Source organism: Gimesia chilikensis (assembly GCF_007744075.1).
Classification (GTDB): domain Bacteria; phylum Planctomycetota; class Planctomycetia; order Planctomycetales; family Planctomycetaceae; genus Gimesia; species Gimesia chilikensis_A.
Map to the genome: position 1 here is coordinate 955001 of NZ_CP036266.1, position 57671 is coordinate 1012671.

Genomic DNA, 57671 nt, shown 5'->3' on the forward strand with positions numbered 1-57671 from the left:
TTTTCTTCATTCGCCTGCTCGGCGGCCAGCCGGGCCCGCTGCAGAGTTTCGTCAATCTGTTTATGCACGGTCATGTCGAACAGGCTGATCAGCACCAGTTGCTCATCGTCGATTTCCACGGGAATCAGCCGGACTTCCAGGGGAATGAGCTTCCCATCCTGACAGACGCCGTTCACTTCCTGGGGCTCATAGAGTAATCTCGCCCGCGGATGATTCAGCAGTTCGCGCAGGTTCTGAATTTCCACGTCCCCCGAGTGCTGGGAGAACAGGTTTTCCAGTGTCATACCGATCAACACATCCAGGTGGTAACCAAACATCTGGAACGCGGCCCAGTTGGCCAGCTGGATCGTGCCCGCGGGGTTCACCAGCAGAATCGGGTTCGGCGTCGCTTCCACTACGAGCCGAAAGCGTTCTTCAGCCCGTTTGATGTCGGTAATATCGTGTGCGATACCGAAGGTCCCAATGACTTTCCCTTTGCGGTTCCGCAGCGGGATTTTTGTGGTCAGCATGGTGAGGTTCTTCCCGTTGGGCCCCTCCAGGCTCTCTTCCCGACGCAACATCTCGATTCCATTCTGCATCAGATCCCGTTCCTGCACCAGACGTTTCCGAGCATAGTCGGCGGGGAAGAAATCGAAGTTGGAGAGCCCCTCCATCTCTTTGGGATTCTCAATCCCCAGTCGCCGTGAGAGTGCCGCACTGACGCGCAGGAACCGGCCATCGGTATCTTTAAACATGATCTCATCGGGCAGATACGTGAGCAGGGTTTCCAGCAGAAACTGTTCGTATTCAAGTGCTGCTTCGGCCAGCTTCTGATCGTGAATATCAGTGATCGACCCCGCCATTCGCACAGCGCGTCCCCGCTCATCCCAGATCGCCTGCCCGCGGGCACGGAACCAGCGGTAAGCCCCATTTTTCAACTGGAGACGATATTCCACGTCATACGGTGTGCGCCGTTCAATGTGTCTGTTGAGGGCGGCTTTGGTCGGGGTGAGATCATCGGGATGCAGACGATATTCAAATTCGAAAAAGTCGTCGCCCATTTCCTCTTCTTTGAGTCCCAGTAGTTCCTTGAAGCGAGTTGCGTAATAGACCTTATTGGTCAGCAGATCCCAGTCCCACAGTCCATCGGTGGATCCCGCAACGGCCAGCTTGAACCGCTCTTCTTTGGCCTCCAGTTCCCGGGTACGCCGGGCAACGGTCTGATCCAGCCGCTCATTGGAGGTCCGCAGACGCCGGTTGAGATCGATCAGTTGCTGCTCCGTGGCGTGGTACGCCCGCAGTGCAAACGCGAGGGCAGCGATGTACGCACTGATCCTCAGGAAATGCCACCACCACCAGGCCATATCCCACAGTGCCGACATTTCGAACAGAATCCCCGCTGCCCCCAGCAACATCGTATGCACGGCAAACAGCCACGATTCATGCTGCGCTGTTTTATGGAACCGCACAATGAAAAACAGGCCCGCGATCAGAAATCCCACGCCGCCACAAATATTGAGCGCCCGCGCCAGCGGAGTAAAGTTGCCCTCACTAATCATCGACGGGAGTTGAGTGGGGAACACGCAGGCATGCAGTCCCAGCAGGCAGCTGGTCAGCAGGATCAGCCAGATCAGTGCCTGGGAGAGCCGGCCCGAAAGCGGGGCATAACTGATCCAGACAGTGGCGAAGATTACCCCTCCCGCAAGGGTGGCGACGCTGTGCAGCCAGACAAAGGCATTGCCCGGTTCCACAGCCGCATGAAATGTATCGAGCACGCCCATCGTAATCAGGGCACTGGCCATCGATAGATAGCAGACCGCTTCCTGCTTACGGCGGGATTCCACCATCAGGATCCCGGCAATCGCGACCGCCATCAGTCCGCCCGATGTTTCCAGCAGCGAATGTACGGGCAGGTGGGCGAAGCGGGTGTCTGGATAAAACAGGAGTACGATGGCACTGCCGACCGTCGGCATGACGAGTGAGAGCAGCACTCCCAGCAGGGCCCACCAGAGAGTCGGTTTACCTGACATGCCTTTGTCTTTCTACTCGACCATCTTGATTAACAGGATGGTAATATCGTCCTCGCTTCTCAGTGATCCCGAGAAACGGTAAATCGCTTTTAGAATCTGTTTTACAATTTCTTTGCCCGGTTTCTCTCGATGCTGGTGGATGACTTCGCACACCCGTTCGATGCCAAATAACTCCCCATCATCCGAGCGGCACTCATACAGGCCATCGGTCACTACGAGCAGGATTTCGCCAATCTTTAACTGCAGTTTGCCATCCGTTCCATATTGGTAATCGTGCAGCAGTCCCAGGGCCGGACCGTTGTAATCGGGCATGCTTCTGATTCCCTCGGTATTGATGACCCAGAAGGGATGCCCCGCCGAACAGTATTCCAGCGTCCGTTCCAGGGGATCGTAACGTCCGTAACAGAGAGTCACGAACTGCCCCTCCAGTGTCACCTCACTTACCGCACGATTGGCAAAGGTCAGAATCTCACCCGGATCCTGCAGAATGTGGGAGCAAGTTCGGAGTACACGGCGGGTATCGACCATGATCAGCGAAGGCGCGAAGCCGTGGCTGCTGACATCCGCAATGGTCAGACCCCAGATGGAATTGAGTTTGTCTTCTTCGCTCATCAGGTGCGCGGGTTGCCAGAGATCATGATTGTTTTTCGCCTGGCGGCTGATCGGAATCACGTCAAAAAAATCCCCGCCAGTCCAGTTAGCGGGGATGTAAGCACTTGCCATGTCGACGCCGGCGATTTCCGGCAATGTCTGAGGCAGCAGATGCCTTTGAATTTCCCGGGCATATTCCAGATCGCGGTCCATCGCGATCATGTTCATTTCCATTTCCAGGCGGTGCCTGCGTTCGATGGCATAGCGGATAGATCGCTGCAGCACACAGCTGCTTGCTTCGGATTTGAAAACGTAATCCTGTGCGCCCAGCGAGACCGCTTTGATGGCCAGTTCCTGATCGTTGCGTCCGCTCAAGATCACAATCGGAATGTGTGCGAAACGCTGATGCAAAAATTGAAACGTATGCAACCCCATGGAGTCGGGCAGCGTGAGATCGAGTACGATCACATCCACGCGCGCGGCAGTCTTGAGCCAGTTTACCGCTTCTTCCAGAGAACCAACATGTGTGAGAGCTTCATAGCCGATCTTCTGTAAGCGAGATGTGATCAGCCTGGCATCCAGGATGTTATCTTCGACAAGCAGTAATGAGGTATTTTGCATAATGGCCACGCTGAATATGCAGAATGGCAGGAATGAATATTCCCTCCTTGTATTCCTGCCACTGAATTAGTTACCTCAGGCCCATGTCTTTCAGGTCGAACGTTAAACCGCGCGCAGATCTGTGATTGGTACGCAGTCCGTAATATTTAAGTTTGCTTATGTCTCCTGAAGTTAGCAAGATGAATCTATCGATTCCGTAACAGTTTTAAAAACTGCAACGAAAACCCTTATTCAGCTGCTTGCATGTGCAGGAATTCTGTTCTTCAAATTCCATCTCTTGAGGAGGGTTTTCTCTATTGTCTATTCGATCAGGTTCCCCGAAAAACATACCAGCTTTTCTGAACCTGTGACGGGCGGAGATTGTCAGTAAACTGACAGAAGGAGTCGTTTCAGAATGGCATTGAACCGCAAACACAGCCGCCGCATCGTGGTGGACAAAGAGACGTACCGATTTAAAGTCTCGACAACAAGCATCGACAAAGACGGGAATTATCGCCTGAATGTAACCGTGCAGCGCGAGGCAGAAGGCGCCCGACTGGATGTACGCGGTCTGATGACACGCGATTTCTGGCTGGATATTTCGGATCCGGGAGACAAGGACCCTGCGGACTATCCTGTCATCACGCCGAAGCACGTCCGCTTCATCATCGAGCAGGCCCGACAGCAGGGCTGGCAGGCACTGGAACCGGGGCCGACGTTTGTACTCGAACTCGAAAATCAAATGCTGTTCTCTTTCTGAAACCATCATCTGTGACTTTGTCAGGCAGCAGCCGGGAATTTGCGGCGTTGAATCACGAACTCAGGAATCTGTATCACGATCTCATCGGTGAGCAACAGGGATTCCAGAAAGCGGATCCCGCTGATATTCAATACCTGTTGGACGAGATCAACGCCGACCCGCAGCTCGGCCGGGCCGAGCGCGCTTTCCTGCGGGGCTATCTGAATTACCACTTTCGCGAAGTCATGCAGCCGCTCGACCGCGAAGCAGAATTCCGGACCGCAGTCGCACTGGCCCCCGACGATCACCAGTCCAATCTGCATCTGGGTTATGAAACCTTTGATGTCGGCAAATACGCGACTGCCCTGACGCAGTTTCAGAAGATCGATCTGACACTCCATTTCCTCTGTTCACAGATCAAAATCAGGGAACTGATCGTCAGCTGCCACCTGCATCTCCAGCAGTTCGAGGCGGCAGAGAGCCTCTTGTTTCCCCTGCTTGAACTCTCAGCTGAAGTCGATGACGCAGATTATGCACTCCCTACCGAACTGCTGCGGGCATTGGCACAATGGCACGCCGAATTCCATGCCGCGATTGGAGAGACCGCCTGGCAACGCCTGGTCGAACTGCTGTCTCTGGTGATAAAGAGACACGATCTGAACCGCCTGTTCCAGGATGAGCTCAGCCAGATTATGCAGGATGACTTATCCTCGCTGCCGGAGCTATTTGACTGAGGGAGGCTCCTGTTCTGGACATCCCGCGGAGACTCTGTCATGCTGAATACAACAGATAAGCTGTCACAGTTGTGAACTCGGGAGACGAAAGAAATGAGTCAACAGTCCGGGGATGTCCCCGTTGATCAGGATAGTCCGGTAACACGCAGAACGTTCATCCAGCAGGCCGGCACGGCGACGGCCGCCGGGTTGGCTGCCGCACCTTATGTCTGGGCTGGGGGAAATGAGCAGTCAGAAACACTCCGCGTCGGTCTGATTGGCTGTGGATCCCGCGGCTCCGGGGCGGCCGTCAATGCCATGCAGGCCGATCCGAATTCAAAACTCGTGGCTATGGCGGATGTCTTCGAAGATAAACTCAAAGCGAGTGCCGACCGGATCAAAAAAACGATTGGCAAGCAGTACGCTGTAAAACCGGATCAGCAATTCATCGGCTTCGACGCGTATGAAAAACTGTTACAGACCGACGTCGATGTCGTGTTGCTGACCACGCCGCCGCACTTCCGCCCGCTGCATTTAAAGCAGGCCATCGCCGCCGGGAAACATGTTTTCGCGGAAAAGCCGGTCGCCGTCGACGCGCCCGGCGTCCGTTCCGTGATGGAAACCTGTCGAGTCGCTCGTCAGAAAAAGTTGTCTATCATGTCTGGTCTGATGCTCCGCTACAGCAAAGCCATGCAGGAAACGATGAAGCGGATCCATGAAGGGCAGCTCGGCAAGATCGTGACGCTGCAGACGAATTACAACATCAATGGGCTCTGGTCACATCCCCGCAAACCTGAATGGAGCGACATGGAATGGCAGATGCGCAACTGGTATTACTTTACCTGGCTTTCGGGGGGACAACTGGTGGAACAGCACGTGCATGGACTCGACCTGATGTCCTGGGCGATGCAGAATGAATATCCTGTCAAATGTTTCGGGCTGGGCGGTCGGCAGTCGCGGGTCGATCCCCTGTATGGTCACATCTTCGATCATCACGCCATCTGTTATGAATACAGCGGCGGCGAACGCTGCTTTGCTTACTGTCGCCAGCAGGACGGCACCGACATCGACACGTCCCAGCTGATTTACGGATCAAAGGGAACCGCCGATCTGAATCGTAATACGCTCAGCGGTGCCAAGACCTGGCGTTACAGCCGGGCGCGCGGCAGTGCCAGGGGCGGCGTGCAGGACCTGCCCTATGTGCAGGAACACGCAGCCCTGTTTGAGAGCATTCGCACCGGGAACCCCATCTGCAACGGCGAGTACGCCGCGAAAAGTTCGCTGATGGCCATCATGGGACGCATGGCCTCCTATACCGGAAAAAATGTGACCTGGGAAGAAGCCTGGAACTCTCAGGAAGACCTGACACCTGCCGAATATGCCTTTGGTCCTCTGAAAGTACCTCCCGTCGCCCAGCCCGGTAAAACTCAATTCATTTAAATGAATTGGGTTGATGACTTCTGTGATTTTTGCCCGGAATTCATTCTCCATCCGGTCCGGTTTCGTTTTCTGCGGACGCCTCTGCTGCGGTATCCCCGACGATGAGGTGTTTCATCTCTTCAATTTCCTGTTGTAACTTTCGGAGCCGCCGAAGTTGTTCGCCCATCAGTTTGAGCAGACCTAAGAGCGCGAAAAATACAAACAGCTGGAAGAAAAACATAGAAGTTCCTGTCGAGAAAGTGGTTGATCCTGATAAGAAGCCTGTTTCAGGGAACGCCAAACAGGCCGCAAGGATCAAAATGAGTCGGAAATTGGGCAAATTTCTTTTTTGCGTGTGATGTTTTTTATCGCTTTACGCCTCATTCACTATAGGACCGGATTCCCTCTAAAACGGGGGGGCGGTAAACGTTAAATCAGTGATTTGAGGGACCTGTTATGGACCAGCTTGCGCGGCAGCAGAAATACTTTAACAGGTCGTTTCTGGTGGCACTGTTTCATTTTGTGCTGAATCCTGTGTTACTTTTTTTCGGGATCTGTGCGGCGGGAGCAGGGCATGGTGACAGTCGGCTTTGGTATCTGGCGCTGGTTTCCTGTCTGCTCTTCAATCTGACACTGCTGAGCACCGTCGTCACCAGCTACCCACTCCGCAAACTCGACGTTGAGCGAGCTTTTACCTTTTACGTGTTCCTGTTTTTCTGCCTGGCATACGGGGCGCTTTCGTTCTGGGTGGTCTTGCATCCGGAACGCATCTGAACGCAGCACTCCATAGCCTCCTGGAAAAGGAACTGAGATGAATCTCACGCAACAGATGCCGACATTTACCCGCTGGTATCGAACAGCCAGGCAACGCCTGATCGAACTGCCTCGCACACCTTACGTTCTGTTTCTGCTGGCTTACACGTTGGCGTCGATAATCTTCCCTCTCTTAATGATGGTGGTTGGTTGTCCGCTATTCTTTGTTGAAACCATGCCTCTCTGGTTGCCGGTGCTGTCGGGAAATGTGGCGATCCTGTTTTGGAGCAGGAAACACAAACACTTTCGGCCGTCTGTCCTGATGCGATTGCTGATCATGGCCCTGGTTATGGAAGGGTTCTTTCTGATCATGCGATACTATAATCCTCAGCAGAGACCCGAGTATGCCACAATGGAAGAGGTTTTCTTCATGACCGTGTACGGCATCCATTGCGTGCTGCTCTTGATTATGGAACCGGGGCTCCGCAGTTTAATCCGCGGTAAAAGTATCATTCGTCCGGTCGTCGATCCGGGGGATTACACAAGACCGTTCTAAAGGCGTTCCGCGATTGAGGAGCTTTGCCTTTACACCAGGCAAATTCCATTTATAATCCAGCAGAACAATTCAAGAATAAAAAACACACTGAGAAGCGATGCAGGACTTCTCAAAGAAAGGAACAACATGCATCAACTGCCTGACGCCGTGAGTGCGTCTGCTCATTTCCTGGTCATCGATCTGGAAGCGACCTGTTGCAATCAGAAAACGGTGCCTCGCCACGAGATGGAAATTATCGAAATCGGGGCCGTGATGGTGGCCCGAGAATCGCTCCAGACCGTCTCCGAATTCCAGACCTTTATTCAACCGGTCCGGCATCCCCGGCTCACTCCCTTCTGTACCGAACTGACCTCGATCACTCAGAACCATGTCTCTACCGCCGTCCGTTTCCCTCAAGCTCTGGACGCGCTGATCAACTGGAGCAGGGAGTACGAACCGTTCCTGTTCTGCTCGTGGGGCGACTATGACAAATCACAGTTTCAGCAGGACTGCCGATACCACGGTCGAGAGTATCCTTTTGGGAAAGAGCATCTCAATCTGAAAAAGCAGTTCTCCCTGACCCAGGGTTATCCGCGAAAATTCGGAATGACGCGCGCCCTGAAGCTGACGGGCCTGCCCCTGGAAGGAACCCATCATCGCGGAATCGACGATGCCCGTAACATGGTCCGCATGCTGCCCTGGATTGTGGGGGATCTTAAAGTCGCTGACGCAGCGAATTCCTGATACCACAGACAGGAAACAGGAAAAACTCAAGAAACACCGAGTTTTTTTCATTTTTGCGCAGATCTTTACGTAAGAATGATGGTTGATTTCTAAACCAGCAGACGCGGAATGTACGCCATGCGGAGCTCCCGGGAGGCTCACTGACACTGTATTAAATCGGTAGCCAACCCGTTCAAAACTACGTTAAGCATCAATAGGTTAGCTGACTTATCTGCATCAAGTTCCATAAAATTAATGGGAAAAAGAAGTCGCTATTTGCGTTTGTTTTCCGGCTGGTTTAAAATAAACTGTTCATCGGTATCTTTTATGCTGCACGCGGTCGATTGGGAATTGACTTCTGCATTGCGCAGGTGGAAGATATCAGGATAGAAAAGCGTACTGGAGACCAGGCAACAACCCTTTTCGAGTTACAGAATCCCGTCAAACTGCATCGGGCTGGGATCATGTTCAACATTTACAGGGAGTGATCGATGCGCGAACTCGTTTCAGATTCCAAACATTCATCCCGCAAGGGGTTTACGCTGATTGAGCTGCTCGTCGTGATGGCAATCATTGCGATCCTGGCTGCCATGCTGCTGCCTGCGATTCAACGGGCCCGCGAGGCGGCACGTCGTACACAGTGCATCAACAATCTGAAACAGGTCGCCCTGGCCACAATGAACTATGAAAGTTCGTTTCGCTCGTTCCCTTCCGGCTGGATTGAAGCGATGCCCGTCGATTCGAATGGAAATCAGCTGCCTGGTCCAGCAAATGCCAATGTGGCTTTCGCCGAAAATGTGGTAATTCCAGTCGATACTCATACTACGGATTCCAACGGTAATAAAGTGCCCGTGACCCAGTGGAGCCTGACCGAATGGGAGCTCTCCCCCTGGTGGGGCTGGCAGGCTCTGATCCTGTCCGATATGAATGCTACGACAGTGAATATCGATTATAATCTTGGCAAATTCGAACAAGACAGCAAAGTGGCGAGCACGGTTCCCATTGAAAGTTACATCTGTCCCAGTGCTTCCCTCCCCTCGAATCGTCCCCGGGACCTGGGGTATTGCAACTATCGTGGTGTCGGTGGACTGCTGACCGGCTATTCTACGGTCGATCCCTTTAGTGCCCAGTTTCGGGGTGGTGTTTTCGGTCCGAATAGCGCGACCAAAGTACGCGATATGCAGGATGGCGAATCCAATACGCTGCTCTTCGGCGAAGCGGCCTTTGGCTTCTGGGCGGACAGCCATAGCTCCGTCTCGGGAGCCGTCTTCGACCCCAACGCCGATCCCAGTACCAATCCGCCCATTTTCCACGAAGGGACCAACTTTGACGGTCCACCCCATATGAGCCAGACAATCCACCTCACCTTTGGATCGTGGCATGATGACGTCGTTCACTTCGCACTCGCTGATGGCTCTGCCCGCGGGATGGCGAAAAATATCGATGCCCGGGTGTTCCTGGCGCTCTGTACCCGGAATGGAAACGAACGTGTTACCGCCGAATGGTAAGCTTCAGGCACGGTCAAACGGAAACGCAATCACTTCCTGCAGTCTCCGTTTGCCCAGCGCCAGCATGATCAGCCGGTCGAGTCCCAGCGCGGTTCCCGCGCAGGCGGGCAGGCCGGCTTCCATTGCCTGTAACAGATAACTCTCCCCTGGCAGTGTCAGACGCTGTTCCTGTTGACGCAGTTCTGACTGTTTCTGAATACGTGCTCGCAGTTCTTCCGCATCAGTCAGTTCGTGATAGCCATTACAGATTTCGACTCCCTGTAGATAGAGTTCGAACCGTTCTGATACTGCATGTGGTGACTCCTCATCGGCGGGATGAATCCTGGCCAGGGCAGATTGCTCGGGAGGGTAATCGTAAACAAAGACAGCGCCCCTGCGTTTCAACTCTGGTTCGACCAGTTCTACCAGTAGCAGGTTCTGCCAGCTTAAACGGTCAGTGGCATCGAACCCTCCGGGCACAGAAATCTGTTTTGATTCTGCAACCCGGGCAAATTCCTCAGCAGATGAACTCAAAGCAGACAGCCCGGCAAACTGCTGAAAAGCGGCTTCATAGCTCAGCCGGGGGAATGCCTCGCTGGGCAGTGGTGGTCGCTTACTCTGATCCGAAATATCAGCAGCCGTCTGATAAATGGCGCGAACGAGAGTCTCCACAAAGGTCATCTGCTCCTGATGCGTCTCTCCCTGTCGATACCATTCCAGCATACTGAATTCGGGGTTATGCATCTCGCCCCGCTCGGCCTGTCGGAAGGCATGCGTGATCTGGTAGATCCGGTCTGCCCCCGCGGTCAACAGCCGCTTCATGGCAAATTCGGGTGAGGTCTGCAGGTAGCGGATTGCAGCACCCCGGTTGGCAGCAGGCTCTGCAGTTCCTTCTTCAGCACGCCACTCACTGGTGAAGGGGTCGATATAGGCATCTACAACAGTGTCCCGAGAGAGCAGAGGCGTTTCGACTTCCCAGTATTCGCGCGCGTGGAAGAATTCCCGTATCGTTTGCAGTAACACACTTCGTTGTTGCAGAGTTTCCAGTGCAGCGGTCGGTAAATAATCGGGGAACTCTGTCACAGCGGGCCTCAGATGGCAGGTGCCTGGTTTCGAATCTGGTTAAAGTGCGGTCGCCGCGAACTTCTGGCGAATCGTCTCTATTCGCTCGCGGTTGGTCCCAAGGTCGGAATAACCGATGCGTGATGCGGATCGCACCTGGATCACATTCTGACCTGGTTCGATCAGGAACTCAACGTCATCGACAAACCGTAGCCAGCGTGTACGAAATTCCGCCCGTAGATAGTTCTCGTCTCCCGTCACAATCTGACAGCCGGGAAATTCAGCCAGGACTGACAGCAGTCGCTCACGCGCCTGAGTCGGGGAATCGGTAAACTCCAGGGGGGCGATTTCATGCAATTTTGAGGAGTCGCAGGAACAGACGCAGTTCGGAGATTCCGGGCAGGGGCTGAGTTTACCATCATTAACTCCCAGGTTGTCAGGTGGGGAAGTCAGGGAATTCACCCCTACGATGCCGAGCCAGACGGCAATGAAAAAAGAGACGCACCAGAACAAAATCATGTATCTAATACGCCTCCTGTTTCGTGTTGTCTTGTGGGGACTGGTTATGGTTCTGCATCCGTTTCAAAATCAGGCTGATCCTGCAATTCATGATCCACATTGGCCTGGGGAGTTCTCCGCTTACGGCGGGCATTTTCCAGCAGTTGTGCTTCCAGTGATTGTAGTTCTTCCTCATCTGCTGACAATGCTTCTTCGTCAGCAGAAAATGAATTACTCTGTTCCAGAGTATCTGGCTCATCCTGAAAATCCACGAGCTCCGTAGCCGCCGCAGGTTCTGTGGCTGTTTGCGGATCGACTTGTGCCTCCTCGGCGCTGGACTCGAGATTCGACTTATCGGGGAACAATTGCTTTACCTGCAGCAAACCACGCAGGAACTGAGCTGACGAGGTGATACTGACAGCCAGCGCTGCCCATTTGATGATCCCCAGTGTGTTGGCTCCCCAGATCGACTCTGCGAAAATGATCAGGGTCGTCAGCACACAGACGCTGGTCAGAATTCCTTTGAACAGCAGATCTGTTTTCTGATGCTTCATCGAATGCCGGGCGATCGCCATGCGGGCCGAATAGTTGGCCACATCACGGAATGAGTTCATCGCATCACGAACCGCATCGCGGTCCTGAGCGTGCGTGGGAGCCTGGTTCAGCGTCGCCAGTTTTTCTTCCATCGACAGCTGGGGAGCGGTGGCTTGGTGGTCCAGCTTCATACCTGCTTCCGGTTGATGCGTCGCGCCAGCCGGCTTTGCTGGTCCGGATGGTTTCTGACTCGGTTGTGAACCAGGAGACTTGGAGCGTGATCGCTCCAGCAGTTTTTCCATGTAGGCTGCAATCGAGTTTTCTTCCTCTTCTGCATGCGGAGCAGGAGAGGTTTCGGCTGCAGTCGACTCATAAGCAGACTGAGTTTCTGCTGACTCAGTATGCTCCATGTCCGGAGTGGCGTGGTCTTCAGGAGTGACTTCCGGTTCTGCAGGAGTCTCGCGCGAGAACATGCTCAGCAGCCGGCTTGTCTGCAGTGTCACACCCTCTTCCGGTTTTGATTCTGGTTCAGAAACTGGTTCCGGCTCGGGTGTCTCATCCGGCTGACTCAAGAATGATTCCAGCAGAGAACCGGTCGCTTGAGGTGCTTCTGTTTCAGACGGGGCTGTTTGAGCGGAGTCTGTTTCCGTCAACTCTGCTGATTCAGGATCTGCGACGGTATGATCATCCATCCCGCCGGCAGGGAGTCCCACTTCCGCCATCAGGCTCTCGCGTTCATTCAACTGTTGCTCCCGCAGTTCGACGATATGTTCCCGATCGTCCAGTTGCCCGCGATCTTTCTCGATCTGGATCTGCTGTGATTCCAGATCATCCCGCTGACGGCTGATCTCGTCGCGATCAATCTCCAACTGATCACGATCTAACATTAACTGTTCCCGCTCTGTGGCCAGTTGAGCGATCGTCGACTGTTCTTCATCGTACGCTTGCTGATTGTCAGTCAGTTCCTGTTCGCGTGCCGCGAGCTCTGCTTCCCGGTCCGCCAGTTGCCGTTCCCGCTCATTCAGCTGTTCTTCGTGTTCTCTGAGTTCAGCCTGGGCCTGCTGTAACCGGCTTTGATCCGCCTGCAATGCTTCCTGGGCCGCCTTCAGCTGTTGCTGATCCTGAGTGAGCGATTCCTGCTCGGTTTCCCGCTGTTCAAGTTCGGCTTCGCGTTCTGCCAGTTGTCGCTCTTGCGCACTCAACTGTTCCTGTTGTTCTTCGAGTTCCGTCTGAGCTTCCAGCAACCGGGTTTCACCTGCCTGTAATGTTTCCCGGGCAGCCTTTAACTGTTCCTGGCTCTGAGTGAGTTCTTCCAGTTCGGTTTCCCGTTCTGTGAGCTCTGCTGCACGCTGTTCCAGATCAGATCGCAGCTGTTCCAGTTCGTCACGCTCAACCGCCAGTTTCTCCGCAACCGTCGTATCCACGACATCGCTGGCAGGCACACTCTCTGGTTGCTCAGCGCGTTGCTTCTGCTCGCTGATCAGTTTTGCCAGTTCCTGTTCCTGCTCTGCAATGCGAGCTTCCCGTTCTGCTAACGCCTGCTCGCGTGTTTCTAATTCCCCCTGATCCGGCAAGCCGGATTTGGCACGTTCCAGTTCAGTTCGAGCTTCGTCGAGTTCGGTACGTTCTGTATCCAGCGCTACCCGCGACTGGGCGAGTTCGGCTTGTGTATTCTCTAATTCTGTCTGTGCGGTTTCCAGGGAAGACTGCTGCGATTCCAGGCTGGTCTGTAGTTGTGCAAGTTCCTGCTGCCGTGCTTCCAGTTCAGACTCACGCTCAGACAATTCGAATTTCTGACGCTCGATTTCATCCTGTTGCTGATCCAGGGTAGATTGTGCCTGCTGTAATTTCTCTCGCTCCACTTCCAACTCTTCACGGTCCCGAACGATCGCGGCCCGTTCTTCCTCGCTGGAGCTTTGAGTCGTCTCCAGTTCGTTTTGTTTCAGCTCAACCGCAGATTGTTTCGATTCCAGCTCCGTCTTTGATTGATTCAGTTCTGTTTCGCGGTCGGTCAGCAGTTGTTCCTGTGTCGTCAGCTTTTGCTGCAACTGGTCGAGTTCTTCACTTCTCTGTGTGAGTTCGGTACGCTGATCATCCAGCTCAGCGCGAGCTCCTTCCAGCTCGCGTTGTTCCTGTTCCAGTTCGGTACGGGCATTATTCCACTCGAGTTTTTCGTTTTCGAATTCACTCTGCTTTGCTTTCAGCTGTTCCGTCTGTGTGGCCAGCTCTGCCTGCTGCGTTTCGAGTTGAGCCCGCTCTGCTGACAGTTCCTCAACCTGAGACTCCAGAGCCGCCTGTCGCTGCTCGAGTTCTGACTGCTGGGCCGTCAGTTCTTCCTGCTGCCGGGAGAGTTCGGTTTGCAACTCTTCCAGAGCCGCTGATTTCTGATCGAAGGCTTCACGTTGTGACAGTAATTCCTGTTGCTGCTGCGTGCAGGCCTCTGTATCTGCTTCCACTCGAGACTGCTGCGCTGCTAATTCCTGCCGCGCGGTTTCCAGGGATACCCGCTCCTGTTGCAGTTTTTCCCGTTCTGTTTCCAGCTCCTGTTGCAGGGCGCTCCGGTCAGCTGCGTTCTGCTGGGCGACATCGAGGTTCTGCTGCTGCTCTGTCAGGGTCTGTTGTTTCGAATCCAGTTCCAGCTGGCGCTGTTCCAGGTCTTCAGCCCGGGTATTCAACTGGTTGTGCTGTTCTGCCAGTTCCTGTTCCCAGTTTCTGAGGGCACGCTCAATCTCGATGATGGCGGCAGTCGAGTGCTGTTGGGCAGACTGATCTGCTTCCAGCCAGGCACGTTCGGTTTCCTGTTCTGAACGATCGGCGGCCTGCGTCTGTTCCAGATCAATCCAGGCTGCGACCAGGGCGCGCTGTTCCGCAGTGATATTGTTTCGTTCGGCTTGCAGATTCTGTTGCAGACGCTGTAATCGTTGGTGCTGATCTTCCAGTTGTCGCTGACCGACGATGATCTGCTGCTGTTCTTCAGCCACATCGTCTTTGAGAAGTTCCAGCTGCTGCAGTTTCTGATCCAGTTCCAGGATCGCTGCATCAAAAGAACGGATTGAGTCCTCCTGTTCTGCAGAGCGTGTCCCCGGTTGGGGCGGAGCAGGGGGCTGCAGGGTGAAGCGTTCCTGCAACTGTTCCAGTTCCGCTTCCTGTGCCTGCATTTCCTGCTGCAGGGCAACCTGTTCCTGTTCGATCTGTTTCAGGAGTTGCTGACGTTCTTCGAGCTGTTTCTGGAACGCGGCCAGGGCACGCAGTTCTTCCGGGATCTCAATCTGGGTACGGGTAGCAGCCGGCGCATTAACGGGCGCTGACTTTTTTTCTGGCTGTGCGGCGGGAGGCACTTCTTCGATTGATTCGACCTCGAACTTCACTGGGCCAATGAGAAGCTTCATGCCCTGCGTCAAAGTCAGTCGTCGAATGGGGCGTTCGTTAACCCACAGTCGGTAATCGATGGCTTCGATCGTCGCGTCAAAATCGGTGATTGTCAGCCGACAGTGTTCCGGAGCAATTCCCGGTACTTCCAGCCGGACCGCGCATTCCTCCCCTGAACCGATCAGATATTCACCGGTGGTTAGCTTGAGTGGAGCAATGCGATGAGTTAATGGCACGAGGCAGACTTCGAGCCCTGATGTGCTCGTCTGCTGCCCTGACTGAGAGGCTGTGGATGAGGTCGTTAACATCCTGCTACTCCAAAAAAACGCGTGACTGGTACGGCGGGGAACATAGCTGTCGCAGTAACCAGAGAGTTCCAATATGACGATGATTCAAAAAAGAAACATACAATTTCTACTGGCATATACCTCAGAAACAGAGGTCGGTCAAACTTTGGCACCTGCACAAATGGAGGGATTTCTCTGAAATAAAAGTGTCAGGTAACTCGGCGCGAAAATGACGATTGTAGGTATTCTCAGCCCGCTGGTTTTTGTCTGTATTTCCGGAATTTCAGACAAAAATGGACGTGAAACCACTCTCTTCTACAGAGTCCTGTGACATCGGCAGCCGGGATGTCTATAATGGTTACGACTGTTTCAATTCTGATTCGCACTCTCCATTCCATGACGGCGACACGGCAGGTTCCTGAGGGCCTGTCTCGCAAATGGTACCGGTTATATGGCACACTGGCTGAAAAATCCGTCGAAGGCAAAGCGTCGCGAAGAAGATATACCGGAGCCGTATGAGATCGTCTGCGTCTGTGGCGTGAGCCTTTCCGGGTATCGACGCAAGGCCCCCTACAGGCATACCTGTCAGCAGTGCGGCGAAAGCTATTTTATTCTGCCCCGTAACACTTATCCCCCGCTTCAGTCCCGGAAGAAAAAGAAGAAGATTCCGACCCAGCAGCGGATTACGGAATACGTTTTGAATTCCCCGCTGGTGACACGTCTGCGGGAGAAACGCCAGCAGAAACAGGTGACCCGTAAAGGGCAGGCTGCAGACAACGGTCAGCCCGCTCAGGCCGAGCTCTCACCCTTTGAGCTGCCACCCCCGCGTACCCGACTGATCACACCGTTTCGGGCGATCCTGGCGGGGATCGTGTTGATCATTGGAGTCACCTGTTACGGCATCTGGCACAGCCGTCAGATTGAGAAAGCTGAGGTCACGCTTAAAACCGCATCCGAAGCCGGGCAGCAACTGCTGGAAGAGGGAGATCTGGTCGGGGCGAACAGTGCATATCAACAGGCGTCAGAAGCCGTGGATATACTGGGCAGGCATGACCGTCAGGCATTCGACGTGCAGCAGACCGCGCGGGAACTGGAAGCTCTGAACCGCCAGGCGGGGGCTCCGCTGTTTGACATCGCAGAAGAAGCGGTCACTCAGATCAAGGAACAGGATCTCAAAGGCTGGCAGTCCCTGTTTGACATTCGTTATGAAGGCAGCTGGCTCCTGTTTGAAACTACGCTCTCTCCCGTCTCCTCAGGTAAAGCGGAAGCAGGACCTCGCTACCGGCTCAATTTTCCGGTGATGCTGGATGAATACACGTTGAATCTGGATCTGGCTGATCCGTCATTTCGCGAGTATGTCGAAAGGCACCCCGGTGAGCCGCTGATTTTTGCCGCGCAGATGAAGGCCTTTGAACAGGATCAGAATCAGCCTGCGTCTGGAGTGATTCTGCTCGACGGCAAAACCGCATTTCTCTGGTCACATCTGAATCTGTATGAGCAACTGGGCATTCCCTTCGATGAATATCACGACCGGGGCCATGTCGAAAAGCTGCTCAAGCAACAAACTCTATTTCTGGAGCGTGCCCTGTGATGCAACGCCTGATACACACCTGCTGTCTGTCTATGCTCTGCCTGTCGTTGCTCGGCACGGGTGATGTCTTCGCCGCCGACCGCAGTATCCAGAACTTTGTGAGTCAGCGCGAACAATGGAATAAACTGCTGGGCGTGACGCAGACGCTGGAAGGACGCGTTTCAACGTACAACTCGCTGTCGATGCGGTTCCGTAACTGTCCCATCCCCTTCTACTTTGCCGGTAAAGTGCCCCGGCTGGATGACAGTTTTCAGAACGTGGAAGTGACCGGTCAACTGGCCCGCGAGAACGGACGGCTGCTGTTTAAGATTACATCGCTCAAAAAATTACCAGGCGACCTGGAGCATTTCGTTACCGAACAATCCAAAATCGATTTGAGTGATCCCCGCGACTGGTATGAACTCGCCAAATGGGGACAGCAGCGGGCTGAGTTTTATAACGACGAGGAACTCAAACAGAAAGCACTCAATGCATTTCGCCGAGGCGTCGAAGCCGAATACAGCCAGCTGCGAATCAAGCAGCCGGAGAACCTGATGAAACTGGCTGAGAAGGCAGAGGAGTTCAAACTGGATCCCCGGCTGGCAGAGGCCTATCGGCACGAAGCCCTGGTCCTCGAATGGGAACAGTTGAAAAAACAGAAAGGTTCCAATGCGGATCCCGTCCGTGCGCAGCTGATCAAACTGTTTCCCAAAAGTATTACCCCGCTCAAAGTTGATCAGCCAGCCGAACGCAAACGCTATCTCGCAGATCAGGTGGCCGAATTTCAAAAAGCAAACCCGGAGCAGCGGCAGCGGATGATTCGCTGGTTCTATTCACAGATCGTGCTCGATCAGATTCTCAAGGGACTCGCCGAAGGGGGAAGTAACGGCTTCAAAATCGCCGCAGATATCAAAAAACAGCTGCCCGAACGACCTGACCTCGCCAGACAGTATGAGCAGATGCAGCTCAGCTTTGACTTCCATCGGATTGACGAACTCCCCCGGCAGTACGTTCTGGACCTGGCGAAAGAATACCAGCAGCGCGGTGATCAGACCAAAGCGAAACAGACTCTGGAAAACTGGGTGGAAGCCCGTCGGAAGAAACTTGAGCCCGGCGATGCGGATGGCCGCGTGAGTGTGGCCCGCGACCTGATGGAGCTGACGGGGAACAGGCCCGGGGCAGTTAAACTTCTGCTGCAGGCCTGGGAACTGAATCCCAAATCGACGGAAACCGCAACCATGCTGGGACGGCTGGGGTATATGCTGCATGAAGATAAATGGCTCGATCCCCAGGAAGTCAAGGAGTTTCGCGACGACCCGATTCGTAAGGCGATTCGCAACGGGACCGTAGTCGCCGGCATGAACCGGGATCAGGTTAAGAAAGCACTGGGAGCGCCAACACAGGTGGGCCGCAGTATTTCCGGCGGGGCGATCAACGAGCTCTGGATCTATGGTGAAGCCGGGAACCAGGGATTGATCATTCAGCTCTCCCGCAAGCAGCGGGCAGACGAATTCAAAGTCATCCGTATCAAAAACGCCGCCGCGGCAGCCGGTGGGATAACGCCCGAAACATCAACGGTTGAGTAAGCGAATGCACACGCTTTGCTGCAGACTGAAATGCGCATGGGTGATTGTGAAAATCCTTTGAGAATCCCGGCTTTCATTGAATCAACATTGTAAGAAACCGTTGCAGACACTATGGTTTAGCTGCTTTGAACCCGGGTCCGGGTTGTCTGAATGCTCCCCCTTTACAAGGACTGTAACTGGTGACCGAAACGGAATCGACGTCTCAAACAGAACTGCCATCCCTGTATCATGATTCCTCGTTCTGGGGGATGACGGTCACGCAGTTCTGGGGCGCCTTCAATGACAATCTCTATAAACAGCTGGTGTTGCTGTTCTGCGCGCAACAGGCGCTGCAGGGGGCGAAAGATCAGCAGGACATCGCACTGGGAGTCTTCGCGCTCCCCTTCGTCTTCTTCTCAGGACTAGGGGGCTGGTACGCCGATCGACACACAAAACGAACGATTGTCATCGCCTGTAAGGTTGCTGAGATCATCATTGCGCTGCTGGCGATGGCGGCCTTCTTCACCGGTCAACTGCTGCCTCTGCTGGTCGTTCTCGGTCTGCTCAGTACCCAGAGTGCGATCTTTGGACCTGCCAAGTATGGGATCCTGCCGGAAATGCTCCGCAGCGATGATCTGCCTCAGGCTAACGGTGTGATTCAGATGACAACATTCGTCGCCATCATCTTCGGCATGGCTTCCGCGGGCTTCGTAAAGCAGGCCTTCCCCGATGCACTCTGGAAAACCAGTTATTTCTGTATCGCGATTGCCGTGATCGGCACGATCTCTGCCTTCTGGGTTCGCCGCACACCGGTGGCGCATCCGGGGCTCCCCTTTCGCTGGTCGACGCTGGGTATAAACCCCGAGACGCGAACTTTACTATTACAGGATCGGCGCCTGTTGTCTGTACTGCTGATTTCATCGGTCTTCTGGTTCGTGGGGGGCATCGTGCAGCCCCTGGTGAATATCTTCGGGATTGGACAACTGCATTTAAGTGAAAGTCGTACCAGCTTGATGGCGGCCTGTATGGGTGTTGGGATTTCGCTGGGATGTGTCGCTGCGGGACGTGTTTCGCATAAACGGGTGAATTTCAAACTGGTCACTGTCGGCGCCTGGGGGCTGGTCCTCTGCCTGGCGCTCATGTCGGGGATCGGCTGGTGGGGGCCTGGAGACGGACTGGAAACCGTCAAACAAACTGATGCTTCGCTCTGGGAAGCCTTCATTCCCCTCAACGCCGCCGAGTGGATGTCGCGGACGGTATTGACCCTCGTCGGTTTCTTCGCCGGTCTCTTTATTGTCCCGCTCCAGGTGGAACTGCAGACCCGTCCCCCCAAATCGCAGAAGGGCCGTATGATCGGTACAATGAATCTGATCAACTGGGTGGGCATCGTGCTCTCCGCGGTCTTCTTCGGTCTCTTTACCATGGTCTGTAACAAGCTGAACTGGCCTATGAGTCATGTCTTCCTCGTACTGGCCCTGGTGATCCTGCCTGTTGCGCTGTTTTATCATCCCCGGGATGAAGCTTTATCCCACGATGCCCCTGGAACCTGATAACTTTTGCTTGACCAGCGTCGTTCAGCGCCCACAATTGAATGAGACGCGACATCCTTGCAGCCGATCCTTCAGGACAGAACACCCATGACCAGGCAATTTGATTTTAATCCGGCCAAAGTCCATACGATTCTCAACGAGACCTGGCGGCACCTGAACTACGCGGTCGAAACGGAAACGCATCCCTGGCGGCTGGGCACACTGGCCACGATTTCAGACAATCGTCCCCGCGTGCGTACCGTGGTCCTGAGAGCCGTGGAAATCGAGCAGCGACAGGTGATCTGCTACACCGATCAGCGTTCAGACAAGGTCCAGGAGCTTGAGGATAATCCCTGGATTGAGTGGGTGGCCTATGATCCGGTCACGCGGGTGCAGATCCGTCTGCGCGGCCGGGCTGAAGTGCATACCCAAAATGATCAGGCTGCCCGGCACTGGGAGGCCAGCAGTCCCGAGCACCGTCGCGGTTATATCACCGTTTCTGCTCCGGGAACGCAGGCCGAAACCGCTTCGCCCAATCTGCCCGACTACCTGTTTGACCGGCTGCCCAATGATGAAGAGGCCCAACTGGGTTACGAAAATTTCGCGGTAATCGTCTGCCAGATTGAACACATCGACTGGCTGGAACTCCGCCGCAACGGCCATCTCGCCGCCCGGTTCCTCTGGACCGACAAATGGGAAGGCCACTGGAAATATGCGTGACAGGATGTTTTAAAACGAAAAATTCCCATCTACCTGATGGAAGGAGTCGGCGATGTCCAGACAGCTCTGGAGAGATCTGGCAGTGATGATGGGGATCTTCCTGCTGCTCATCGCACTGCTTATCCCAGCCATACATCGCTCCCGCACGGCAGCCCGCATGTCGTCAGCGAAAAACAATCTCAAGCAGATCGGGCTGGCACTGCACAATTACCATGACACATTTGGTTGTTTTCCTCCCGGCGGTGTGATTCGCGAAAACGGAACCGCCATGCATGGCTGGATGACGTTTATCATGCCGTTCCTCGATGCAAGTCCCTATTATAACATGCTCAATTTTAATTACCCTTGGGACAGTCCGGAGAATAACCGGGTCTTTGAGGTCAAATACCCTGTTTATCAGATTCCGGGCAGAGACATGGGGCTGACGAGCGGCGGATATGAGCTTACCTATTATATGGGGAATCCAAATCTTCTGTCGCGAAACCGTTCCGTGACACTGAGAGAAATCAATACAGGCAGTTCTCATAACTGGTTTGCAGGGGAAGCCGCCGGAAACTTTCAGCCCTGGGGCTATCCTTTCAACTGGCGTCCGCTGGGAACAAAACTCTGTGATGGACCGGACAGTTTTGGCCTGCTTTCCTGGGACGGCACTCATCTCCTGCTGGTGGATGGCAGCGTGCATTATTTTTCTACTGAGACTGCTCCTGAAATTTTGCAGGCACTCGCAGACGCACCACCGATCGCCACCCATGCTCAGACTGCGGTTCCTGAACGCACCTTTGTTATCGGCGATTATGAGTGGGAGCGAATCGACCTGCAGTCCGATCCACAGGGCGAATATCAATATATCGTCAAAGTCTTGCGAAGCCCTGCTGGCATGCCATTGAAAATGAGCGTCTGCTCTAGATACATCGTGAGACCGGGAGACGAACCCGAGTATAAGGGAAAGGGGGCTGTGTTTCTGTTCCTGGCACATATTGGCCCGCAGACAGAGATAGCCTCCACACTCAAAGAGACGTCTCTCAAGGAAGAAACCACTCCCAAACAGTGGGCAGCGAACATGAACCTGTTAAAATCCATTCAGCAACAACTGCCACAAACTGATGCACAATAAATACGATAAACGTAAAGTGAGTTGAGGAGTCTGAAGATGCAGCGTTGGATTTCAGTAATCGTCGTTCTGATGTTAATCGTCCTAGTGATCGGCCTGACGATGCCTGCGGTGGAGCAGACCAGGCAAGAGGCGCGCAGGTCTCATTCGAAATATAACCTGAAGCAGATTGGCCTGGCGGTGCACAATTATCATGACGCACACAAGTGCCTGCCCCCCGGTGGTGTCATTCGAGAGGACGACGTCGCACTGCACGGCTGGATTACGATGCTTCTGCCTTACTTTGATCAGAATGACGATTACTTAAGAATCAACTATCAGGTTCCCTGGGATCAGGATAGAAACAGAGCTGTTTTGGAACAATCTCGATCCCTGTTTCTGATTCCCGGAAACTTTTCGCGGTTCACGAGTCAGGGGTACGGCCTGACCAACTACCTGGGAAATCCCAATCTGCTGTATCGCAACAGCAATGTCACCTTCGAGCAGATGTCGAATGGTACCTCGCATACCTGGCTGGCGGGAGAAGTGGCCGGCAACTTCCAGCCCTGGGGCTATCCTTTCAACTGGCGACCGCTGGGAACGAAACTCTGTGACGGACCGAATAGCTTCGGCCATCCCCCCTGGCAGGGCGGACATCTGTTGTTTGCCGATGGGAGTGTCACGTTCTTTTCAGAAAACACCTCCGATGTGATTCTCGAGAAATTCGCCGCTGCTCCACCTGTGCCCACTGCCGAACAGACACAAGTCCCGGACAGAACCTTTGAAACGGGCGGCTTCTCCTGGAACAATCAGTCCTTACAGTCAGATCCCCAGGCGGAACAGCTGTACTACGTGCACGTACTGAGTGGGCAAACCGATCAGCCACTCAGGATAGAAGTCTATTCAAAGATCAACCTGGAACAGGTGCCGGATTTACCAAAGCTCCGCGGCCCCGACTTTCTCTTTGTGGTTGATAAGAACACCGACATCGCTGAGGCGCTTCAAGCCACATCACTGCCGAAGTCTGCCTCCCCCGAACAGTTACAACACAATGCAGAGCTTTTGAAGAACCTGCAGGAACGACTACCGGAATAGAACCTGGCGAGAAAGGAGAGGAAGTGATGCAGCGCTGGATTTCAATAAGCGTCGTTCTGTTCCTGATTGTCCTGGTGTTCGGTTTGCTGGTTCCAGCGGTACAGCAGGCACGCGAAGCGGCACGCAGATCGACTGCGAAGAACATCCTGAAACAGATCGGCGTGGCTGTAGATGCCTATGCAAGCACACATCGCTGTTTGCCTTCCGGGGGAGTGATTCGCGAGGATGGCACCGCCACGCAGGGCTGGATGACGATGTATCTTCCCTATCTGGATGCGAGTCCGGATTATTCTCAGCTTAGTCTGGACGAGCCCTGGTTGAGTGCAGCCAATCGAACTGTGATTGAAACCGTACGGCCTCAATATTTGAATCCAGAAGTCAGGTCGAACTATACAAGTACCGGCTTTGGTCTGACGCATTACCTGGGCAATCCGCATCTCTATTACCGCAACAGCAGTGTCACTTTCGATCAGATGGAGCGGGGCACCACGCATACTTGGGTGACTGGAGATGTGGCTGGTGAATTTCAACCATGGGCTTATCCGTTTAACTGGCGTCCTCTGGGAACTCAACTGTGTGCAGGACCGGGAAGTTTCGGCTGCCCAAACTGGGAAGGCGGTCATCTGCTCTTTGCCGATGGCAAAGTCCTGTTCTTTTCTGAAGAGACTTCGCCGGAAATTCTCAAGCAGTTGGCTGCAGCTCCACCCGTGCCAGCGTCGGAGCAAATGGCAGTCCCCGATAAACGCTTTGAGACGGGAGTCTATCATTGGGAACATGTTCCGCTGGAGAGTCAACCAGAGAACGAACATCGTTTTTACGCTGAAGTTCTGAAGAAAGCCGGGGAACCACTGCTGATCGACCTGTTTGCAGTTGAGAATCTGTCAGACAGTGAATGGGAGGAAGTGATGGAAAAGGAAAGGAGCTTTCCAGATACCCTGCTGATACAGAGAATCGACAAGACCACCGACCTTTCTCAGGTTCTGTCAGGATCGATGCTGAAGCAGGCGGCCAGTGCGCAGCAGATGCAGGAGAATCTCAAGTTGCTCAAGACGCTCCAGAAACAGATGCCTTAGGTTAATTCCTCCGCTGCTAGAAATGCGAGCCATTGACGCTTGCAGCAGGTTTACCGAGATGTTCTGCTAGATGTGCTAATATCTGTGTTTTGTATCACTTCAAATATTTGAGATTACCATGCGCGAATCAGGGACAACGCCAGATCCGGAACGGATTTCAGGCCATCAATGGCTGCGCGAAGATTCGCGTTCACTGCAGCAGACCAGGCGAGGCTTGAATCTGTTTCTGTATGGCATCGTCCTGGTTTTCTTCGCCTTGCTGGGGGTACTCTACTTCCGCTTCACTACTGATCTACTCTCTGTCATGATGACACTCCTGCCGATCTTAAGCATGACCGGTAACCTGTTGATGCTCGCGGGAGCCATCTACTGTCGTGCCGTGCCTGCTGAAGCGGACTGTCGCAATCTGTTGTGGGGTGTCATCGCCGGCGTCTGTGCCAATATTATTTTTTCCGGCTTCATGTATTCCGATCCCAGTCTGATGCCCATGCCGGTCGCCCTGTTACTGAAGCTGGTCGGATACACCGGTCTCATCCTCTTTGCTTTATTCCAGCGACGCTTGTTACTCTATGTAGATCGTCCCGATCAGACAGGCAAGGTGACAATTCTGGTGCTGACCACGGCACTGTTTCTGCTCGGATCCTGGGGGATGGAAGTGGTGGCGTATCTCGAACTCATGGAAATCGCGTCCATCACGATCTATGCGGTCATGCTGCCCGGATTTTTTACCTATCCCTGTTTTCTCGGCAGTCTGAAAAAAGCCTTCGTGCCTGCTGGATGATTCAGCCAGATGGGTACAGTCAGCCCGGAAATACTCGGTCATGTCCTGAATCTCGGCAGATGTGGTTTCTCCGGTGTGGGAATGTCTGATCAGTGCCTTTTTCCCCTGATCTGCACTGAAAATCGCCCCCTGGAATCGAAAATCTGGAATTCTTTACACTGAAAGCGTTCTCAGCCGGGGGATCAGCTTGACGCGTAATTTCAGGGGCAATATACTCGCGCGATGGACTCAGTTATCTCGTTGGGAGAGCATGAGTTTAGGTCTGTTTAATATTCACTGTGAGAGACTCTGATGAAGAGCGAACATCGACACGATCTGCAAACCAATGACCTGGGCAAACTGATGGTTCAGGCAGAGCCCTTTGTGGAAAAATATGGCGCGAAAATCCTCGGGGGTATCGGGGCATTAATCGTGCTGCTGATCGTGCTGATCATCTGGAATTCTCAGAAAACCTCTGCACAGTCCGAAGCCTGGACCCGCCTGGCGGCTGCAGGCTCTACTGAAGACTTCGAAAACGTTGCTGAAGACTACGCAGGCACACCCGTAGCGAACTGGGCACTGATTCACGCCGCTGAAAGTCATCTGCAGTCTGGTATTCGCAGCTCTTTCACCGATCGCAGTGCCGGCGATCGTGAACTGAAGGACGCCAAAGAACAGTTCCAGAAACTGCTGGATTCTTCCTCAACACCTCCGGAAATTCGCGAACGGGCTCTGTTCGGGATGGCACGCGTTGAAGAAACAACCTCCAATGGCGATCTGAAAACCGCCACCGAGCTTTATCAGAAGCTGATTAACGAATTCCCCGAGTCTATTTTCCGCCAGCTGGCAGAACAGCGGGTGAAACCGGTTGATGGCGAGAAAGTTGCTGCTCTGGATGAGGAAGGGACCAAAGAATTCTACAAATGGTTCCACGAGCAGAACCCCAAGCCCGGCGACCGTCAGCGTCCTGGTTTCAATATGCCGATGCCCGGTATGGCTCCTCAGGGAGCAGCGCCCCAGGGAAGTGCCCCCGCAGGTGGTGCAGGCACTCCCGGTCTGCCGGAGCTTCCGGCTCTGCCGAGCCTGCCCGGTCTGCCTGAGCCTCTGACTTCGGAAGAAGGAAAAGCCAGTGAGGGTACTCCGGCTGCTCCCGAAAAAACCGAAGCACCCAAGACTGAAGGTAAGCCGGCTCCTGAAGCAGGGAAGGCTCCCGCTGAACAACCTAAAGCTGAACAACCCAAGACCGAGGCACCGAAGCCGGAACCAGCGCCCGAAAAGAAACCATAATGTCTGACGAACTTTCGTCACCGCCGGAACTTTCCACCGAGCCGATCGAAATTACTGTCGAGGCACGCGCTCATGGCTGGCGGATAGATCATTATCTCTGTCGCCTGTATCCGAATTACACCCGCGTCTTATTCCAGAAAGCGATCAAGCAGGAGGCGGTGCTGGTCAACGGCTTGCCCGTCAAAGCCGCCCGCCGCATGCGGGTCAATGACCGGGTCTCGGTTCGCCTGCCTGAACTGCCCGATAATCAGCTTCCCCCGGAAGACATTCCGCTGGATATCATTTACGAAGACGACTTTATCGCCGTCATCAATAAGCCTTCGGATATGATCGTCCATCCTGGCAAAGGCAACTATGCGGGAACACTGGCAGGAGCCCTGCAGCATCACTTCGATCAGCTCAGCGATGTCGCCGGACAGTTTCGTCCCGGAATCGTCCATCGTCTCGACCGGAATACCAGCGGTCTGCTGGTTGTCGCCAAGGATAACCAGGTTCACGCCCGTCTGAGCGCCCAGTTCGAAAAGCGGGAAGTTCAGAAGGAATACCGGGCGATTGTCTGGGGACGCATGGAATTCGACACCGATTACATCGAGACGTTCATGTGTGTGCATCCCCGACACCGGGAGAAAATGATCGTCTGTGATGAAGGGGGCAATGCCCGCGACGCGTTCACTTATTACGAAGCGATTCAGCGTTATAAGGCCTTTACCTACGTGCGACTCAAACCCCGCACCGGGCGCACCCACCAACTGCGGGTGCATATGCAGCATATTGGCCATTCCATCGTGGCAGACCGCGTGTATGGCGGCCGGATCACTCTGAAAATGAAAGATCTGAGCGTGCAGGCCGAGGCTGACGCCGCGGAGCTGGAAAGCGACATTCTGATCGAACGACAGGCCCTGCATGCCTATCGTCTGGAATTTAGTCATCCGCACAGTGGAAAACCGATGCAGTTTGAGGCACCATTACCAGAAGATATGCAACAGACCTTAGCCGCCCTGGACCAGTATCAGAAGGAAAATTGAAGATGAAGCTCGCGAAAGTGCTATTGTCAAACGGGGAACGTCATGTCGCCATCGTGGAAGCAAACGGAGTGCAGCTGCTGGATCTGTCACAGGTCGACAACATCCACCGTCTGTCGGACATCCTGCATTCCGCCGATCCGGCAGGACTGGCCAAATTCCTGATCGACAAAGAGCTGCCGCCCGTCCCCTTCAATCAGCTGGAGTTCCTGGCCCCCGTTGATTACCAGGAAGTCTGGGCCGCCGGGGTGACCTACAAGCGCAGCCAGGTGGCGCGGATGGAAGAATCCGAAACAGCCGCTTCGCATTACGACCAGGTCTACACCGCAGATCGTCCCGAGCTCTTTTTCAAAGCAACTCCGAACCGGGTCTGTGGTCCGAATCAGCCGGTCCGTGTCCGCTTTGACAGTCAGTGGTCTGTACCCGAACCCGAGCTGGCTCTGATCGTCTCTCCCGATCAGAAACTGGTGGGTTACACGGTGGGCAACGATATGTCCGCCCGTGATATCGAAGGCGAAAACCCGCTTTATCTGCCACAGGCGAAATTCTACAAACAGTGTTGCGGCCTGGGTCCCTGTGTCCTGTTGCACGAGAGTCCCCTGGATCGTGAAGCCACCAGGATCATTCTGACCATCGAACGGGATGGCGAAGAAGTCTTCCGCGGCGATACGTCCGTCGCAGAAATGGCCCGTGGACTGGAAGATCTCATCAGCTGGCTCGTGAAAGAGAATGATTTCCCCAGCGGTGCGATTCTGCTTACCGGAACCGGCATTGTTCCGCCGGACGAATTCACTCTCGAAGATCGGGACATCGTCTCCATCGAGATCACCGGTATCGGGACGCTGATCAATCCAGTTGTGAAAGATTCAGCTCCTTAGTCTGCAGGGCGGCTTCGATTTCCGCGAGGGACGGCAGTGCATCCCGATTGCCCAGGCGTTCGCATTTCAACGCTGCGGTGACACAGGCGAACTTCAGCACCCGCTCCCGCGGCCAGTCCTCAAGCAAGCCATAGAGCAGGGCACCGCTGAAGACATCGCCGGCCCCCGTGGTATCCAGAGAAAGCACGGGGAGTGCCGCGCAGTGCAGACAGCCTTCCTCAGTGAATAACCACGCGCCGCGCACTCCATCGGTCACTGTGACCAGCTCCGGTCCCTGGTCCAGCAGTGCTCTGCCACCTGCCAGCACATCGTCGGTCTGCAGATACTCGCTGAGAAACCGGCGGGGGCAGTTCATGACATTCAGGTAAGGGATCAGCGTCTCCATCCCCGGCTTAAGAGATCCGGCATCGAGACAGACGGTCACGCCGGCTTCCCGGGCGATCTGCGCTGCTTGCAGACACGTTTCCTGAGGCCAGCCATCCAGGTGCAGGAAGCGGGCCTGCTGAATGATTTGTCGATCCAGATCTTCCGGTTGCAGCCAGTGTTCGGGACGATAGCAGGCGATCGTCCGCGTGCTTGCCTGTTCGTCGATCCAGACCTGGGCATATCCCGAGCGGGTCCCGGGGAGCAGACGACTGGCGTCGAGGTTCAGTTGCTCTGTTGCCAGGTCCTGCGCTATCAGGGGCCCGTATTGATCGTCGCCCCAACTGCCGAGAAAGGCGCACTGTTTTCCCAGGCGACTGAGCACAACCTGCGCCGTCGGCACCGGTCCGCCTACCTGGTAGGCGTCGCTGATAATATTGGTTTTCGCATCCTGGGGCGGGTGTTGTGCCAGCAGAACCAGGTGGTCCACCACAACGGTTCCCAGACCGACGACATCATATTTCATCTGACGGTGATTCTAACTTATGAATGATAGGTTCGACTTGCTTAGAGCTTCTTTTCCCAGAACAGCGCGCGTCCCATTTGAGGATCCAGTTCGTAGCCGTTGAAACCGAATTTACGGTAAGCCGCCTGGGCTCGCTGATTTCCTTCCAGCACTTCCAGGGTGAGTTTACAGCAGCCCCGTGCCCGGGCGATCTGTTCGACGAATTCAAACAGCTGTCCAGCCAGACCGGTGCCGCGAAACTCCGGGGCAACATACACATCGTGAATATTCAGTAAGGGCTGACAGGCGAACGAGGAGAATCCTTCAATGCAGATAATCAGGCCGACGGGTGTCTCTTCGTCAAACGCGAGGACGACCACCGCATCGTTACGCTGATGCAGACACGGAGCCAGATTCTCCTGCACCGTTTGTGTCAACGGTTTGCCGGCCCCTTCCGGCGAACAGGCGTAACTGTTGAGCAGAGTCACCACCGCCGCGGCGTTACGGGGTTCACTCAAGTCGGCTTCGATAATCTGCATCAGTGGCTCTTTTCATCTGGAAGCGAGAGGGGAGCCCATTGTCTCCCCCGGTTCATTTTCAGGCTGTTATTGTAATCAGATCCGCTGTCCCGGGGGAGCCAGACCGCTGGGGAACTGTTAAACTAAGTCTTTCTGGTTGTATTGAAATACGGATTTCTCAAGTAAGAGACGCGATGAAAATCATTCCGGTACTGGACATTCTGAATCAAACCGTGGTGCGGGGAGTGGCGGGAGAACGCGATCTGTATCAACCCCTCCAGAGCAATCTGACTGACTCCAGTGATCCGCTCGAACTGGCCCGCGCGATTCGCGCTGAACTTCGTCTCAGTGAATTCTATGTAGCCGACCTCGATGCCATTCTCCACCAGCGGCAGAATCGAGAGCTCTACCAGGGCCTGCTTGCCGAAGGTTTTACATTCCTGCTCGATTGCGGTCTGCGCACTACAGCGGACTGTGAGGACTTACAGGAATATCCGGGCATCAACATCGTGGCTGGCCTGGAGACGCTGGCAGGACCTGAAGAACTGGCTGCACTCGTCGATCAGTGGGGGAGTGAGAGAACGGTCTTCAGTCTCGACCTGAAACAGGGGCAGCCTGTAGTCAGTGCTGCTGCTGGGAACCCGTTTGCGGAGCTTACGAATCCTCTCGATGTGGCAGAGCTGGCGCGGGAACAGGGCGTTTCGCAGATGATCCTGCTCGATCTGGCACAGGTCGGCACCGGTCAGGGGACCGGCACCGAAGAGTTGTGTCAGACGTTACACGCACGATATCCCGAGCTTACGCTGATCACCGGAGGGGGGATTCGTAATGCTGCAGAGCTCCAGGCTCAGGCGGCACTCGGTGCCGAGGGTGTGCTTGTCGCCTCAGCCTTGCATGACGGACGACTGGGGAGAGACACGGTGCTCTCCCTGTCGTGAGTCAGCGCCTTTCGGTGCCCGGCCTACTTCAGCAGATCGGGCAGGGCTTTCTTGACATCAGCCACGGTGGCACTGCGGTTGACGACCTTACCCGACTTGTCCACGAGGAACATGGTCGGCAGGGAGATCACACCAAAGTCCCGGGCAGGGGCACTTTCCAGGCCACCCTCTTCATGGATGTGAGCCCAGGCCACTTTGTGCTGTTTGATATAGGTTTCAGCCAGTTCCGGGGTGGCGTCGAGGTTAATCCCCAGTACATCAAAGCCCTGGCTGTGGTACTTGTTGTAGAGGTCCTGGATCTGAGGCAGGTCTTCCGTGCAGGGTTTACACCAGCTGGACCAGAAGATGACCAGCAGCACTTTGCCGCGATACTGTTTGGCATCGATGCCGCCTCCTGCTAGACCTTTGCCTGACAGCTCCAGTTCCTGGCCAGCCAGGTTCATGCGTCGCAGAGCGCCTGCACCACGGGTGCCTGCTTCCGAACTGGCGTGAGACTCGACCAGTTTCGTGTACCATTTCTTGGATTCAGCAACTTTACCACTGAATTCCTGGGTGACTGCCAGTTGCAGCATCGCTTCAGCAGAGTCATCGGAATTCGGATATTTCTTAATGAAGTCTTCGAGCTGTGTCAGCCACCAGGTCTGCACATCGCGGAGTTTATCGCTCTGTGTGCTCTGTAACTGGGTGCTGTAATCAGCGAGCAGGGTCCGATAAGTGACGTAAGCTACCAGGTCCTGATCCTGTGATGATTTCTGTACTTCGTCGCGAATCCGTTTCAGTTGTACCAGTCCGTCTTTGTAGCCTACCGTCTGAACGGCGGCGGCCAGACCGTCAACCATCTGTCGCGTCCACTGGGAACGTTCGTCTTCATTCTTGGAAGCAGCAATCAGTTTTTCGATAATCGCCACCCGATCTGCATTGTAGCGGGCGACGGCTTGCGGACCCTGCTCGGGTGAGGGGCCGTTCTGGTCCAGTTTCTGTAATTCGTCCAGCAGCCCCTGCATTTCTTTCGAGAGGCCGACCGTTGAGTTGGTAGGCAGTGTGCTGGCACCCGCGACCGGCTGCATCAGCGTGCCCCCTTCGGTGACCTGAATCGATTCACCTTCGATGGGCAGCGGTGCCTGGGTCAGACGCCAGGCATCACCGACGCGGATCAGTTCACCGAACTGCACAAGTCCACTTTTGCCTTTGGTATCGACAATGGCCATTACGTTTTCAAAGACCTGCAGGTCTTTATCGGTTTTTACATCGTCGGCGGGAATCAATCCAGGCATCGCACCGTCGAAGCGAACCCAGACCGTATCGGACGAAAGCATTTTTGATTTCGAGAGCAGTTCGGGAATCTTCGCGGAAGCAGCTTTGGTTGATTCACGAATCTTGTCAGCGAAGGGATTCTTAATCCCGGACGCAGACAGCTCGTCATCGGTGATCAGCAGCGATTCGAACACCTTTGTGTTATTTTTCGCGAGTGCGCTGATGGCAACCCGGGTGACTTCTTCGGGTGAAATCATTTTCCATTCATCAATGATTCCGTCTTCATTTTTATCGAGGCCCCAGCGGGTCCCGGCCAGATTCATCCAGCGCGACGCGTCGACCTTGTTGTTAAAGTTGGCATCAATGTCCCGGTAGACTTCCAGGCCGCGATTGAAATACCGCCATTGATCGACGACGTTGTCTCCGTTGGTGTCGACGAAGCGACGCAGGACCTGACCATTCGGTCCGTAAACGATCCAGCCAGAGCTCTTCTTGCTCTGTTCGACTTCGACCTTACAGCGACCGTATTCCGATTTTTCGGGAGTTTCGATTTCGATGTCCTGCTGAATTGGCTTGAAGGTGAGTGCCAGTTCAACAGAGGGGGCATCCGCCGCGGGTAGCGAACGGGAGAATGTAACCAGGAGGGCAAAACCAGTGAGGAAGATTATGCGACCAATAGACATAGCACGGGGCTCCGATTCCGTTTGACGCGTCAGTGACAACAGTAACATTTAACAGAGTCGGGATTTTAGTAGAAAACCGGCTCTGGGGTCACCATCAATTTTGACGATTCCCGGGAAACCCGTTGGACTTGCCGCAATCGGCGGTCATCAGTTGATCAAGAGGCCTGCATATCCGACGACCCGCGATCGATCGCCGGTCACATCGCCCGAAGTTGCATAACCCACTCGCTCTACCTGACTCAGCTTGCCCATTTTCTGGAGGGTCTTCATCACAATCACAGCGGGCAGCACACCACACATGGAAATATGCTGTGCCCGCACCGTCTCCAGCAGACCATCAGGGTCAAGGGCGTCCATCTTTTCCAGGGCCAGTTGATCCAGTCGACGGTTTTCGGCATCCGTGGCGAAGTGATTCATATCGCTGGAGATGAGCAGCAGAGGCGGTTCGTCCAGTTGTTCGATGACCCGAGCCAGCCCCGCTGCGAATTCGTCGCATTGCTGCAGGTTTCCTCCACCGATGGCGATGCCGACGACGTGGGAATCGGGGGCCAGACGTTTGATCAAGGGGAGTTCGACTTCGATGGCATGCTCACTCCGATGTGCGGCAGCATCGAGTTCCAGCCCGGGGATCTCCTCAGCCAGTCGGCGTGCGAGAGTGACGTCTGCTTCGAGGTTTCCATTAGGCAGCTGCCAGACCTTGTGAGGGGCCACCGCCCATTCCACACCCTCCCGCGTGTGCTTGGGGCCGATCACGATGATCGTGGAAGGCAGTTTGATTCGCTGTAGAACCTCAGCAGCGATCTTGCCGGAGTACTTCCAGCCTGCATGAGGCACCATGGCTGCAGCCCACGTCTGAGGTTCCGCTTCATCACGAAACAGTTCGTCCAGCTGCATTTCCACGCTCTCAAGGTCAGCAGGGTAAAACGTGCCTGCTACGCCCGTGGGGCGGATTTCCGTGCCCAGTTCTGCCCGGGGGCGATTGATGATCTCAAACCGGGACACAGCGGACTGAGTGGCCATGCTGGCGACCTGGGCTGTTTCCAACTGCATCAGCGACAGTGACTCTTGGGCCCGGGCGATGATTTCGGCTGCGGTCTCTTCCCGCTGATAGAACCAGCCCGTTTTCTGACCTTCCATCACGAGCAGACTGCGGTTGCGGGAATCGAAGTTCTCCAGATTAAGTCCTTCGACCGGGCCATGCAGGGCGGGATCGGTCGCCAGTACCAGTTTGACCTGGAATTCACCCGGCCTCAAATTCTGTCGGGCAATGATCTGTGCGAGTTGCTGGCACATGGAGAAGATGGTCGACTGCATCGGGAACGACTGCTTCAACGCCCATTTAGAGAGCACCAGCTCTTCCGAAGAACTGCCGTGAATCAGAATCAGGGCCACTCCCTGAATATTGGCATCCGAGACTTGCGGGCAATAGTAGGAAGGAACCTGTCCCAATCGTAATGCTTCGATCGTTGACTGGATGTACTGCTGATACTGAGCGAACTCGCGGTGACTCAGAATCTGCGGCGCCGCTTTCTCCAGCGGCGCTTCCAGCATCTCGACCAGCCTGGCTTTACAGGAAACGCCCTGATAGCGGAGCAGGGTGGTCCCTGGATCTTTCCATGCGGTCGGAGGGAGCCCCGCTTTGATGCAGGTCTGATTCAGAAATTCCTCTTCACTCCAGCCATGATCCAATGGCACCCCGGGCAGTAATAATCCGCTGCGGCCATCGGCGCGAATCTGCAGTCCATGCAGGCCGACCTGAACCGCTTTCAAACGATCGAGGCCCTGTTCTTCTACCAGTTCGAGATCGGAGAGCAGCCAGACTTCGACGTCCAGTTGTTCGATTTCACTTGGTGAGATAGGGGGAAACCGCGGGTCGTCTTTCGCGGCGCGGATGGCTGCCTGATGGAGCGCCTGTCCCAATGGAAGAGGCTGACCGAAGTTACCACAACAGGAACGGAGCTGTCCTTGTCGTTTGAGGCTGACAAATGCGCCGTTGATGACCATGGTTTCCAGTTCTTCCAAAGCGATCTCGGCCGGCACGGTGCGGGTCGCTGTTCCCACTACCACCGCAGCCGCTTTCTGCAGCAGTCTCTGATGATGTTCGGGAGAAAGTTCGATCCTGGCAGTCGTGGAATCGCTTTGCATCGACGTAGAACCTTTCTGCTGTTCGCTGGAAGAGGAAGGAAGTGGATGCTGTTTCAAAAATGACTGCATATCCACGGGGAGTCGCTTTTGACCCCAGTTACCTGGTCGTTGATCGAAATGTCCGGCAACCTGAGTGTTACAATACTGACAGCGGTTGCCGTTCAGGGCATACTTTCCGAGCTGGTACCAGTTGCGTTCAATCAGTGTCTCGCCACAAGAGGGACAATAAGTACTCTGTCGGCGGACATCATTCACGTTTCCGGTGTAGACATACTTTAAACCGGCGGCGAGTGCGATCTCACGAGCCCGGATCAGCGTCTCCGGCGGAGTGCCACCCCGGTCCAGCATGCGGAAGTCCGGATGGAAGGCAGAGAAGTGCAAGGGAACTTCGTCTCCCACTTCGTTGAGGATCCAGTCACACATCCGCTGGAATTCATCGTCATCATCATTGGCCTGGGGAATCACTAAATTGGTTATTTCGAACCAGACATCCGTTTCCCGTTTTAACCAGCCCAGGGTATCCAGGACAGGTTGGAGATGAGACAACGTAATGCGGTAGTAAAATTCCTCGGTAAACGCTTTGAGGTCGATATTGGCGGCGTCAATGTGCTCAAAGAAATCCGCGCGGGCCGACTCGGTGATGTAACCTGCTGTCACGGCGACCGTTTTGACGCCCTGGGCGTGACAGGCTTTGGAAGTTTCGATCGCATATTCCGACCAGATGATCGGGTCGTTGTAGGTAAACGCGACACTCTGGCAGCCCAGTTGTGCGGCGACATGGGCAATTTCTTCCGGGAAAGCCCGGGCGCTCAGACGTTCGATTTCCCGCGATTTGGAAATGTCCCAGTTCTGACAGAACTTACAACCCAGGTTACAGCCTGCGGTTCCGAAGGACAGCACGCTTGAACCGGGATAAAAATGGTTCAGTGGTTTCTTTTCGATCGGATCGACGCAGAACCCGGTACTGCGACCAAAGGTGGTCAGTGCCATCTCGCCGCCCAGATTCTGGCGAACGAAGCAGAATCCTCGATCATTTTCTCCCAAGGCGCAGGCACGGGGACAGAGATCACAGACGATCTTTTCTCCCTCGCGATGCCACCAGCGAGCCGGATACAGGCCCTGATCACGATCCGCTGGTGACGCATGTCCGGACGAGAGAATAGGGAGTACTTTTTCTGTCATGGTTTTGTGAGAGAGAAACAGAGTATCAAAGAAGGGAGCCCTGTCCTGTTCAGAATAATACATTCAAGGGGACAGGGCTAACAGTTTGTCAGATTTTTAACCGGGGAGGCGAATAGAATCATCGCTGGACCCCGGCTGGTGGGTACTGATGTTGATTATTTGTAACTGGCGTCAGGACCTGTCGTTGTGCTCATCTACCGCTGTCGGGTATTATCACGAGCACAGAAAACGTCCCGTCATGCCTCTGACTTTATTATACGAATCGCCTCTGCTGATGTTTACAGATTATTTCTGGTTTTTTGTCGCGGTCCTCTCCTATCTGGCCGGTTCCATTCCTTTTGGCCTGGTGACAGCCAGGCTGGTAGCCGGCACCGATATCCGTAAGGTCGGCAGTGGAAACATCGGTGCGACAAACGTGGCCCGCACGTTGGGCGCCAAATGGGGCATTGTGGTTCTGGTGCTCGATGCATTGAAAGGATTGCTGCCGGTCCTGTTCATTCCCGCGCTGTTTGTCAGCCCGGATTCCCCCGACTTCGATCATGCCCGCGTTTTGAGTGGCATTGCCACGATCGTCGGGCACATGTTTCCGGTCTGGCTTGGCTTTCGCGGAGGCAAAGGAGTGGCAACCAGTCTGGGCGTGATTCTGGTGCTGGGTCCCTGGTCAACCCTGGCGGCTGTCGGGGCATTTGCCCTGACATTTTTTGTCTCGCGGATCGTGGCGCTCAGCTCGATTGTGGCGGCACTCGCGTTTGGTATCGCCCAGTTTGTGCAGTTGGGAAGTGCAACCTTCACGCGGGAAAAATGGAGTCTGACCGCATTCAGTATCGCGGTTCCCCTGTTGATTATTATCCGTCATCGCAGCAACCTGGGACGGATCATGCGGGGGGAAGAGAAGAAGTTTCAGTTCGGCAGCCGAAACAAAGAGGGCACCGAGTCCACCTCAGCCGGTGAGCAGTCAGAGGGCTGAACGGTTTCGTTTTGGTTGATAGTCGGAGAATCAGCCGCGAGAGATCATCCTGATCCTGTCGCTGGCTCAGATTCCATTACGGTGTGAGACCTTTCCTGAATCCTGCAGGAAAGCAGACCTCGATCAGGATTCAACGCGAATGTTGTTGGTGAGGGCGTACTGATCGATTTCACTCAGTGCGGCATGGGTTGCCAGCTGTTTGTGGTAAAAGGAATCAGTGCGTCCCGAAAGCACGACGATCTCTCCCAGAATATCCACTTTCAGCGACTGAACCTGACTGCCGGTTCTCAGGGCAATGGTCTGTTCAATCTTTTCTGATAGCTTCCTGGCTTTTTGAGAGTAGGTTTCGACGGTCATAAGCGATCCTCCTTGAAATCAGTAAAAGTACTAACAGACAATCACTTGTGTTCCAGCCAGCGCACAATCCAGGCTGTGATGACGTTCAAGGCAGGTAACTCTGAGGCAGCAATCTCTGGAAACTTCAGTCAGAAGACACTGTTCCACACCGGGTAGAACGCTAAGCTCATTTCTGTCAGCGTAAATCTTAATTGAATACTTCCTGAAATTCAGGGGAGACGGAACAGCCGCTGGCTCCAGGGTCCTGTCGCTGAAGCCCGCAACCGGAAGATCCCCCACTGAATTTTTAATGAAGTAAATTTATCGACCTGTCTCTCGTTCGTCAAACAAAATTGTGAACGAATGGTACGATTCGAGGGAAATAACTCGTTTGAAACCGTGCTCGCTATTTCTCTGAATCGGACTGCCAGATCCAGACCAGTGCTTCCGGCAGAACGGCTTTTCCGTGCCGGCTGCTGTGCATGCCATGTCCTTCAACGAACCAGTATTCGTAGCCACTGTAAGCCAACGCGGCTGCCATCCGTTCATTGTTCAAAAACCAGTTGCCCAGCTTATTGTCCAGGTCGTTATCTCCGTCCTGCAGAAAGACTTTGATCTTCTTCTGTGGATACTGTTTACGGATCAGCCCCGGGTAATCGTGGGCGGTTTTCCAGGGACCAAACTGGTCGAGAGGCAGCGTGTTTTTCTCGCGGGACGGGTAATCGTCGATTCCGCGGAAGTCACAGAAACTACCCACAAATGAGATCACTTTGCCGAACAGGTCATTCCGATGCCAGGCGGCCGTGAAGGCACAGCTTCCACCGGAAGAGGCACCACAGAAAATATGATCTTCCGGCTTGTCCGAGATCCGGTATTCTTTGCGGACGATGGGCAGCATTTCTTCATCGAGGAATGTGGCATACTGCGCGGTACAGGTATCGTATTCGTTGCTGCGGTTACGGACTTCCTGCTTCCCTTTCGTGCCGGCAGGGAAGACGCCCGGATTGATGAAGACAGCAATGGTCACCGGAATTTTTTTCGCGTGGATCAGGTTGTCCAGCACGATGGTCGCATTGCCGTCATTGTGACAGTATCCGCCGCCATCCGCGAAGACGATCAGCTTGGCTGGAGTCTGTGAGTCTTTGTATTGAGCTGGCACATAGACCCACCAGTCACGGACGGTGCCGGGATAATGTTTCTGGCTTTCAAAGGCGGGCATCTTGGTGAGCTTACCCTCGGGTATACCGGGCTGTTTCACGCTTTCGGGTTTCCATTCATAGCTTTCGAACCCGAAGCGACTGTTTTTGCCGGCCGGTAAACGGTCACCGTTAACGTCATAACGATAATGGACTGAGGAGAAGTTCGGGAAACGTTCCACCCGGGCAAAGTAACCGGTGTTTCCCAGCTCGATCATGGGCCATGAGCGGCCTTTCTCAGCGAAAATCACGACCTGGTCACCCGGCTGTGATTTGAAGAACCAGCCGGCGTAGCCGCCACCATCGTCGGTCTTCTGAATCAGATACTTCTGGTCCCCTTTGGTGAGATCCTTTTCTTTCTGGTATTTCTTTTTGAAAAATTCCAGCACCTGTTTCTGATTAGCCTGACTGACGGGAGCCTGTAATAATTCAGAGACTTCCTGCAGCGTCTGAGGTGCAGCGGTCAGCGGATTGATGAGACACAGCATTAAGCCGGCCCAGACGGACAGCGAGACGGTTGATGGGCGAGGTAACAATCGCATGGCAGGAGACTCCTGGTAAATGATCTCGGTAAATGCTCTCGGGCAGATCAGGGAAGATTCTATGGCAGAGGCAACCCGGCTTTCCCGGTTTGCCTGAACTTGAAATTACAGATCCTATTACACTAGGTGTCGAGTTGATTTTCAATTCTGACTGCGGTTGGAATTCAAATCTGTTGATTCATCAGAGAAAGTGGAGGCTGTCCGTTTGGATCAATTGCGAATCCAGCTACAATGAAAGGAGTTATTGATCACCCCCGGAGAGGAAAGGCAGTGTCGTGACAGGTTCGCTCAATCCACATCATGCTGTTTATGTCGGCAGTTTTGATCCACCAACCCTGGGTCATCTGGATATTGTGGAACGGGGCGCCGTGATTTACGACAAGATCACCGTGGGCATCGGGATCAACCCCGATAAACGTCCGCTGTTTTCCCCCGAGGAACGACAACAACAGCTGGAACTGCTTGTCCAGAACTGTCCGAATGTGGAAGTCAAATGCTTCCAGGGGCTGGCTGTCAACTTCGTAAAAGAGTGTGGCGGCGGCGTCATGCTTCGCGGGTTGCGTACCTTGACCGATGTGGAAGCAGAATTCACGATGTCGCTGGCTAACCGCACGCTGGCAGGTGATATCGAAACGGTCTTCCTGATGGCCAGTGAAAAATATACGCACATCTCCAGTTCGCTGATCAAACAGATCGCGCAGCTGGGCGGTGATGTGGCTGAAGAGAAACTCAGGGACTTCGTACCCCGTCAGGTGGTCGCCCCCCTGATCGAAAAATTTGCATCAAAAACTTCTGCTCAGGAATAGCGTAATACTTCCTGATCAATTGAGAAAGGAGAACATACCATGGTCAAAACTGCCTCAACAATGTTGCCCCTCGGAACTCAGGCTCCCGACTTTTCACTGAAGAATGTCGACGGACAGACTGTATCGCTCAGCGATTTTAAAGATTCCAAAGGCCTGCTGGTCATCTTCATGTGCAATCACTGCCCCTTCGTGATTCACCTCCGCGAGGCACTGGCTGCATTTGCTGATGAATACATGGCGAAAGGCATGGCAGTCGTCGGCATCAGTGCCAACGATGTGGCCACTCACCCTGATGACAGTCCGGAAAAGATGGTCGAAGAAGCAAAATCCGCAGGCTATAACTTCCCTTATCTCTACGATGGGACTCAGGAAGTTGCCAAGGCCTACAAAGCAGCCTGTACTCCCGACTTCTTCCTGTTCGATCAGGAACAGAAACTCGTCTACCGTGGCCAGTTCGACGACAGCCGTCCCGGGAATGACAAACCCGTGACTGGTGCCGACCTCAAAGCGGCCTGTGATGCCGTGATCGCCGGAGATCCGGTCACCGAAAATCAGAAGCCCAGCATCGGCTGCAACATCAAATGGAAAGAAGGCATGGAACCGGAATACTTCACCGGACAGCCTGCTGTTTAAACGCTGTATCAGCTACACGAACTCAACTCTCTTCGCCGCCGGCGGAGAGAGTTTTTTCATGCGCGGTTCTCAAAAATCGGGGTTCCAGAAGAGCTCGCTTGTAATCAGGCAGGACCTGTGCCTACAATTTATTAACCTTCCTTCTTAATGTTCTGTGCACTGCAGGATGTCACTTTAGCCGTTGAGAGGTTTCTGATGCGTTCTATTCTCTGCAAACCGACTCTGCTTCTCACTGCAGGAACCATTCTCGCGATCGGAGCGATCAACGCTGGTCGCATCACTTCCGCTGAGAATCGTCCGATGCCAAATGATTCGCTGGCGGAAAAGCTGCCTCACCTGGAACCGACCGCACCGGACAAAGCAGAAGAGACCTTCCGCCTGCTCAACGGTTTTCGCATGGAACTGCTGGCGGCGGAACCTTTAGTCACCGATCCGGTAGCGATGCAGTATGACGAGAACGGACTCGCGTATGTGATCGAGATGAATGATTATCCCTACACGGATAAATCGAAAGATGAAGCCTGGGCTGAGCAGAAGTCAGCACCGATCGGCAAAGTGCGTGTGCTGGAAGATGTCGACGGGGACGGCAAATTCGATCGTTCGACGATCTTTGCCGAGGGGCTCTCCTGGCCCACCGGTCTGGCCTTCTGGAAAGGGGGCGTCTATGTCTCAGCGACTCCCGATATCTGGTATTTCAAAGATACTGACGGCGACCATAAAGCCGATATCAAACGCAAAGTCTTCACCGGCTTTCGCAAGTACAACGTGCAGGCCGTGATGAATAACCTCAAGTGGGGCCTCGATCATCAGATCTATGGTGCAGGGGGGAGTAACGGCGGAGTCATCCAGGTCGTAGGGGCTCCCAAGAGTGATCCGATCAACATGGGGCGTCGGGATTTCCGCTTTGATGCAGATACAGAAACGTTCGAAGTGATCTCTGGAGGCGCCCGCTTCGGAAATACTTTCGATGACTGGGGCAACCGGTTCATCTGTAACATCCGCAACCCGCTGATGCACATCGTTCTGCCGACAAAGTATTTGCAGCGGAATCGTTATCTGCCGGTGACTTCGGCCATCAATGATGTTGCCAATGCCGGCGATTCGATTGCCGTCTATCGCGTCAGTCCTCCCGAACCCTGGCGGATCATCAATGCCCGCCGTCTCTCCAATGATCCGGACTCTCGCTCACCCAGCAGTGAGAAGCATGCCACCGGTTTTGTGACTTCCGCTGCCGGGATTACCTTCTATCGGGGTGCCGCTTATCCGTCCGAGTATTACAACAATGCCTTTATCGGAGAGGTGGCCGGCAATCTCGTGATGCGGTATCGGGTCGCACCGGACGGGGTTACGTTTAAAGCGGATCGCGCCCATGAAAAAGTGGAATTCCTGGCGTCGACCGATAACTGGTTCCGGCCAGTCAACTTTCTGAACGCACCCGATGGGACGCTGCACGTGCTCGACATGTATCGCGAGAACATCGAGCATCCCTGGTCGATGCCCGAGGATATCAAGGCACATCTGGATCTCACCAGTGGACGCGACCGGGGCCGCATCTATCGGATGCTGCCTGCGAAATATCCGGATGGTTTCCAGAAACCGGAACCACCGCGACTGGGTGAAGCTGATATCAATCGACTGATTGCTGAACTGGAGAATCCGAATGTCTGGTGGCGTGATACCGCGCATCGACTGATCTATGAACGTCAGGATCCCCGGGCGATCCCTCTGCTGGTTCAACTCTTCCAGCAGAGCCCGTCTGCCCTGGCGCGGCTGCATGCACTCTGGTCTCTGCAGGGACTCAAGGCACTTGATGAAGAGCTGCTGCTGCAGGCCCTGTCTGACAGTGAACCGGAAATCAGGCGGGCCGGGGTCAGGCTGGCGGAGCCGGAATTGAATCAGAGTGCAGCACTGAAAAAGAAAGTCATTGCACTGGCGAAAGACGACGATTCCCGCGTCCGGTTCCAGACGGCTTTCACCCTGGGAGAAGTGACAGGACCGGAAGCGGCGAAAGCACTCTATACGATTGTTCGCCAGGATTATGGTGATCCCTGGATCCGAACGGCGGTGCTCAGTTCGTTGTCCGAATCGACGGCGGATTTCCTGGCCAGCCTGCTCTCAGATGTCAAGTTTGCAGCCAGCCCGCAGGCACGTCCTCTATTGAGCCAACTGGCCAATGTGATCGGGACACGACAGCAGCCAGCAGAAGTCGAACGAATCCTCGAACTGGCAGCCCGCTATGATTACCCTGATAAACCCCGGCAGACGGCTGCGGTGCAGACTGAGCTCCTGCGTGGGCTGGGAGAGGGGCTCAAGCGCAGTGGTAAATCACTGTTGCTGTATGCCACCAACGAGAATACGGATGCTGCTCGCCTGATCCGCACGCAGATCTCACAGGCGAAGAAAACCGCAGCTGATCGGCGGGAAACCTCTGCCAGACGGCTGGGATCTATCGACCTCCTGAGTTGCACCGATCTGGCTACTGCACAGTCAGCCCTGCTGCCATTGCTCGATGCGCGCGAAACACAGGAACTGCAGTCTGCGGTGGTGGTCGCACTCACCAGTTTTGCCGATCCCCGGGTCGCGGATCTGCTGCTGGAAAAATATCCCTCATTGACTCCCGCGATCAGAAGAGAAATAGTGGACCGTCTGCTCAGAAGGCAGGACTGGATTCTGCAACTGTTCTCTGCACTCGAGAATCGCACGGTTTCCTTGAGTCAGATTCCGCAAGTCCGGCGCGATATTCTGATGAAGAGTACGAATCCGGAAATTCAGAAGCAGGCAAAAAAGTTATTTGCCGGTGAGGTGCTCGGACCGCGTCGGGAGATTATCGCCGCCTATCAGCCTGCGTTGTCAGCGAAGACAGATCTCTCAGCTGGCAAGCGAATCTTTAAACGTGAATGCCTGACCTGTCACCGACTGGGGCAGGAAGGCTACGAAGTCGGCCCGAACCTGGAGACCATTAAAAACCGGACCGCTTCCGAAATTCTGGTGCATGTGCTCGACCCCAATAAAGAGGTCTCTCCCAATTACCTGGAATTTGTGGTGGTAACCGATGAGGGGCTGATTGAAACGGGAATCATTGTGAATGAAACGCCCTCCAGCATTACGCTCAAGAAGGCGGAGAATAAAAAGGTCACCATCCTGCGAGAGAATATCGATGAGATCAAAAGTTCCGGCAAGTCACTGATGCCAGAAGGCTTTGAGAAAAAGATTCAGACTCAGGAAATGGCTGATCTGATCGCTTATCTGTTGTCACTCGAAAACTGAGAAGACAACTCCGAAAGACCATAAAAAACGCCCCTGATTCCATGGAATTCAGGGGCGTTGATGTTTTGTGGTCAGCGGGTGGAATTATTCAGTGCTGAGCGTAAAGTTGATGATGTTTTCCCCCGGTTTGACCTCTTCGGTCAGAGTGGTTTGCGAATTGTACATGGGAGGAATCGTTTCTTTCGCCGGGGCGCCACTCTCTTCGCCGCCGGATTCTTCAGAAGCGCTGTCGGTCTGGGCCGTGGTGATGCTCACCTTGTGTTGACCGATCTTGGCTCCCTTGGTATCGCCTACGTATTCCAGTTCGTAGTTACCTTCGGCGTCGGTTACTCCCATGGAAGACCGACCATTTTCGGGGCTGAATACCACCATCACGTCGGTCAGTGGTTCACCATTCATTGTGATCGTACCGGTGACGGTTCCCAGGTCGGGCTGGTCAGTCGGGGCACCACCACAGCCGACCAGCGGCAGACAAAGGGCACACAACAATAAGAACCAGGTTGGTTTACCTGTTGATTTCATTCATCATCTCCTGAGCGCGTTTCGGCGACAATTCGCCGTGTAAGTATGGGAAAAAGCAAAGGACGATCTTAGAGCAGGGCTTGTGGAATCTCAACCCAGCGCAGAGAGGCGTAATCCGTAATAAGAGAGAGACAAGCAGCAGCATTGGCCGCTTGTCTCTCAAGAAAACAGATTCACTCTGGACGACCGCGTCGTTTAGAACTCACCGACGACGTTACCGTCATTGATGCCGATCAGATATTCGAACGTACTGTCGGCTGGAATGGAGGCGGCACGGTGATCGATGTTCTCGCTCAGGAAAGCAACGCGACCATCGCCAAACAGGAAGTGTGCTCCACCAACGTGCTTACTGCTGAATGCGATACGACCCTGTCCTGTTGATGCATTCGCGTTGATGGGAGCGGCGCCACCACCAAAGATGGAGATCAGTCCCTGGTTGGAACTGGAACCGGCAGAACTGATGGCAGGACCAGTGGCGTTGTAGTCACGGGCAGCATACAGGGCACCCGCAAACGCATTATTCGAACCCAGCTTGTAGGCCCGTTCCCCAGCCAGAATCACATTGCTGCTTCCGTCGGTCAGGTCGCGCATCCGTACGTTACTGTTCCGATAAAACGCACCGTTGGCGTAGTTGGTCGGATCGGTACCGGCGTCTTTCTTCAAACCATATGAGTTGTTGGACGCAATGTAGTTCGTGACGGCCAGACCGTATTCAGATCCACCAGTGGCCATGATCCGGCGGCCGGCTTCGACATGAATCTGTGGGCCAGTATCGGAAGGGCAGCGAAATACGGGCAATGTTTTCTGCATGGAGCCGCGGACCGTGGCATTATTCAGCATGGTCGAAACAGGAACGGTACCAACGTTGAGCTGGTTAAACAGTGGTGCCTGATCGAGATAAGGCAGCAGCAGAGCGTTCCAGGCCCAGTGACCTTCATTGTCGGCGACATGGCCGCCATTGGTGTTCAGGATCTCTTCCACGTAACCCGGGGGAAACATTCCGAAGGTTTCGTGGTAGTTGTGCATGGCCAGCCCGATCTGTTTCAGATTATTTTTGCAGGTACTGCGACGGGCTGCTTCGCGAGCCTGCTGTACAGCTGGTAACAGCAGAGCGATTAAAATAGCAATAATAGCGATGACCACCAGCAGTTCGATCAGGGTAAAACCCCGCTGGCGATTTGAGCGACTTACATTCTTCATTGAGTCGTTCCTGTTTTCTTAACTGGTTATGAGGAAATAATTTGTTCAGCTGGAGCAAGTAAAAAATGATGAGTCCAGAGAAACGCAGTACGTAAGAGGGGCGAAATAGAAAGGCTTCACCTGACCTTGTCGCAATAGAAATCAGACAAGGAGCCCCAGTAAAGCACTCGTATGTAAATACGTTGATTTACCGGAATATTTTTTGAAATATGACAAATATCTCATATTTTGCCGGCTGGAGAAGTGGCCGGGTGTGCAGGTTCGAGGTTTGAGCCTCGAAAGATTCCGATCTATATCAAAATTGCCCAATTGATGGGGTAAGTCGCTCTTTATGTGTACGATAGCTTAATAAGGCGACTTTCTTTTTGAAAAGCGGGTCGCGAATCAGTATCGTATTATTCAACAATATGAATGAAATCGTTCCGATGGATAATGAACAGCACCCGACTGACATCTCCGACGATTTGCATGTGAAATTTTTGCATGTATTTACCCAGCATCGGAACCAGATCTATTCGTATATTTTTTCTCTGCTGCCTCACAGGGATGATGCTGAGGACGTTTTTCAGCGGACCAGTCTGATCCTCTGGAAGAAGTTCCCCGAATACGATGAGTCGAGCAGTTTTTTTTCCTGGGCCTGTGGCGTCGCCTTTTATGAGGTCAAGAACTTCATCAGGGTGGCACAACGCAAACGACTGCAGTTCCGGGAAGATGTGATTGAACAGCTTGCCGACGAACGGGCCGGGATCCCTCAGCTGAAACTCGATCAGCGAGCCAGCACGCTGCAGGAATGTATCAAGAAATTAAAAGATAAAGACCGGGAACTGATTAATCAGGTCTATCGTGAGCAGACTCCTGTCAAGGAACTGGCGGACGCCGCAGGAGCAGCCATTCAGACGTTATATAACAGGCTGAATCAGATCCGCCGTCAGTTAACTCACTGTATTGAACGCACGTTGTCATATACAGGAGAGGGAAAATGAGCCAGAACAATCAGCATAACGAAATCCTGTATGAGCTGTTTGGTGCACTGTGCAATGAAAGCATCACGCCCGAGCAGCATCAGCAGCTTGAAGAGATTCTGGCTACCGATGCCGATGCCCGGGAAAAGTATTTCAACTATCTGGAGCTGCACCTGAATCTCGATCGTCTGCACGACGAACAGACAGACGCGGAATTTGAATTTCAACCGCATATTTCTCCCGCCAGTCAGACAAATACACTGCCCGAGAATGTCTGGAAAACGTCCCAGGTTCTGTTACTGATGAGCGCATTGATCTGTGTGACAGTCATCGTCAGTTTCGTCGCTCTGAGTCAGCCACAGGCACCCGCTCTGCTTAGTCAGGTGGGGCCCGCTATTCCCGCTCTTGACGAATCACCGCTCGCGAAAGTTACCCAGACCGCAGCAGTCCGTTTTGCAGAAGGTGCACCGCTGCTGAAAGTCGGTTCCCCGATCGAGGAAGGTCAGGAATATGCGATTTCGGCCGGTCAGCTGCAGCTGATTTTTGCCAATGGTGCGGAAGTGATTTTAACCGGTCCTGCCGTTTTTGAGAGCCAGGGCTGCGAGCATCTGGCGGTACGCTACGGTGCCTGTTCGGTTTATGCACCCGATGGTGCAGAAGGCTTTACCGTCGAAACCCCGCTCTCCAACGTTGTCGATTACGGCACCCGCTTCTCGGTGAATGTTTCAGAAGCAGGTATCACCGACGTGCAGGTGATTGAAGGCGAAACCGATGTTCGTCCCGTCAAGCTGGATCCGTCCTGTGATCTACCCCCCAAGCGTCTGACCCGGGGCATGGCGCAGCGGCTGACTACCAACAACGGTCTGGTCGTAGACGAAATTCCCTTCGACAAGAGCCAGTACGTTTCCCAGCTGCCCGACCGGATCGTAACTTATACGACATCCAAGGGCCCCAGCAACCGCGCCCAGGACCTGAAATGCGTGACTGTGCAGCGTGGCGGAAAACAATACCAATACGAAATCGAAGACCTGATTGGCGTCGAGCTGACACACTACACCGGGAAATCTTTCCTGACGCGGAATGACGGTGTCGACCCGGGTAAGGACGACAATTCAGAAACACTCCGTCGTCATCTGCTCGATCAGGACCACTGTCTGTTGACAGGCGTTGTCAATCCGGGTGGGTCTACCAGCCCCCTGACAACTCCGCCGGTGATGAATCCGGTCAACGATCCCAGTCAACCAAATACACCAGGTATGGCAGTCCGTTTCCATCAGCCGATCGTCAACGACGCCGGTCCGGATATCGTGCTGTTCGATCTGCAGGTCATCGTGCATAGCACTACTGGCGATGCCTTTTATGTCACTCCGCTCCCCTTTTCCTCAAAACTGAAAACACACAAAGTTGAACAGTTTGATATCGATCTGGCTTCTCCGGAAGCACAGCTGCTCGAGAAATTCTGGCTGCATATTTTCCAGCAGAAGAACAAGAATCAGCAGGATGCAATTCAATCGATCAGCGAACTGGAATCAGCCATCGGCAATGGTGGTAACTGGCATGTGGTCGGCGCGAAAGCTCTGGCTGTAGGCATTGATCTGTCCGACCTGGGAGTCCCGGAAGGCCAGACTGTCGACGGAATCTTCCTCCAGGATGCCCTCGACAACCAGGACATTGTCGATCCGGTCTTTATTGCCGGGTTCCCTCCGTTGAAACATACCACTGAAAAATAACTGCATTACTGCATAACAATAAATTCGAGTACGTTCAGAAGATAGATACCCTTTTATTTTCAGCGTCGCTAAATGAAAGAGACTAAATTCATGAGACTCCTTGCTGTTAGTCTATTGCTGTTAATCTCGGTCCCTGCGGTCCACGCAGCCGATAAAGCTCAAACTCCGAACGCCGCTGATGCGCATCAGCAGTTGAAGTTCTTCGAGAAAAATGTACGCCCCCTGCTGATTAAACACTGCCTGGAATGCCATGGCGAAAAGAAGCAGAAAGGTGAACTGCGGCTGGACTCTCTCAAAGCAATGCTGCAGGGGGGAGAGAGCGGTTCTGCTTCGGTCGTGCCCGGAAAATCGTCCGAAAGTCTGCTGATCGAGGCTGTCAAATACGAATCATACGAAATGCCACCCGAGAAGAAGCTCTCTGATAAAGAGATTGCCGTGCTGACTCGCTGGGTGGATGAAGGCGCATTCTGGCCACAGCACGAAGATCATGTTATCAAACAGCGGAAAAATGAAACCTTCTTCACCGAAGAAGATCGCAGCTTCTGGGTCTTCCAGCCGGTCGAGGAGCCCAAGGTTCCCCAAGTGGATCAGGCACAGTGGTCAAAGAACCCCGTCGATGCATTCGTCTATCGCCGTCTGAAAAAAGAAGGTCTCACTCCCGCGGATGAAGCGAGCCGGACGGCACTGATTCGGCGTGCCTACTTCGACCTGCTGGGACTGCCTCCCACCGTCGAGCAAATCAACGCTTTTGTGAATGATCCCTCTCCCGATGCCTGGCCACGTCTGATTGACGAGCTGCTGGAAAGCCCGCACTACGGCGAAAAGTGGGCCCGTCACTGGCTGGACGTTGTCCGCTATGCGGAATCGGATGGTTTCAACCAGGATGCATTCCGACCGGAAATCTGGCGTTACCGGGACTATGTCATTGAGTCATTCAATTCAGACAAGCCTTACTCCCGCTTCGTCAAGGAACAATTGGCCGGCGATGAAATCGCTCCCGAAGATCCCAATGCTCTGGCAGCCACCGGCTTCCTGAGACACTACCTCTACGAGTACAACCAGCGTGATTCTCGTACTCAGTGGAATGACATTCTGGATAATATCACCGATGCTACCGGGGATGTGTTCCTGGGCGTCAGCATGGGTTGTGCCCGCTGCCACGATCATAAGTTCGATCCGATTCCCAACCAGGACTATTATCGCCTGCGGGCCTTCTTTGCTCCGCTGATGCCCCGCGATGACGTTCCTTTTGCGACTCCACAGGAGCAGGCAGAATACAATCAAAAACTTGAAGTCTGGGAAAAGAAAACCGCTGATATTCGCGCTCAAATTGATGAGCTCACCAAAAGTAAGCTGGAGCGGGCCGCTGCGAATCAGATTAAGATGTTCCCGCCCGACCTCCAGGAAATTATGGCTAAGCCGCAAGGAGAGTGGACCGCGCTGGAACACCAGCTGGCCGATCTCATTCAGCGACAGGTCGACATTCAGGAAAGCCGGGCGCTGGCTTCTCTGAAGAAGAGCGACAAGGATGACGGCAAGAAATACAACGAACTGCTCAAGCAGCTGGCGGCCTTCGATGATCTGAAGCCCAAACCGCTGCCAACCGGTATGAGTGTTACTGACGCGCCCGGTGCACCACCGGTGACCACGATTCCCGATGATCCAAGCCATACGCCCATCGATCCCGGATTCCTCTCGCTGCTTAAGCCGGGAGAAGCCGAGATTATGCAGATTTCAACCGCCCCGCATTCTTCAGGGCGACGTACTGCACTGGCGAACTGGATGGTCGATCCCAATAACCGGCTCACAACCCGTGTGATGACCAACCGGGTCTGGCAGTACCATTTCGGTACCGGCCTGGTCGCGACTTCCAACGACTTCGGTCACATGGGAGAAGCACCGACTCATCCCGAGTTGCTCGACTGGTTGACCTCCTATTTCGTAGAAAATAACTGGAGTATCAAGAGTCTGCACCGGTTGATCATGAATTCGAAGACCTACCGTCTGTCGGCCTTTCATCCCAATCCGGGACCGGCTGAGTTGAAAGATCCCCAGAACCGTCTGTACTGGCGGGGAAATATCCGTCGCCTGAATGCGGAAGACATTCGCGATGCGGCACTGCTGATTTCAGGTGAACTGGATACAAAACTGGGCGGCCCCAGTGTCAGTGCCAGCCAGCCGCGACGCAGTGTCTACACCATCATGAAGCGGAATAAGCAGGATGAAGTCCTCGGGGCGTTCGACCTGCCGGGCGGCATTCAGAGTACTGCCAAGCGGGATGTCACCACGACCGCAAACCAGGCTCTGTTGATGCTCAACGGAAAATGGTTCCTGTCGCGTGCCAAAGCCATGGCCCGCACAGTCAAGTCGGAATCATTTAAAGATGACCGGGAACTGGTTTCGTTCCTGCATCAGAAGACATACGGCAAGAAACCGGAACCGGCGGAAATTGATCTTATGCTTGGCTTCCTCAAATCACAGGAAAAACGCGTAGCAGCTGCAGCCGAATCTCAACAGCAGACCTACGTTGGTCAGATCACGCAGACCGATGCGGAAGCAGTCAAGCTGGGTAAAGGCTCGACGCTGAATGATCTGCACCTGTCTCCAGCCCATGCGTTGCCCGATGAAGATTTCACAATCGAAGCAACGGTCAAACTGGATTCCATCTATGAGAACGCCGCCGTCAATACGATCGCCTCTCACTGGACCGGTAATAATAAACAGCAGGGCTGGTCTCTGGGAGTCACCAGTCAGAAGTCTGCTTACAAGCCGCGGAATCTGATTCTGCAGTTAGTCGGTAAGAACAAGGAAGGCAAACTGACTTACGAAGTTGTGCCTTCCAACATCCACCTGGAACTCAATAAGCCCTATTACGTCGCCGCAACCGTCGATATTTCAGAGACCGGAGAGTCCGGCATTCACTTCTATGTGAAAGCCCTTGACTCGCAGGAACCTGTGCAGACAGCTGCAGTAAAACACAAGGTCGTCGGCGACTATCGTCCGGGGCATGATTTTATTCTGGGCGGTCGCGAGAAAACCTCCGGCAGTCGCTGGAACGGGATGCTCGACAATGTCCGGCTATCTCGTGCAGCACTGACCCCGGAAGAACTTTTGATTAATAAGCCGGAACAGCGGCCCGAGTCCGTGGTCGGTTTCTGGCAGTTTAATACACAGCAGGGACTGCTGAAAAACAGTCTGGCTGATCGTCTGCATCTGTCTGCTCCCGCTGGTTCGGGAGGCGCTGATGCACGACAGCAGGCCCTCGTTGACTTGTGTCACGTGATGTTGAACTCCAACGGATTTCTGTATCTCGATTAAGGATCAAGCAGAAACGCCATCAAACACCCGTGACCATTAAACGCTTTTGCGGAAAGATAATCTCATGAATCAATATCAGGATATCAATACTGTCGTCAATCGTCGTCAGCTCCTCATGCAGGCTGGAGCCGGCTTCGGTGGGATCGCTTTGAACGCCATGCTCGCACAGCAGGCCGAAGCAGCTGCAAAGACGAAACCAAAGAAGCCTACGCAATCATTTTCACCTCTGTCAGCCAAGCAGACGCACTTCCCGGCAACCGCGAAGAGTGTAATCTTCCTGTTCATGGAAGGGGGCCCCAGCCACATCGACATGTTCGATCCCAAGCCGGCACTGCAGAAGCTGGCTGGCAAACCGCTGCCCGACAGTTTCGAAAAGCCGATTACCGCGATGGGCGAAATCAACGCTCCCCTGCTGGCATCCAAACGCAAATGGAAACAGCACGGCGAAGCCGGTACCTGGGTTTCCGACTGGTTGCCGAATATCGCAACCTGTGTCGATGACATCGCTGTCGTACGCGGCTGCTGGACTAACGGGATTAACCACGCCGGTGGTGTCTGCCAGATGAATACCTGCATCCCGCTCGCCGGGCGTCCTTCACTCGGCAGTTGGGTGACTTATGGACTGGGAACCGAAAACGAAAGTCTGCCCGCCTTCGTCGTTATTCAGGATAACAACGGCACGGTAGTCAATGGTCCGCGTAACTGGGGAACGGCTTTCATTCCCGCCGTGTACCAGGGAACCCGCTTGAATACAGGTAAGGAACCTATCTCCAATCTGTATCGTCCCGATGATGTGTTTGTCACCCAGGAATCAGGCAAACTGGATCTGCTTGCCAAGCTGAATGAGCGGCATGCTGCGTCCCGCAAACAGCAGTCTGAACTGGATGCTCGAATTGAATCCTACGAGCTGGCGTTCCGCATGCAGGCTGCTGCTCCCGAAGCTGTCGACCTGACTCAGGAAACCCAGGCGACCCGGGAAATGTACGGGATGGACGAGAAAGAGACCCAGGTCTACGGCACCAACTGTCTGCTGGCCCGCCGCCTGGTCGAACGCGGCGTCCGCTTCGTGCAGCTCTACAATGGTGCTGGTAGTAAGTGGGATTCACACTCCGGTATTGAAAAACGTCATTCGGCACTCTGTCGCGGCATGGATAAATGTGTTGCCGGCTTGCTCAAAGACCTCAAGCAGCGTGGTCTGCTCGATTCGACTCTCGTCGTCTGGGGCGGAGAATTTGGTCGAACCCCGATGAGTGAAAAAGGGGATGGCCGCGATCATAACCCGACCGGCTTTACCATGTTCATGGCTGGTGGCGGTGTGAAAGGGGGCCAGACGATCGGCGGGACCGACGAATTGGGCCTCTATGCCGTCGAAGACCGGATGCATGTGAAAGACATTCACACCAGTATTTATCACCTGCTCGGTCTGAGTAACATGAAGCTGGAATATCGCCACAAGGGAAGTCCGGAACGCCCCACGCTGAACGAAGGGGAATTCATGGAAAAACTGGTGACTGGCTAGTTGATTGTATAAGTGTATTTAAAATAATACTTTACGAATAGATGAGCGGTTTGCGTGCTGTCAAAGGTCACCAAACCGCTCTTTTTTATGTAACCCGGACCTTTTTACCGTTTCTGATTAATCCAACCCGTTTGAAAATCCTCTCTTGCACTTCGGGGTAAAACCGATACCATAATATATAAGCAACTTTTAGTTATTATTCGACTTTGAGCTGCTCATGAGCCCTCCATTTAGACTGCCTGGTTCCGCCGGGTAGCCCTCACCATAAACCTTACCATGAGAGTCTTCTTCTATGATCGGTCGACTTTTCCTGGCGTCTCTGTTTTCTGCATCCGTCTGTCTGACTTCAACTCAGGCCGCTGAGTCTGAGAAAAAAACGGATACGCTCTCCTTTGAGAACGATGTGCGCAAGATTCTCAAAGTCCACTGTCTGCACTGCCATGGCGAAAATGGCGAGATGGAAGGCAGTCTCGATCTCCGTCTCAAGCGGTTCATGGTCAAAGGGGGCGACAGCGGTCCCTCCATCGTGCCGGGCAAGAGTGGCGAGAGTGAACTGATCGCCCGCATCGAAGCCAAAGAGATGCCTCCCGAAGGCAAGCACATGCCTGATGAGGAACTCGCGATTCTCAAACAGTGGATCGATCAGGGCGCGCATACGCTGCGTCCCGAACCGGAAAAAATCGGCGATGATTATATTGCTCCCGACGATCTGGCTTTCTGGTCATTCCAGCCTGTTAAAAATCCTCCCGTACCACAGGTGAAACAACCCAAACTGGTCCGCCAGCCAATCGACGCGTTCCTGCTGTCCAAACTGGAAGAAAAAGATCTGACCTTTACAGCGGAAGCAGCCAAAGCATCGCTGGCACGACGTGCGTTTTACGATCTGATTGGCCTGCCTCCCACTCCGGAAGAACTGAAGCAGTTTCTGGATGACAAGAGTCCGGACGCCTATGAAAAACTGATCGACCGTCTGCTCGCTTCGCCGCATTACGGAGAACGCTGGGGACGTCACTGGCTGGATGTCGCCGGGTATGCTGACTCCGAAGGCTACAACAACAAAGATCAGGAACGCCCCTGGGCTTTCCGCTACCGTGATTACGTCATCAAGTCGTTCAACGAAGATAAGCCTTACGATCAATTCCTGCAGGAACAACTGGCCGGCGATGAAATGGTCAAGCCGCCTTATCACAAGTTGAGTCCGGAAGACATGCAGAAGCTGGTCGCCACGGGTTTTCTGCGTATGGCCCCGGATGGCACCGGCAGCAACCCTGCTGAAAAGGAAGTCGCGAAAAACCAGGTTGTGACAGACACCGTGGACATTGTTTCGTCTTCCATCCTGGGAATGACCGTCGCGTGTGCCCAGTGCCACGATCACAAATACGACCCGATTCCACAGAACGACTATTATCGCTTCCGTGCCATTTTCGAACCAGCGCTGGACTGGAAAAACTGGCGGACACCTGCCGGACGTCGGATTTCGATCATGTCGGACGCCGATCGCCAGAAAGCGAACGAGCTGGAAAAAGAAGCCCAGAAAGTCCTCGCGGAACGTACCGAACTGGTCAACAAGTTTATCGACCGTACTCTCGAGCGTGAACTGCTGGAGGTGCCTGAAGAGAAGCGGGAAGCCGCCCGGAAAGCTTATAAAACGGCCGGTAAAGAACGGACCAAGGAGCAGGTGGCCCTGCTGAAGGACTATCCCCGTATTAACCGTCTCTCTGCAGGTTCGTTGTATCTCTACGACCGGACTCTGTATGAGCAGTCCAGCAAAGCAACTCAGAAATCCAAGGAACTGGCTCGCGATCTGGTCGAAAAAGTCAAAACAGAGACGCTGGCCAAAATTCCGGAAGACCGCAAAGCACTGGCTTTAGCTGCACAGAAAGCCGACGCGAAGAAGCGGACGGAAGAAGAGAAGAAAATTATCGAAGAGTTCCCGGGCCTCCTGGTTTCGACAACAAATCTGAAGGATTTCGATCCTGAAGGAGCCGCGCAGGTACAGCACTTCAAAGATGAAGCCAAGCGGTTTAACGATCTGAAGACCACGGCGATTCTCAAGGAATACAGTGACAAAGCGGCCAAGATCCGTGAGAAAAAACCGCAGGAAGAATTCATTCGTGTTCTCACTGAAGTCCCGGGGAAAGTGCCCAAAACCTTCTTCTTCAATCGGGGTGACTTCGAACAACCCAAACATGAACTGGAACCTGCAGGCCTGTCGGTCGTCAAAACCAGTCTGAACCAGCAGGTTGAAATTCCAGCTCAGAATAAAGACATTCCCACAACGGGACGTCGTCTGGCCTACGCGAAGTACATCACCAACGGCGAGCATCCGCTGACGGCCCGTGTGTTTGTGAACCGTCTCTGGCTGCATCACTTCGGGAAAGGGATCGTGGCTTCGCCAACTGACTTCGGCAAGCTGGGCATTCCGCCAACGCACAGTGAACTGCTAGACTGGCTGGCTCACGATTTCGTTTCCAACGGATGGAAAATTAAACGTCTGCACAAGATGATGATGACCTCCACCGCTTACATGCAGAGTGCACAACGATCCGACGAATATGACGTCGTCGACCCAGACAACCTGCTCTACGGTCATATGCCGGTTCGTCGTCTCGAAGCAGAAACGATTCGCGATTCCATCATTGCTGTGACAGGCAAACTGAAGAACGACCTGTATGGTACGCCGGTTCCCGTCAAAGAAGACGAAGTCGGTCAGATCGTGGTTGGGATCTCCAATGTCGATTCCGCCGGTCGCCAGGGTAAGAATATCAAGATGGACGATCGCCAGTTCCGCCGCAGCATCTATGTCGCGGTCAGCCGCAGTAAACCGCTGGCGGTACTGGATATGTTCGATGCTCCCAAGATGGAACCCAACTGTGAAAAACGATCCTCCTCCACCGTGGCTCCACAGTCACTGTTGATGATGAACAGTGGCTTCATGGTGGAACATGCCGAGTACTTCGCAGAACGTCTGCAGAAAGAGCGGGCCGGCAATAAAGCGGAACAGGTCAAACTGGCCTGGATGCTGGCCTACGGTAAAGAACCGACGGCCGAAGAAATTAAACAGTCGATTGCGTTTATTGATTCACAGATTCCTCAGTTTGATAAGAAAAACAGTGCAGGCAAAACTCCGGAACAGCTGGCACTGGCAACCTTCTGCCAGGCCCTGCTCAGCAGTAACGGATTCCTGTATGTCGACTGAGGCGGGGCGCTGAATTTCAGCCGCACGCCTTTATGTCTCACATGTTTTAAAACTTCAGATACTCGAATGGTATCGCACTATGCATAAACAAGCCCCCCTGACAGCCCCGCATTCCCGCCGCCACTTTCTGGCCTCCAGTTCCATGGGCATTGGTTCGGTCGCCCTGTCCTGGTTGCTCAATCACGAGCAGGCTCAGGCGAAGAATCCCGTGGCCCGGCCGGAACTGGAAAAGAAAGTCTTTGACCTCAAGGTCAAACCGACGCATCATCCAGCCCGCGCCAAGTCGATGATTTCCATGTTCATGCAGGGCGGTCCCAGTCACCTGGATATGTTCGATCCCAAGCCGATGCTGCAGAAGTATGACGGCAAAAAGTTTCCCGGCGATATCAAATATGACAACGCTGCCCAGGCCAGTTCTAAAGTGCTGGGCAGTCCCTGGAAATTCAAGAAGCACGGCGAATGCGGCATGGAGCTCTCTGAACTGGTGCCCGGTCTAGGAGAGGTCGTCGATGACATCGTGCTGATGCGTTCGATGCACACAGGCGTCAACAACCACGGACAGTCGATCTACGCGATGCACAGTGGTCGCATTCTTCCCGGTCGCCCGACACTGGGTAGCTGGTTGACTTATGGTCTGGGATCAGAATCCGAAAACCTGCCCGCTTATATCGCCATGGTCGATCCCGGCGGCGCACCCGTACTGGGCGTCGATAACTGGACCAACGGCTGGCTGCCCTCGTTGTACCAGGGGACGGTCATTCGTCCGAAAGAACCACGTATTCTGAACCTGAATGCACCGCCGCACCTGAGTGGCAAAGCCCAGGAAAAATATCTCGACTTCCTCGGTCAGTTGAACCAGCGGCATCTGAGCCAGCATCCACGCGAAGACGATCTTTCAGCTCGTATCGCCAGCTATGAACTGGCAGCCAAGATGCAGACCGCAGCCACCGAGGCACTCGACCTGAGCCAGGAAACACTGGCCACTCAGAAGTTATACGGTATCGACGTGCCGGAATCCGCTGAGTTTGGTAAACGCTGCCTGATTGCCCGCCGCCTGATTGAACGGGGGGTCCGCTTCGTGCAGATTATGACGGGGAACCAGCACTGGGATCACCATACCAGCATGCGGACTTCACTGCCGCGAACCTGTAAGCGGGTGGATGTGCCTTCCGCAGGTCTGGTCAAAGACCTCAAACAACGCGGTCTACTGGATGAAACCCTGGTTCACTGGGGTGGTGAAATGGGTCGTCTTCCCGTGATCCAGAACGATGCCGGAGTCGCAAAGCAGGGCCGCGATCATAACACCTATGGCTTCACTCAGTGGATGGCCGGCGGTGGTCTGAAGAGCGGTATGACGTATGGCGAGACCGACGACTTTGGTCACCATGCCATCAAAGACAAAGTCAGCCACAGCGACTATCACGCTACTCTGATGCATCTGTTTGGTCTCGACGCCGAGCAGTTAACCTTCACCCGTAACGGGGCAGAGCAGACGCTGATTGATGGTCAGCCCAGCCGTATCGTGCATGACATCATTGCTTAATGGCAGATGCACTGACGACAACTGAGAATCAATGAAAAACGCCCTGCATTACAGCAGGGCGTTTTTTGTTTGCTCGATCGAAGCGGATTCGCTTACTTGACGGGAACCGCGATCATATCCATCAGCAGGATCCGGTTCGGAATGCCTACACTTTTGACGGTCGCCTTGGAGGCTGCCGGGGGCCGCTTCGGATTGTAGTATTCCTGGCGGATCTTACCGAAGTCGCCACTGATTTCATTGTCGGAAACATAGTAAGTCGCTTTGGCCAGATGCTCCATATCGCTGCCTGCTTCCGTCACAATCGCTCTCAGCTGATCAAAGGCGCTGTGAATCCGCGTACTGTAATTACCCGGCTCTTTAGAAGTGATTCCCGAAACATAGATCCGGTCACTCACTTCGGCAATCGCGACGCGACTGTAGACGGGGGACGCTTTC

44 protein-coding genes and 1 pseudogene (2 of these 45 running past the window's edge) are annotated in these 57671 nt (G+C 54.1%); 29 read left to right on the forward strand and 16 right to left on the reverse strand.

All coding sequences use genetic code 11. From position 1 onward, the window contains the following. Window positions 1-2009 carry the 5' portion of a PAS domain S-box protein gene (locus HG66A1_RS03735; RefSeq protein WP_145180916.1) on the reverse strand. The gene continues 1540 nt to the left of window position 1, outside the view, so 2009 of the gene's 3549 nt are visible here — the first part of the coding sequence; the start codon lies at window positions 2007-2009; its stop codon lies beyond the left edge, outside the window. Window positions 2010-2021: 12 nt separating this feature from the next. Further along, entirely contained in the window at window positions 2022-3221 is a 1200-nt protein-coding gene (locus tag HG66A1_RS03740; protein ID WP_145180917.1) for a PP2C family protein-serine/threonine phosphatase, read from the reverse strand. A 394-nt stretch (window positions 3222-3615) separates the two neighbouring features. Here HG66A1_RS03740 and HG66A1_RS03745 point away from each other — a divergent pair, with 394 nt between their 5' ends. The 3 genes from HG66A1_RS03745 to HG66A1_RS03755 all read left to right on the forward strand — a co-directional run bounded on the left by HG66A1_RS03745 (window position 3616) and on the right by HG66A1_RS03755 (window position 6092). Next, complete coding sequence (locus HG66A1_RS03745; protein WP_145180918.1) at window positions 3616-3960, forward strand: hypothetical protein; 345 nt, start codon at window positions 3616-3618, stop codon at window positions 3958-3960. 47 nt (window positions 3961-4007) lie between these two features. After that, a complete protein-coding gene (locus tag HG66A1_RS03750; protein WP_145180919.1) occupies window positions 4008-4673 on the forward strand; it encodes a hypothetical protein in 666 nt (221 codons plus the stop codon). Between the two features lie 93 nt (window positions 4674-4766). Further along, entirely contained in the window at window positions 4767-6092 is a 1326-nt protein-coding gene (locus HG66A1_RS03755; RefSeq protein WP_145180920.1) for a Gfo/Idh/MocA family protein, read from the forward strand. A 40-nt stretch (window positions 6093-6132) separates the two neighbouring features. On the opposite strand, the gene HG66A1_RS03760 is transcribed toward HG66A1_RS03755, so the two are convergent. Further along, window positions 6133-6312 (reverse strand): hypothetical protein, encoded by a 180-nt coding sequence (locus HG66A1_RS03760; protein WP_145180921.1) that lies wholly within the window; start codon window positions 6310-6312, stop codon window positions 6133-6135. A gap of 215 nt (window positions 6313-6527) precedes the next feature. On the opposite strand from HG66A1_RS03760, the gene HG66A1_RS03765 reads away from it, so the two are divergent. The 4 genes from HG66A1_RS03765 (at window position 6528) to HG66A1_RS03780 (ending at window position 9590) form a co-directional block, all read left to right on the forward strand. Next, on the forward strand, window positions 6528-6845 hold the full coding sequence (locus HG66A1_RS03765; protein ID WP_145180922.1) for a hypothetical protein: 318 nt from the start codon (window positions 6528-6530) through the stop codon (window positions 6843-6845). 37 nt (window positions 6846-6882) lie between these two features. Further along, window positions 6883-7380 (forward strand): hypothetical protein, encoded by a 498-nt coding sequence (locus HG66A1_RS03770; RefSeq protein ID WP_145180923.1) that lies wholly within the window; start codon window positions 6883-6885, stop codon window positions 7378-7380. Between the two features lie 126 nt (window positions 7381-7506). Beyond that, window positions 7507-8103: a 3'-5' exonuclease gene (locus HG66A1_RS03775; protein WP_145180924.1), complete on the forward strand. Its 597-nt coding sequence runs from the start codon at window positions 7507-7509 to the stop codon at window positions 8101-8103. A gap of 470 nt (window positions 8104-8573) precedes the next feature. Beyond that, complete coding sequence (locus HG66A1_RS03780; protein ID WP_145180925.1) at window positions 8574-9590, forward strand: DUF1559 domain-containing protein; 1017 nt, start codon at window positions 8574-8576, stop codon at window positions 9588-9590. 3 nt (window positions 9591-9593) lie between these two features. Here the strand turns inward: HG66A1_RS03780 and epmA are convergent, their stop codons facing one another. Genes epmA through HG66A1_RS03795 form a run of 3 tightly spaced genes read right to left on the reverse strand, consistent with a single transcriptional unit; the run spans window position 9594 to window position 15340 of the window. Next, complete coding sequence (gene epmA, locus HG66A1_RS03785; protein WP_145180926.1) at window positions 9594-10652, reverse strand: EF-P lysine aminoacylase EpmA; 1059 nt, start codon at window positions 10650-10652, stop codon at window positions 9594-9596. Window positions 10653-10691: 39 nt separating this feature from the next. Continuing rightward, window positions 10692-11150 (reverse strand): DUF1499 domain-containing protein, encoded by a 459-nt coding sequence (locus tag HG66A1_RS03790; RefSeq protein ID WP_145180927.1) that lies wholly within the window; start codon window positions 11148-11150, stop codon window positions 10692-10694. 44 nt (window positions 11151-11194) lie between these two features. Then, on the reverse strand, window positions 11195-15340 hold the full coding sequence (locus HG66A1_RS03795) for a hypothetical protein (protein ID WP_145180928.1): 4146 nt from the start codon (window positions 15338-15340) through the stop codon (window positions 11195-11197). A gap of 430 nt (window positions 15341-15770) precedes the next feature. Here HG66A1_RS03795 and HG66A1_RS03800 point away from each other — a divergent pair, with 430 nt between their 5' ends. From HG66A1_RS03800 to HG66A1_RS03850, 11 genes are all read left to right on the forward strand, one after another. Next, the gene (locus tag HG66A1_RS03800; protein ID WP_145180929.1) at window positions 15771-16910 is read left to right on the forward strand and encodes a hypothetical protein; all 1140 of its coding nucleotides are present in this window, start codon (window positions 15771-15773) and stop codon (window positions 16908-16910) included. After that, the gene (locus tag HG66A1_RS03805) at window positions 16910-18475 is read left to right on the forward strand and encodes a hypothetical protein (RefSeq protein ID WP_145180930.1); all 1566 of its coding nucleotides are present in this window, start codon (window positions 16910-16912) and stop codon (window positions 18473-18475) included. The genes HG66A1_RS03800 and HG66A1_RS03805 overlap by 1 nt, the downstream gene beginning before the upstream one ends. Before the next feature lie 179 nt (window positions 18476-18654). Next, entirely contained in the window at window positions 18655-20004 is a 1350-nt protein-coding gene (locus HG66A1_RS03810; protein WP_145180931.1) for an MFS transporter, read from the forward strand. Window positions 20005-20091: 87 nt separating this feature from the next. Next, on the forward strand, window positions 20092-20703 hold the full coding sequence (locus HG66A1_RS03815; protein ID WP_145180932.1) for a pyridoxamine 5'-phosphate oxidase family protein: 612 nt from the start codon (window positions 20092-20094) through the stop codon (window positions 20701-20703). Between the two features lie 52 nt (window positions 20704-20755). Next, window positions 20756-21817 carry a DUF1559 domain-containing protein gene (locus tag HG66A1_RS03820; RefSeq protein WP_145180933.1) on the forward strand — a complete coding sequence of 354 codons (1062 nt, stop codon included), beginning with the start codon at window positions 20756-20758 and terminating at the stop codon, window positions 21815-21817. A 36-nt stretch (window positions 21818-21853) separates the two neighbouring features. Further along, on the forward strand, window positions 21854-22888 hold the full coding sequence (locus tag HG66A1_RS03825) for a DUF1559 domain-containing protein (RefSeq protein ID WP_145180934.1): 1035 nt from the start codon (window positions 21854-21856) through the stop codon (window positions 22886-22888). A gap of 26 nt (window positions 22889-22914) precedes the next feature. Beyond that, complete coding sequence (locus HG66A1_RS03830; protein ID WP_145180935.1) at window positions 22915-23961, forward strand: DUF1559 domain-containing protein; 1047 nt, start codon at window positions 22915-22917, stop codon at window positions 23959-23961. Window positions 23962-24079: 118 nt separating this feature from the next. Beyond that, window positions 24080-24742 carry a hypothetical protein gene (locus tag HG66A1_RS03835; protein WP_145180936.1) on the forward strand — a complete coding sequence of 221 codons (663 nt, stop codon included), beginning with the start codon at window positions 24080-24082 and terminating at the stop codon, window positions 24740-24742. A gap of 291 nt (window positions 24743-25033) precedes the next feature. Then, complete coding sequence (locus tag HG66A1_RS03840; RefSeq protein ID WP_145180937.1) at window positions 25034-26008, forward strand: hypothetical protein; 975 nt, start codon at window positions 25034-25036, stop codon at window positions 26006-26008. After that, entirely contained in the window at window positions 26008-27033 is a 1026-nt protein-coding gene (locus HG66A1_RS03845) for an RluA family pseudouridine synthase (RefSeq protein ID WP_145180938.1), read from the forward strand. Before HG66A1_RS03840 ends, HG66A1_RS03845 begins: the two co-directional genes overlap by 1 nt. A 2-nt stretch (window positions 27034-27035) precedes the next feature. After that, a complete protein-coding gene (locus tag HG66A1_RS03850) occupies window positions 27036-27908 on the forward strand; it encodes a fumarylacetoacetate hydrolase family protein (RefSeq protein ID WP_145180939.1) in 873 nt (290 codons plus the stop codon). Here HG66A1_RS03850 and HG66A1_RS03855 read toward each other — a convergent pair. Both HG66A1_RS03855 and HG66A1_RS03860 read right to left on the reverse strand, forming a co-directional pair. Continuing rightward, on the reverse strand, window positions 27877-28797 hold the full coding sequence (locus HG66A1_RS03855; RefSeq protein ID WP_145180940.1) for a carbohydrate kinase family protein: 921 nt from the start codon (window positions 28795-28797) through the stop codon (window positions 27877-27879). The two genes, HG66A1_RS03850 and HG66A1_RS03855, sit on opposite strands and share 32 nt — an antisense overlap. A gap of 41 nt (window positions 28798-28838) precedes the next feature. After that, complete coding sequence (locus HG66A1_RS03860; protein WP_145180941.1) at window positions 28839-29318, reverse strand: GNAT family N-acetyltransferase; 480 nt, start codon at window positions 29316-29318, stop codon at window positions 28839-28841. Between the two features lie 170 nt (window positions 29319-29488). Here HG66A1_RS03860 and HG66A1_RS03865 point away from each other — a divergent pair, with 170 nt between their 5' ends. After that, window positions 29489-30232 carry a HisA/HisF-related TIM barrel protein gene (locus HG66A1_RS03865; RefSeq protein WP_145180942.1) on the forward strand — a complete coding sequence of 248 codons (744 nt, stop codon included), beginning with the start codon at window positions 29489-29491 and terminating at the stop codon, window positions 30230-30232. Window positions 30233-30255: 23 nt separating this feature from the next. On the opposite strand, the gene HG66A1_RS03870 is transcribed toward HG66A1_RS03865, so the two are convergent. The 3 genes and pseudogenes from HG66A1_RS03870 to amrS form a co-directional block, all read right to left on the reverse strand. Continuing rightward, the gene (locus HG66A1_RS03870) at window positions 30256-32169 is read right to left on the reverse strand and encodes a redoxin domain-containing protein (protein ID WP_197996970.1); all 1914 of its coding nucleotides are present in this window, start codon (window positions 32167-32169) and stop codon (window positions 30256-30258) included. Between the two features lie 147 nt (window positions 32170-32316). Beyond that, window positions 32317-34383 carry an AmmeMemoRadiSam system protein B gene (gene amrB / locus HG66A1_RS32750; protein ID WP_409999477.1) on the reverse strand — a complete coding sequence of 689 codons (2067 nt, stop codon included), beginning with the start codon at window positions 34381-34383 and terminating at the stop codon, window positions 32317-32319. Beyond that, window positions 34366-35496, reverse strand: a pseudogene (gene amrS, locus HG66A1_RS32755) (AmmeMemoRadiSam system radical SAM enzyme); the annotation flags it as partial. The gene amrB and the pseudogene amrS, both read right to left, overlap by 18 nt. 274 nt (window positions 35497-35770) lie before the next feature. Here amrS and plsY point away from each other — a divergent pair. Continuing rightward, window positions 35771-36463, forward strand: coding sequence for a glycerol-3-phosphate 1-O-acyltransferase PlsY (plsY, locus tag HG66A1_RS03880; RefSeq protein ID WP_145193679.1), 693 nt, complete (start codon window positions 35771-35773; stop codon window positions 36461-36463). A gap of 123 nt (window positions 36464-36586) precedes the next feature. Here plsY and HG66A1_RS03885 read toward each other — a convergent pair whose 3' ends face one another. Both HG66A1_RS03885 and HG66A1_RS03890 read right to left on the reverse strand, forming a co-directional pair. Next, window positions 36587-36820 carry a BON domain-containing protein gene (locus HG66A1_RS03885; RefSeq protein WP_145036790.1) on the reverse strand — a complete coding sequence of 78 codons (234 nt, stop codon included), beginning with the start codon at window positions 36818-36820 and terminating at the stop codon, window positions 36587-36589. 385 nt (window positions 36821-37205) lie between these two features. Further along, window positions 37206-38537, reverse strand: coding sequence for an alpha/beta hydrolase (locus HG66A1_RS03890; protein ID WP_145180945.1), 1332 nt, complete (start codon window positions 38535-38537; stop codon window positions 37206-37208). A 275-nt stretch (window positions 38538-38812) separates the two neighbouring features. Between HG66A1_RS03890 and coaD the strand changes: the two genes are divergently transcribed. From coaD to HG66A1_RS03905, 3 genes are all read left to right on the forward strand, one after another. After that, entirely contained in the window at window positions 38813-39343 is a 531-nt protein-coding gene (coaD, locus tag HG66A1_RS03895) for a pantetheine-phosphate adenylyltransferase (RefSeq protein ID WP_145180946.1), read from the forward strand. 39 nt (window positions 39344-39382) lie between these two features. Then, on the forward strand, window positions 39383-39976 hold the full coding sequence (locus tag HG66A1_RS03900) for a thioredoxin family protein (protein ID WP_145180947.1): 594 nt from the start codon (window positions 39383-39385) through the stop codon (window positions 39974-39976). Between the two features lie 195 nt (window positions 39977-40171). After that, window positions 40172-43243 (forward strand): PVC-type heme-binding CxxCH protein, encoded by a 3072-nt coding sequence (locus HG66A1_RS03905; protein ID WP_197996971.1) that lies wholly within the window; start codon window positions 40172-40174, stop codon window positions 43241-43243. An 84-nt stretch (window positions 43244-43327) separates the two neighbouring features. Here the strand turns inward: HG66A1_RS03905 and HG66A1_RS03910 are convergent, their stop codons facing one another. Together HG66A1_RS03910 and HG66A1_RS03915 are read right to left on the reverse strand one after the other, a co-directional pair. After that, window positions 43328-43765 (reverse strand): hypothetical protein, encoded by a 438-nt coding sequence (locus HG66A1_RS03910; protein ID WP_145180949.1) that lies wholly within the window; start codon window positions 43763-43765, stop codon window positions 43328-43330. A 195-nt stretch (window positions 43766-43960) separates the two neighbouring features. Then, window positions 43961-44965, reverse strand: a complete 1005-nt coding sequence (locus tag HG66A1_RS03915) for a DUF1559 domain-containing protein (protein WP_145180950.1) — start codon at window positions 44963-44965, stop codon at window positions 43961-43963. 425 nt (window positions 44966-45390) lie between these two features. On the opposite strand from HG66A1_RS03915, the gene HG66A1_RS03920 reads away from it, so the two are divergent. From HG66A1_RS03920 to HG66A1_RS03945, 6 genes are all read left to right on the forward strand, one after another. After that, window positions 45391-45948: a sigma-70 family RNA polymerase sigma factor gene (locus HG66A1_RS03920; RefSeq protein ID WP_187782046.1), complete on the forward strand. Its 558-nt coding sequence runs from the start codon at window positions 45391-45393 to the stop codon at window positions 45946-45948. Further along, window positions 45945-47657, forward strand: coding sequence for a FecR domain-containing protein (locus tag HG66A1_RS03925; RefSeq protein ID WP_145180952.1), 1713 nt, complete (start codon window positions 45945-45947; stop codon window positions 47655-47657). Before HG66A1_RS03920 ends, HG66A1_RS03925 begins: the two co-directional genes overlap by 4 nt. A 90-nt stretch (window positions 47658-47747) precedes the next feature. After that, on the forward strand, window positions 47748-50975 hold the full coding sequence (locus HG66A1_RS03930; protein WP_197996972.1) for a DUF1549 domain-containing protein: 3228 nt from the start codon (window positions 47748-47750) through the stop codon (window positions 50973-50975). Between the two features lie 64 nt (window positions 50976-51039). Next, window positions 51040-52494 (forward strand): DUF1501 domain-containing protein, encoded by a 1455-nt coding sequence (locus tag HG66A1_RS03935; RefSeq protein WP_145180954.1) that lies wholly within the window; start codon window positions 51040-51042, stop codon window positions 52492-52494. Window positions 52495-52786: 292 nt separating this feature from the next. Continuing rightward, window positions 52787-55693 carry a PSD1 and planctomycete cytochrome C domain-containing protein gene (locus HG66A1_RS03940; RefSeq protein ID WP_145180955.1) on the forward strand — a complete coding sequence of 969 codons (2907 nt, stop codon included), beginning with the start codon at window positions 52787-52789 and terminating at the stop codon, window positions 55691-55693. 79 nt (window positions 55694-55772) lie between these two features. Then, a complete protein-coding gene (locus HG66A1_RS03945) occupies window positions 55773-57236 on the forward strand; it encodes a DUF1501 domain-containing protein (protein ID WP_145180956.1) in 1464 nt (487 codons plus the stop codon). Between the two features lie 92 nt (window positions 57237-57328). On the opposite strand, the gene HG66A1_RS03950 is transcribed toward HG66A1_RS03945, so the two are convergent. Next, window positions 57329-57671, reverse strand: the 3' portion of a protein-coding gene (locus HG66A1_RS03950) for a RidA family protein (RefSeq protein WP_197996973.1). The gene runs 854 nt beyond the window's last position; only the last 343 of its 1197 coding nucleotides appear in the window; its start codon lies off the right edge, out of view; it ends in the stop codon at window positions 57329-57331.

Bases quoted from the DNA above. Each gene is read 5' to 3' on its own strand.
- HG66A1_RS03740 (WP_145180917.1), bottom strand. From the start codon at position 3,221: ATGCAAAATACCTCATTACTGCTTGTCGAAGATAACATCCTGGATGCC.
- HG66A1_RS03745 (WP_145180918.1), top strand. From the start codon at position 3,616: ATGGCATTGAACCGCAAACACAGCCGCCGCATCGTGGTGGACAAAGAG.
- HG66A1_RS03755 (WP_145180920.1), top strand. From the start codon at position 4,767: ATGAGTCAACAGTCCGGGGATGTCCCCGTTGATCAGGATAGTCCGGTA.
- HG66A1_RS03760 (WP_145180921.1), bottom strand. From the start codon at position 6,312: ATGTTTTTCTTCCAGCTGTTTGTATTTTTCGCGCTCTTAGGTCTGCTC.
- HG66A1_RS03765 (WP_145180922.1), top strand. From the start codon at position 6,528: ATGGACCAGCTTGCGCGGCAGCAGAAATACTTTAACAGGTCGTTTCTG.
- HG66A1_RS03770 (WP_145180923.1), top strand. From the start codon at position 6,883: ATGAATCTCACGCAACAGATGCCGACATTTACCCGCTGGTATCGAACA.
- HG66A1_RS03775 (WP_145180924.1), top strand. From the start codon at position 7,507: ATGCATCAACTGCCTGACGCCGTGAGTGCGTCTGCTCATTTCCTGGTC.
- HG66A1_RS03780 (WP_145180925.1), top strand. From the start codon at position 8,574: ATGCGCGAACTCGTTTCAGATTCCAAACATTCATCCCGCAAGGGGTTT.
- HG66A1_RS03790 (WP_145180927.1), bottom strand. From the start codon at position 11,150: ATGATTTTGTTCTGGTGCGTCTCTTTTTTCATTGCCGTCTGGCTCGGC.
- HG66A1_RS03795 (WP_145180928.1), bottom strand. From the start codon at position 15,340: ATGTTAACGACCTCATCCACAGCCTCTCAGTCAGGGCAGCAGACGAGC.
- HG66A1_RS03800 (WP_145180929.1), top strand. From the start codon at position 15,771: ATGGCACACTGGCTGAAAAATCCGTCGAAGGCAAAGCGTCGCGAAGAA.
- HG66A1_RS03805 (WP_145180930.1), top strand. From the start codon at position 16,910: ATGCAACGCCTGATACACACCTGCTGTCTGTCTATGCTCTGCCTGTCG.
- HG66A1_RS03815 (WP_145180932.1), top strand. From the start codon at position 20,092: ATGACCAGGCAATTTGATTTTAATCCGGCCAAAGTCCATACGATTCTC.
- HG66A1_RS03820 (WP_145180933.1), top strand. From the start codon at position 20,756: ATGTCCAGACAGCTCTGGAGAGATCTGGCAGTGATGATGGGGATCTTC.
- HG66A1_RS03825 (WP_145180934.1), top strand. From the start codon at position 21,854: ATGCAGCGTTGGATTTCAGTAATCGTCGTTCTGATGTTAATCGTCCTA.
- HG66A1_RS03830 (WP_145180935.1), top strand. From the start codon at position 22,915: ATGCAGCGCTGGATTTCAATAAGCGTCGTTCTGTTCCTGATTGTCCTG.
- HG66A1_RS03835 (WP_145180936.1), top strand. From the start codon at position 24,080: ATGCGCGAATCAGGGACAACGCCAGATCCGGAACGGATTTCAGGCCAT.
- HG66A1_RS03840 (WP_145180937.1), top strand. From the start codon at position 25,034: ATGAAGAGCGAACATCGACACGATCTGCAAACCAATGACCTGGGCAAA.
- HG66A1_RS03845 (WP_145180938.1), top strand. From the start codon at position 26,008: ATGTCTGACGAACTTTCGTCACCGCCGGAACTTTCCACCGAGCCGATC.
- HG66A1_RS03850 (WP_145180939.1), top strand. From the start codon at position 27,036: ATGAAGCTCGCGAAAGTGCTATTGTCAAACGGGGAACGTCATGTCGCC.
- HG66A1_RS03855 (WP_145180940.1), bottom strand. From the start codon at position 28,797: ATGAAATATGATGTCGTCGGTCTGGGAACCGTTGTGGTGGACCACCTG.
- HG66A1_RS03865 (WP_145180942.1), top strand. From the start codon at position 29,489: ATGAAAATCATTCCGGTACTGGACATTCTGAATCAAACCGTGGTGCGG.
- HG66A1_RS03870 (WP_197996970.1), bottom strand. From the start codon at position 32,169: ATGTCTATTGGTCGCATAATCTTCCTCACTGGTTTTGCCCTCCTGGTT.
- amrB (WP_409999477.1), bottom strand. From the start codon at position 34,383: ATGCAGTCATTTTTGAAACAGCATCCACTTCCTTCCTCTTCCAGCGAA.
- plsY (WP_145193679.1), top strand. From the start codon at position 35,771: ATGTTTACAGATTATTTCTGGTTTTTTGTCGCGGTCCTCTCCTATCTG.
- HG66A1_RS03885 (WP_145036790.1), bottom strand. From the start codon at position 36,820: ATGACCGTCGAAACCTACTCTCAAAAAGCCAGGAAGCTATCAGAAAAG.
- HG66A1_RS03890 (WP_145180945.1), bottom strand. From the start codon at position 38,537: ATGCGATTGTTACCTCGCCCATCAACCGTCTCGCTGTCCGTCTGGGCC.
- HG66A1_RS03900 (WP_145180947.1), top strand. From the start codon at position 39,383: ATGGTCAAAACTGCCTCAACAATGTTGCCCCTCGGAACTCAGGCTCCC.
- HG66A1_RS03905 (WP_197996971.1), top strand. From the start codon at position 40,172: ATGCGTTCTATTCTCTGCAAACCGACTCTGCTTCTCACTGCAGGAACC.
- HG66A1_RS03910 (WP_145180949.1), bottom strand. From the start codon at position 43,765: ATGAAATCAACAGGTAAACCAACCTGGTTCTTATTGTTGTGTGCCCTT.
- HG66A1_RS03915 (WP_145180950.1), bottom strand. From the start codon at position 44,965: ATGAAGAATGTAAGTCGCTCAAATCGCCAGCGGGGTTTTACCCTGATC.
- HG66A1_RS03920 (WP_187782046.1), top strand. From the start codon at position 45,391: ATGGATAATGAACAGCACCCGACTGACATCTCCGACGATTTGCATGTG.
- HG66A1_RS03925 (WP_145180952.1), top strand. From the start codon at position 45,945: ATGAGCCAGAACAATCAGCATAACGAAATCCTGTATGAGCTGTTTGGT.
- HG66A1_RS03930 (WP_197996972.1), top strand. From the start codon at position 47,748: ATGAGACTCCTTGCTGTTAGTCTATTGCTGTTAATCTCGGTCCCTGCG.
- HG66A1_RS03935 (WP_145180954.1), top strand. From the start codon at position 51,040: ATGAATCAATATCAGGATATCAATACTGTCGTCAATCGTCGTCAGCTC.
- HG66A1_RS03940 (WP_145180955.1), top strand. From the start codon at position 52,787: ATGATCGGTCGACTTTTCCTGGCGTCTCTGTTTTCTGCATCCGTCTGT.
- HG66A1_RS03945 (WP_145180956.1), top strand. From the start codon at position 55,773: ATGCATAAACAAGCCCCCCTGACAGCCCCGCATTCCCGCCGCCACTTT.